This window comes from Paraflavitalea sp. CAU 1676, from assembly GCF_029223285.1.
Taxonomy (GTDB): Bacteria; Bacteroidota; Bacteroidia; order Chitinophagales; family Chitinophagaceae; genus Paraflavitalea.
Genome location: NZ_JARHUJ010000002.1, coordinates 173,015 through 230,685 on the forward strand (window position 1 = coordinate 173,015; position 57,671 = coordinate 230,685).

At 50.0% G+C, this 57,671-nt stretch carries 53 protein-coding genes (2 of these 53 running past the window's edge); 36 read left to right on the plus strand and 17 right to left on the minus strand.

Translation table 11 applies throughout. The features are described from left to right. The 4 genes from P2H89_RS05440 to P2H89_RS05455 all read left to right on the plus strand — a co-directional run. On the plus strand, window positions 1–1,230 hold the 3' end of the coding sequence (locus tag P2H89_RS05440; RefSeq protein ID WP_275825549.1) for a glycosyl hydrolase family 28-related protein. Its footprint begins 1,575 nt before the window's first position; the window shows 1,230 of its 2,805 coding nt (coding positions 1,576–2,805); the start codon falls outside the window, past its left edge; the stop codon is at window positions 1,228–1,230. A 156-nt stretch (window positions 1,231–1,386) separates the two neighbouring features. Beyond that, complete coding sequence (locus tag P2H89_RS05445; protein WP_275825550.1) at window positions 1,387–2,037, plus strand: hypothetical protein; 651 nt, start codon at window positions 1,387–1,389, stop codon at window positions 2,035–2,037. Window positions 2,038–2,087: 50 nt separating this feature from the next. Beyond that, window positions 2,088–2,705, plus strand: a complete 618-nt coding sequence (locus P2H89_RS05450; protein ID WP_275825551.1) for a hypothetical protein — start codon at window positions 2,088–2,090, stop codon at window positions 2,703–2,705. 46 nt (window positions 2,706–2,751) lie between these two features. After that, a complete protein-coding gene (locus P2H89_RS05455) occupies window positions 2,752–3,837 on the plus strand; it encodes an FUSC family protein (RefSeq protein WP_275825552.1) in 1,086 nt (361 codons plus the stop codon). A gap of 3 nt (window positions 3,838–3,840) precedes the next feature. Here P2H89_RS05455 and P2H89_RS05460 read toward each other — a convergent pair whose 3' ends face one another. Together P2H89_RS05460 and chrA are read right to left on the minus strand one after the other, a co-directional pair. Beyond that, window positions 3,841–4,356, minus strand: coding sequence for a GNAT family protein (locus tag P2H89_RS05460; RefSeq protein ID WP_275825554.1), 516 nt, complete (start codon window positions 4,354–4,356; stop codon window positions 3,841–3,843). Between the two features lie 37 nt (window positions 4,357–4,393). Beyond that, a complete protein-coding gene (gene chrA / locus P2H89_RS05465; RefSeq protein ID WP_275825555.1) occupies window positions 4,394–5,533 on the minus strand; it encodes a chromate efflux transporter in 1,140 nt (379 codons plus the stop codon). Between the two features lie 53 nt (window positions 5,534–5,586). Between chrA and P2H89_RS05470 the strand changes: the two genes are divergently transcribed. Further along, complete coding sequence (locus P2H89_RS05470) at window positions 5,587–6,036, plus strand: DUF1801 domain-containing protein (RefSeq protein WP_275825556.1); 450 nt, start codon at window positions 5,587–5,589, stop codon at window positions 6,034–6,036. Window positions 6,037–6,324: 288 nt separating this feature from the next. On the opposite strand, the gene P2H89_RS05475 is transcribed toward P2H89_RS05470, so the two are convergent. Further along, on the minus strand, window positions 6,325–6,954 hold the full coding sequence (locus P2H89_RS05475) for a VOC family protein (RefSeq protein WP_275825557.1): 630 nt from the start codon (window positions 6,952–6,954) through the stop codon (window positions 6,325–6,327). A 124-nt stretch (window positions 6,955–7,078) separates the two neighbouring features. Between P2H89_RS05475 and P2H89_RS05480 the strand changes: the two genes are divergently transcribed. Together P2H89_RS05480 and P2H89_RS05485 are read left to right on the plus strand one after the other, a co-directional pair. Next, entirely contained in the window at window positions 7,079–7,873 is a 795-nt protein-coding gene (locus tag P2H89_RS05480) for an MBL fold metallo-hydrolase (protein WP_275825559.1), read from the plus strand. Between the two features lie 134 nt (window positions 7,874–8,007). After that, window positions 8,008–8,637 carry a hypothetical protein gene (locus tag P2H89_RS05485; RefSeq protein WP_275825560.1) on the plus strand — a complete coding sequence of 210 codons (630 nt, stop codon included), beginning with the start codon at window positions 8,008–8,010 and terminating at the stop codon, window positions 8,635–8,637. 47 nt (window positions 8,638–8,684) lie between these two features. On the opposite strand, the gene P2H89_RS05490 is transcribed toward P2H89_RS05485, so the two are convergent. Beyond that, window positions 8,685–9,503, minus strand: a complete 819-nt coding sequence (locus P2H89_RS05490; protein WP_275825561.1) for a helix-turn-helix transcriptional regulator — start codon at window positions 9,501–9,503, stop codon at window positions 8,685–8,687. 104 nt (window positions 9,504–9,607) lie between these two features. Next, window positions 9,608–10,750 (minus strand): lipase family protein, encoded by a 1,143-nt coding sequence (locus P2H89_RS05495; protein WP_275825562.1) that lies wholly within the window; start codon window positions 10,748–10,750, stop codon window positions 9,608–9,610. A gap of 403 nt (window positions 10,751–11,153) precedes the next feature. Here P2H89_RS05495 and P2H89_RS05500 point away from each other — a divergent pair, with 403 nt between their 5' ends. The 3 genes from P2H89_RS05500 (at window position 11,154) to P2H89_RS05510 (ending at window position 14,088) form a co-directional block, all read left to right on the plus strand. After that, window positions 11,154–12,635: an Ig-like domain-containing protein gene (locus P2H89_RS05500; protein ID WP_275825563.1), complete on the plus strand. Its 1,482-nt coding sequence runs from the start codon at window positions 11,154–11,156 to the stop codon at window positions 12,633–12,635. Between the two features lie 95 nt (window positions 12,636–12,730). Further along, entirely contained in the window at window positions 12,731–13,492 is a 762-nt protein-coding gene (locus P2H89_RS05505; protein ID WP_275825564.1) for an ABC transporter ATP-binding protein, read from the plus strand. Window positions 13,493–13,566: 74 nt separating this feature from the next. Next, on the plus strand, window positions 13,567–14,088 hold the full coding sequence (locus P2H89_RS05510) for a YfiT family bacillithiol transferase (protein WP_275825565.1): 522 nt from the start codon (window positions 13,567–13,569) through the stop codon (window positions 14,086–14,088). Window positions 14,089–14,104: 16 nt separating this feature from the next. On the opposite strand, the gene P2H89_RS05515 is transcribed toward P2H89_RS05510, so the two are convergent. Both P2H89_RS05515 and P2H89_RS05520 read right to left on the minus strand, forming a co-directional pair. Further along, window positions 14,105–14,947, minus strand: coding sequence for a ferritin-like domain-containing protein (locus P2H89_RS05515; protein WP_275825566.1), 843 nt, complete (start codon window positions 14,945–14,947; stop codon window positions 14,105–14,107). Between the two features lie 10 nt (window positions 14,948–14,957). Then, entirely contained in the window at window positions 14,958–15,653 is a 696-nt protein-coding gene (locus P2H89_RS05520) for a ferritin-like domain-containing protein (protein WP_275825567.1), read from the minus strand. Window positions 15,654–16,288: 635 nt separating this feature from the next. Here P2H89_RS05520 and P2H89_RS05525 point away from each other — a divergent pair. The 3 genes from P2H89_RS05525 to P2H89_RS05535 all read left to right on the plus strand — a co-directional run bounded on the left by P2H89_RS05525 (window position 16,289) and on the right by P2H89_RS05535 (window position 18,867). Continuing rightward, window positions 16,289–16,699, plus strand: a complete 411-nt coding sequence (locus P2H89_RS05525) for an EVE domain-containing protein (RefSeq protein ID WP_275825568.1) — start codon at window positions 16,289–16,291, stop codon at window positions 16,697–16,699. A gap of 262 nt (window positions 16,700–16,961) precedes the next feature. After that, complete coding sequence (locus P2H89_RS05530; RefSeq protein WP_275825569.1) at window positions 16,962–18,062, plus strand: DUF4349 domain-containing protein; 1,101 nt, start codon at window positions 16,962–16,964, stop codon at window positions 18,060–18,062. A 112-nt stretch (window positions 18,063–18,174) separates the two neighbouring features. Beyond that, complete coding sequence (locus P2H89_RS05535) at window positions 18,175–18,867, plus strand: Sir2 family NAD-dependent protein deacetylase (RefSeq protein ID WP_275825571.1); 693 nt, start codon at window positions 18,175–18,177, stop codon at window positions 18,865–18,867. A 9-nt stretch (window positions 18,868–18,876) separates the two neighbouring features. Here P2H89_RS05535 and P2H89_RS05540 read toward each other — a convergent pair whose 3' ends face one another. From P2H89_RS05540 to P2H89_RS05550, 3 genes are all read right to left on the minus strand, one after another. Continuing rightward, the gene (locus P2H89_RS05540) at window positions 18,877–20,388 is read right to left on the minus strand and encodes a saccharopine dehydrogenase C-terminal domain-containing protein (protein WP_275825572.1); all 1,512 of its coding nucleotides are present in this window, start codon (window positions 20,386–20,388) and stop codon (window positions 18,877–18,879) included. Between the two features lie 106 nt (window positions 20,389–20,494). Further along, window positions 20,495–20,806, minus strand: coding sequence for a carboxypeptidase regulatory-like domain-containing protein (locus P2H89_RS05545; RefSeq protein WP_275825573.1), 312 nt, complete (start codon window positions 20,804–20,806; stop codon window positions 20,495–20,497). Between the two features lie 257 nt (window positions 20,807–21,063). Continuing rightward, window positions 21,064–22,494, minus strand: a complete 1,431-nt coding sequence (locus P2H89_RS05550) for a hypothetical protein (protein ID WP_275825574.1) — start codon at window positions 22,492–22,494, stop codon at window positions 21,064–21,066. A gap of 211 nt (window positions 22,495–22,705) precedes the next feature. Between P2H89_RS05550 and glk the strand changes: the two genes are divergently transcribed. Continuing rightward, window positions 22,706–23,770: a glucokinase gene (glk, locus tag P2H89_RS05555; protein WP_275825575.1), complete on the plus strand. Its 1,065-nt coding sequence runs from the start codon at window positions 22,706–22,708 to the stop codon at window positions 23,768–23,770. 225 nt (window positions 23,771–23,995) lie between these two features. After that, window positions 23,996–26,095 (plus strand): carboxy terminal-processing peptidase, encoded by a 2,100-nt coding sequence (locus P2H89_RS05560; protein ID WP_275825576.1) that lies wholly within the window; start codon window positions 23,996–23,998, stop codon window positions 26,093–26,095. A gap of 309 nt (window positions 26,096–26,404) precedes the next feature. Here P2H89_RS05560 and P2H89_RS05565 read toward each other — a convergent pair whose 3' ends face one another. Next, the gene (locus P2H89_RS05565) at window positions 26,405–26,887 is read right to left on the minus strand and encodes a DUF983 domain-containing protein (protein ID WP_275825578.1); all 483 of its coding nucleotides are present in this window, start codon (window positions 26,885–26,887) and stop codon (window positions 26,405–26,407) included. A 13-nt stretch (window positions 26,888–26,900) separates the two neighbouring features. Continuing rightward, window positions 26,901–27,785 (minus strand): AraC family transcriptional regulator, encoded by an 885-nt coding sequence (locus P2H89_RS05570; protein WP_275825579.1) that lies wholly within the window; start codon window positions 27,783–27,785, stop codon window positions 26,901–26,903. Between the two features lie 257 nt (window positions 27,786–28,042). Between P2H89_RS05570 and P2H89_RS05575 the strand changes: the two genes are divergently transcribed. From P2H89_RS05575 to P2H89_RS05605, 7 genes are all read left to right on the plus strand, one after another. After that, window positions 28,043–29,119 (plus strand): hypothetical protein, encoded by a 1,077-nt coding sequence (locus tag P2H89_RS05575; protein ID WP_275825580.1) that lies wholly within the window; start codon window positions 28,043–28,045, stop codon window positions 29,117–29,119. 98 nt (window positions 29,120–29,217) lie between these two features. Then, entirely contained in the window at window positions 29,218–31,638 is a 2,421-nt protein-coding gene (locus tag P2H89_RS05580) for an ABC transporter permease (RefSeq protein ID WP_275825581.1), read from the plus strand. Window positions 31,639–31,899: 261 nt separating this feature from the next. Continuing rightward, the gene (locus P2H89_RS05585) at window positions 31,900–34,221 is read left to right on the plus strand and encodes a T9SS type A sorting domain-containing protein (RefSeq protein WP_275825582.1); all 2,322 of its coding nucleotides are present in this window, start codon (window positions 31,900–31,902) and stop codon (window positions 34,219–34,221) included. Between the two features lie 173 nt (window positions 34,222–34,394). Then, a complete protein-coding gene (locus P2H89_RS05590) occupies window positions 34,395–35,255 on the plus strand; it encodes a helix-turn-helix domain-containing protein (protein ID WP_275825583.1) in 861 nt (286 codons plus the stop codon). A 100-nt stretch (window positions 35,256–35,355) separates the two neighbouring features. Next, window positions 35,356–36,135, plus strand: coding sequence for an alpha/beta hydrolase (locus tag P2H89_RS05595; RefSeq protein WP_275825584.1), 780 nt, complete (start codon window positions 35,356–35,358; stop codon window positions 36,133–36,135). A gap of 156 nt (window positions 36,136–36,291) precedes the next feature. Further along, a complete protein-coding gene (locus P2H89_RS05600) occupies window positions 36,292–37,050 on the plus strand; it encodes an AraC family transcriptional regulator (protein ID WP_275825585.1) in 759 nt (252 codons plus the stop codon). Between the two features lie 25 nt (window positions 37,051–37,075). Continuing rightward, window positions 37,076–38,263: an NAD(P)/FAD-dependent oxidoreductase gene (locus tag P2H89_RS05605; protein WP_275825586.1), complete on the plus strand. Its 1,188-nt coding sequence runs from the start codon at window positions 37,076–37,078 to the stop codon at window positions 38,261–38,263. Between the two features lie 64 nt (window positions 38,264–38,327). On the opposite strand, the gene P2H89_RS05610 is transcribed toward P2H89_RS05605, so the two are convergent. Continuing rightward, the gene (locus tag P2H89_RS05610; RefSeq protein ID WP_275825587.1) at window positions 38,328–39,023 is read right to left on the minus strand and encodes a hypothetical protein; all 696 of its coding nucleotides are present in this window, start codon (window positions 39,021–39,023) and stop codon (window positions 38,328–38,330) included. 215 nt (window positions 39,024–39,238) lie between these two features. Here P2H89_RS05610 and P2H89_RS05615 point away from each other — a divergent pair, with 215 nt between their 5' ends. From P2H89_RS05615 to P2H89_RS05630, 4 genes are all read left to right on the plus strand, one after another. Beyond that, complete coding sequence (locus P2H89_RS05615) at window positions 39,239–39,805, plus strand: dihydrofolate reductase family protein (RefSeq protein WP_275825588.1); 567 nt, start codon at window positions 39,239–39,241, stop codon at window positions 39,803–39,805. 607 nt (window positions 39,806–40,412) lie between these two features. Continuing rightward, entirely contained in the window at window positions 40,413–40,847 is a 435-nt protein-coding gene (locus P2H89_RS05620) for a hypothetical protein (protein WP_275825589.1), read from the plus strand. 50 nt (window positions 40,848–40,897) lie between these two features. Further along, the gene (locus P2H89_RS05625) at window positions 40,898–41,710 is read left to right on the plus strand and encodes a hypothetical protein (RefSeq protein ID WP_275825590.1); all 813 of its coding nucleotides are present in this window, start codon (window positions 40,898–40,900) and stop codon (window positions 41,708–41,710) included. 342 nt (window positions 41,711–42,052) lie between these two features. Beyond that, window positions 42,053–42,622 carry a dihydrofolate reductase family protein gene (locus tag P2H89_RS05630; protein WP_275825591.1) on the plus strand — a complete coding sequence of 190 codons (570 nt, stop codon included), beginning with the start codon at window positions 42,053–42,055 and terminating at the stop codon, window positions 42,620–42,622. Here the strand turns inward: P2H89_RS05630 and P2H89_RS05635 are convergent. Together P2H89_RS05635 and P2H89_RS05640 are read right to left on the minus strand one after the other, a co-directional pair. Continuing rightward, window positions 42,601–43,212, minus strand: a complete 612-nt coding sequence (locus P2H89_RS05635) for a hypothetical protein (RefSeq protein ID WP_275825592.1) — start codon at window positions 43,210–43,212, stop codon at window positions 42,601–42,603. The two genes, P2H89_RS05630 and P2H89_RS05635, sit on opposite strands and share 22 nt — an antisense overlap. A gap of 118 nt (window positions 43,213–43,330) precedes the next feature. Beyond that, the gene (locus P2H89_RS05640; RefSeq protein ID WP_275825593.1) at window positions 43,331–43,771 is read right to left on the minus strand and encodes a hypothetical protein; all 441 of its coding nucleotides are present in this window, start codon (window positions 43,769–43,771) and stop codon (window positions 43,331–43,333) included. Between the two features lie 242 nt (window positions 43,772–44,013). Here P2H89_RS05640 and P2H89_RS05645 point away from each other — a divergent pair, with 242 nt between their 5' ends. The 3 genes from P2H89_RS05645 to P2H89_RS05655 all read left to right on the plus strand — a co-directional run bounded on the left by P2H89_RS05645 (window position 44,014) and on the right by P2H89_RS05655 (window position 47,277). Further along, a complete protein-coding gene (locus P2H89_RS05645; protein ID WP_275825594.1) occupies window positions 44,014–45,390 on the plus strand; it encodes an OmpA family protein in 1,377 nt (458 codons plus the stop codon). Between the two features lie 10 nt (window positions 45,391–45,400). Next, a complete protein-coding gene (locus tag P2H89_RS05650) occupies window positions 45,401–46,630 on the plus strand; it encodes a hypothetical protein (protein ID WP_275825595.1) in 1,230 nt (409 codons plus the stop codon). Window positions 46,631–46,737: 107 nt separating this feature from the next. Next, on the plus strand, window positions 46,738–47,277 hold the full coding sequence (locus P2H89_RS05655; protein WP_275825596.1) for a hypothetical protein: 540 nt from the start codon (window positions 46,738–46,740) through the stop codon (window positions 47,275–47,277). A 69-nt stretch (window positions 47,278–47,346) separates the two neighbouring features. Here P2H89_RS05655 and P2H89_RS05660 read toward each other — a convergent pair whose 3' ends face one another. Continuing rightward, a complete protein-coding gene (locus tag P2H89_RS05660) occupies window positions 47,347–47,862 on the minus strand; it encodes a DinB family protein (protein ID WP_275825597.1) in 516 nt (171 codons plus the stop codon). Then, on the minus strand, window positions 47,859–49,070 hold the full coding sequence (locus tag P2H89_RS05665; protein ID WP_275825598.1) for an aminotransferase class V-fold PLP-dependent enzyme: 1,212 nt from the start codon (window positions 49,068–49,070) through the stop codon (window positions 47,859–47,861). The genes P2H89_RS05660 and P2H89_RS05665 overlap by 4 nt, the downstream gene beginning before the upstream one ends. 272 nt (window positions 49,071–49,342) lie before the next feature. Here P2H89_RS05665 and P2H89_RS05670 point away from each other — a divergent pair, with 272 nt between their 5' ends. The 7 genes from P2H89_RS05670 to P2H89_RS05700 form a co-directional block, all read left to right on the plus strand. Continuing rightward, complete coding sequence (locus P2H89_RS05670) at window positions 49,343–50,368, plus strand: NAD(P)-dependent alcohol dehydrogenase (RefSeq protein WP_275825599.1); 1,026 nt, start codon at window positions 49,343–49,345, stop codon at window positions 50,366–50,368. A 165-nt stretch (window positions 50,369–50,533) separates the two neighbouring features. Then, window positions 50,534–51,418 carry an AraC family transcriptional regulator gene (locus P2H89_RS05675; RefSeq protein ID WP_275825600.1) on the plus strand — a complete coding sequence of 295 codons (885 nt, stop codon included), beginning with the start codon at window positions 50,534–50,536 and terminating at the stop codon, window positions 51,416–51,418. A gap of 141 nt (window positions 51,419–51,559) precedes the next feature. Next, complete coding sequence (locus tag P2H89_RS05680; protein WP_275825601.1) at window positions 51,560–52,906, plus strand: TolC family protein; 1,347 nt, start codon at window positions 51,560–51,562, stop codon at window positions 52,904–52,906. Window positions 52,907–52,917: 11 nt separating this feature from the next. Further along, window positions 52,918–53,958 carry an HlyD family secretion protein gene (locus P2H89_RS05685; protein WP_275825602.1) on the plus strand — a complete coding sequence of 347 codons (1,041 nt, stop codon included), beginning with the start codon at window positions 52,918–52,920 and terminating at the stop codon, window positions 53,956–53,958. 6 nt (window positions 53,959–53,964) lie between these two features. Beyond that, window positions 53,965–55,566 (plus strand): MFS transporter, encoded by a 1,602-nt coding sequence (locus tag P2H89_RS05690; protein ID WP_275825603.1) that lies wholly within the window; start codon window positions 53,965–53,967, stop codon window positions 55,564–55,566. A gap of 159 nt (window positions 55,567–55,725) precedes the next feature. After that, window positions 55,726–56,118, plus strand: a complete 393-nt coding sequence (locus tag P2H89_RS05695; RefSeq protein WP_275825605.1) for a DUF5684 domain-containing protein — start codon at window positions 55,726–55,728, stop codon at window positions 56,116–56,118. Between the two features lie 556 nt (window positions 56,119–56,674). Further along, window positions 56,675–57,671, plus strand: the start of a protein-coding gene (locus P2H89_RS05700; protein WP_275825606.1) for an ELWxxDGT repeat protein. It continues 2,213 nt past the right edge of the window; 997 of the gene's 3,210 nt are visible here — the first part of the coding sequence; its start codon is at window positions 56,675–56,677; its stop codon lies beyond the right edge, outside the window.

The following is a 57,671-nucleotide window of genomic DNA, read 5'->3' on the forward strand; positions in this document are numbered from 1 at the left end:
ACAGAAGATGTATCGGCACTGTTGCAAGCGGCGCTTAACAACATGAAGGCGGCAGGCGGCGGTACCGTGTACCTGCCCGGTGGTAGATATCTGGTGAACAATCCCATCAAAATTCCTTCGGGCGTTGAACTGAGGGGCACATGGGACGTGCAGCACCATACGCAGAATGGTGGGGTTGGCCTGTTTACCACCTATGCCGGCGGAGCAGCCGGGGAAAAAGGTCCTTCGCTGATACAACTTGCGGCAGGGGCAGGTATCCGGGGATTGACCATAGCGCAACTTAATATAGCAACAGACGGTGCTACCGCAGAGAATCCCCGGAAGACGCCGTTCCTGATTCAGGGACAAGGTCAAAATGTGTACATCGTTAATATAACATCGATCGGTGATAAAGGACTGGACCTCGCTTCCTTTAATAGCAGCGGCCACTATGTTGACTATTTTGCTGGCGTACTGGCAAGAGCAGGCATTTGGGTAGGTGGCGGAGCTAAATTTGGATTTATACGGAACATGCAGCTCAATCCGCATTACGGATCACGGCTTCCACAAGGAGGGCAGGGTTATCCGAGAGTATCTTTGTCACGCTTCCTGCAATCAAATTGCAGTGCCCTTAAATTCGCCGATATTAAGAACCAGACGATATTCAATAATTTCGTGTATGGGTCATTTTACGGGCTGCATTTCCTGAAGGATGCAATAACGGGTAAGTATCCCGGAGAGATGACGGTGATCGGTCACGGTTCAGACGGCTGCTCGTATTCTTTATTTGTTGAAGATGCAGACCAAAATACCAAATTGATCGCCATTAATTCCGAATTGGTTTGTACACGAACAGCAGAGCCTGTGAGATCCTATATTCTTATGGGGGGCGAAGCGAATACCGGCAAAGTTCATCGGGATGCTCAGCTTATCCTATACAATACTGCATTTTGGGGCAGTCCTACCATAGGGGCTATCATAAATAATGGCACAGTGCGTTTTCAACAGGCAAACTTTCAGCGATCCGGCGCACCTGGTATAGACAACAGAGGCGGAAAAGTGCATGTATACTCTTCTTATTTTGCACAAAAAATGACGGGGGAGGCTACGGGCAACAACGTGTATACAAAGCTACATGCAGCCAACATCTCAACAGAGCTCACGAATAACGCTTACATCTCCGGGTACAGCGAAAGCAATACCCAGGCGGGCAAGATCTACGGAACTGATATTGCTCCCGACAAGAAGTAATAAGCCTGAAATTTCTGTAGAAAGTTAACAATAGCCGGCCACGCCGGCTATTGTTTTATTTGGATTCGGGTGAATGATATTATCGGTAATGCGCATGTGTTGGCGGTGTGGAGGATATTGGTTATTTTAGGCTTAACCACCTAAACCCTTACACGCTTGAGCAAACCATTTAAATGGCTGATCGGGATCAGCATCGTCTTCTCCGTGATCGTGCATTCCAGTAAGTTATGGCATCCACTTTTTAAACAATGGGATATATACATTGATTGGTTCCTGCTGGTCGTATTCCTGGCAATGCTAGTCATTGGCGGGGTGCAGCTTTACTACCTGAAACGTGAAAAGTGGAATAACCCGTCGAGGCGCAAGGTGGTGCTCCTGTTGCTGGTGACATTGATTGCCGCCTGGTTACTCCCTACTGCGAAATACGTGCAGAATGTGCATGGCCGGGAATGGCTGGTAGGGGATAATGAAGTATATTCCGGAGCTCATTTGCTACTCAGGTTTAAATCAAACAACCGGTTTACGGATGAAGGTCAGGTTGATCAAACTACACGCATCCATGGATCGTATGAAATAAAGGACAATGAATTGGTGCTGGAGTATGATAAAGAAATGAAACTCGGCTACCGTTATGCCTCTGTAATCGCTATTCCTCCTTATCCTGCCTTGCCCGATTCGGCTAAGGCTGGAGGATTGAAGAAATACACCCCTGTTCTCTCTGCAAAAGGCGAGGGTAGAAATCCCAATCGCCGGTTTTACAGGATCGTGAAATACGATTCCAGTTACCTGGCACCCAGGCGCAGGTAGATGTTCGATCGTTTTATGCTTACTCCTGCTTACCCTTAAAATAGAAATTCATGACCCGGAAATTGAAGATGTTAATTGGGATTTGTGCCTGCTATTTTTTGATCGTTCATTCGGCTTACTATTGGGAGCGGTACTTCGAAGGCTGGAATTTATTGTTCAGCATTGTATTAGGTATTTCATTTTTAGTATTGGGTATAGTATGGTTACGACTGGTGTTTCTTCTTTTTAAAGAACGAATGGCCAATAAGTCGAGAGTGGTTGTTGTGGCTGTATTAATGGCGGTGCTGGCGTCGGTGTTGTTTATCCGCACTGATCAATTCCTCGACGACCGGGTTGGTGAAGATTGGCTGGTGGCAGGGCACGAGGGAGCAGCCAATTGTACGAGTAAATATAGGTTCAGGACAAACGGACGGTTTACCGAACTGGGTGTATGTTTTGATATTTCCCGGAATGCCGGTAACTATACAGTAAAGGGCGATACACTTTTTCTAACCTATGATCATGCGCATCGGCAGAATTACGATTATGCGCTGATACTTCGGGATTCTCTATTTCATAATAAACTGGACAAGCCAATACTGCTTCTTATGAGCAGGAAGGACACGGGAATACAAGCTCCCTACGGAATTTCTGTGTGGGATACTTTGCAGCCTCGACCTGCTCCATGATCAAAGCCAACTGTATCGCTGCCTTTTTCCTACCTTTATTCTCTGCATGAATGGAACTATTCAAAAGGCCATCGGGAGGGAAATTAAGGCGCTGTTTGAGCTGAAGAAAACAGAGAGGCTTTGGCATATACCTGTCCTGGCTTCACTTTGTGTGGGCATACCACTACTGGCCGGACTGTATTTCAATAAACTCAACTACGGCATATTGGCCTGTACCGGCGGGCTGGTTATTCTGTATCTGCCTTCGGGTACCGTTGCCTCCCGGATGATCACGCTAATCTCCTGTTCATTCGGCTTCATGGTGTCACTGGCCATTAGCCTGTGTTTCAGTTTCAATCCCATCGTTTCATCGATTGTTCTTGGGCTCTTTGCTTTTGGCGTTCACTGGATCAAGCATTACTTTCACATGAAGCCGCCCGGCAGTTTCTTCTTCATCATGATCGCCTCTATTGGCAGTTGCATGAAGTTTGATCTGGAGGCCATTCCTACCCGCGTTGGATTAATAGGTATGGGTACTATGTTTGCGTGTATCCTGGCTTTCTTTTACAGTCTTTACATTACCCGCATATATCCTCCAAAAGAGGAGGCGTCGGTAACCCCTAAGAAATACATGGATGTGGTGGAGTCGGTGATCGTGGGAGGTTTTATGGCGCTATCACTGCTGGTGGGTCATCTCTTCAAACTCGATTTTCCTTACTGGCTGCCTATTTCCTGTGCCGCCGTGATGCAGGGCATTACCTTACAGCATGTGTGGCAGAGAAGCTTTCAGCGTATCCTGGGCACATTCATTGGGCTCGGGTTGGCGTGGTTATTCCTGCAATTTCATTTAACGCCCCTCCATATCTGCATAGCTATACTGGCGTTGCAATTCATTATCGAAGTGCTGGTGGTGAGGCATTATGCGCTGGCGGTGGTGTTCATTACCCCCATGACGATCTTCCTCGCGGAGGCCTCGGGTGCGCTGGTGCGCCATCCCAATGAGTTGATCGTGCTGCGTTTTTGGGATATCACGCTGGGCAGTTTGATCGGCGCCCTCGGTGGATGGATCTTGTACCACGAGCAATTGTACTACCACGCCTCCCGCCAGATCCGGCGAACGAAGTATATATTCTCCCGTAAGAAAAAGAAGTAGGTATTACAGAACTTCCGGCCTTCTCCAGTCTTCCCGGCGGATCACCATGGTGATGGCGGTCCATTGTTTACCATTTACTTTTCGCAATAGTTGCTTATTGGGCACCACCCGAAAGCCTACTTTTTGGTATACATGGATAGCGGTGGTATTCCAGTCGAAAACGAGGAGGTGCACGACGGTCCGCTTTAATATATCGAAAGCATAGGCGAGGAGGTGATGGGTGAGCAAAGTGCCGAGACCTTTGCCTCTTGCCCGGAGGTCACCGATCAGTAGCCGGACGAGATAAGTAGCGCCATCTTCTTTGTGGTAGATCTCCCCATGGCCAACAACATCTTCGGTGGTCGTTTCTACAACTTTAAAGACGTGGCGGTTGGGATCGTGCAGGCTTTGGTGCAATTGGTCGGCCGTGAGTGGAAAGGAAAGGGTTGGGCCTCCAAATTGCATTAATGCATCGGGACTATCGATCCAGGCAATGAGCCGGTCGAAATCAGTTGGGGCAAACTGTTCCAGTTTAATCATACAGCAAGGAATAAAGCGGCAAAATACGTAAACCTAGTTATATAAGGGCCAGAAGATATCCGGCCAGTGCCCCGCCCAAAACGATGAAAGCAGTATTGATGGCGGGCCAGCTAAGCAGCACGGCAAATCCCAGTATGGCAATCAACAGGGTACGCCAGTCTGAAATGGACAATTTACCCATTTCAAGGCAGATGGCGAGGATGAGCGCAACAGATGCGGCATTGACCGTATTGAGAAAAGCGGCCATGGCAGGCGACTTCCGCAGATAGGGGATGAGCGGATTCAATAATCCTACAAAGAGGAAAGAGGGCAGGAAAATGCCGATGGTAGCGGCGATGGCGCCGGATAGGCCACTCAATTGCCAGCCTATAAAAGTTGCGGAGGAGAATACCGGACCAGGGGTAAACTGACCTACAGCGATGGCATCCGTTAATTGTTGGCGCGTCAACAGGTGGGTGCTCACCAGGTCAGCATCGAGGAGGGCGAATAAAACATATCCGCTTCCGTAGAGAATGGCCCCTGTTTTCAGGAATATCCAGAACAGCTTCCAATCGAAACCAACAGGCAGGTTCGCACCGATCTGTAACAGCACGAGCGGGAAAAATGCAGTAGCTGAATGGCTGCGTTTTTTTGCGAGGTGTACAATGATGCCCGCAGCTCCCGCGGCAAACAATAGGATGATCTCATTGATGCCCCAGAGTGCCAGGGCAGCGACGATAATGCCGGTAATGATCAACTGAACGGACGAGAATGCTTTTTTACCCAAAGAGATCATGAGGGAAACGATCACGGCAATGATAGCAGGTTTGATGCCATAAATAAACGGAGCAACTTCCGGCAGCTGACCATATTGATGGTAGGCCCAGGCAATAATACCTGTGAGAATGACGGCAGGGAAAATAAAGCAACATCCGGCAACGAGCAGACCTTTCCAGCCGGCGCGCTCCATGCCACAGTGCATGGCCATTTCGGTTGAGTTCGGACCGGGTATGAGGTTAGTAGCGCCCACAAGGTCAAGAAAATACGCTTGGGTAAACCATTTTCTCTTTTGAACTACTTCCCGCTCCATCATGGCGATGTGGGCAGCTGGGCCGCCAAAGCCAATAAGGCCGAGTTTAAGAAATAGCCTGGCTACTTCAGCCAACTCACTGCGGTGCTGTTTACCGGATGCGTTCATACTACCAAAAATACATTTGAAGATTGATTGAGCGGGCTTTAACTTGGGAAACTATGGCGAAGCAATTAAAGAAGGCATCCACCACACCGGGCAAGACTACGAAGAAGCCAGCTGCCTATGTCACAGTCGATGAATATTTGCAACAGTTGGAAGGTTCGCTGTTAGAAACATTACAAGTGCTTCGAGAAGTGATCCTCTCTACGGATAAACTGATCGGAGAACAGATCAAGTGGAATTCCCCCGCCTTTTACTACACCGGCGCTATGAAGCCTTTCGATCCCAAAGAGTATAAACGTGATATCGCTGTGGTGAATATTTACCGCAAAGAATATGTACTACTTGTGTTCCCTACCGGTGCACGAATTAATGATACTTCGGGACTGCTGGAAGGCAACTATCCTGATGGTCGTCGAATGGTAAAGATCCAGAGCGTTGATGATCTTAAAACAAAGGAGAAAGTGCTTCAGCAGGTCATCAAAAAATGGCTGGAGGGGGTGGAGTAGGAGTGTTACAGTCGGTCACAGAGGCCATGTATTTGTCCGCCTTCATTATCAATTCTGTGTTGCAGGATCGGCTAAGAATGTCCTTTAGCGCTATTAGGTTCAACCAATATTATGATCTTATACCGCTATTTGGATTTTCCCCGGATGTTATTGTCTCGGAACGCCTTAAAAAGGCCATTGAGCTATCGAATATAAAAGGCGTGACCATCGAAGAAACACCCTACGAGGTTATAATGCCAGACCTCAAAATAAATGTTTAAAACCGCTATCATCCCTACATACCAAAGTTTAGCCTTCCACAAACCGGTAGCTGGCATGTGTGTCATAGTTGATGCCGTGTTTCTTTTTCAATTCCTGGATGTAAGCATGTTGTTGTTTAGTGTGCGGACTGGCCACTGCTTCATTGTTGCCCACCACTTCAAACGTATGCAGCAAGGTTTCTTCCATAAGGCTGTCGATGGTCATATTCTTGTGGGCTGCGAGATCATGCAGTAGTGCGACCAGCCGTTTCTCCAGGCGCAGCGGCACCTCAACCCGTTCGATCTTGACAGGGTCGCCAAAGGCGGGCAGGTAATGACCAAAGGAAAGCTGATTACCCCAGGGGTCGCGCACGCTGTAGTCGCGCATCGCATATACACGGTCTTCCGGCTCGATAAATACATCTACATTATTGCTGCGGTGGTACTCATACAATTCATCGGCATTGCTGACGACAAAATAAACCGAGTTGTAGTTGGGCTCGCCAAAGTACAGGTGCACCGAAACATCGCCCAGGTTGACGCCCGCGATCTCCGGTGGCTCGCCCATCGTAAAGCCATGGGTAAAACCCAGCTTATTGCAATAATAGTCCACGGCTGTATGAATGTCTTTCACCAGCAGCATAGGATGCACGCGTTCGCATTCGATCTTGGGGGGCATAGAACCTGTTTTTCTAAAGTTAGACAATGCCGCACGATTGAAGGAAGAATATACAATAAACCCCATGATTTATCAATTGAATCGTGGTTATTGATCGGTTACCTTTACCCGGAATCATAACGCCATGAACCTTACCATTACCCATATAGACACGGCTTGCATACTTCTTGACATCAATGGATTCAGGATACTGACCGACCCTACGCTCGATAAAGCCGGCCATCGTTACCACCATGGCTTTGGCGCTGTATCCCGTAAAACCGACGACCCGGCGCTGCCGCCGGTCGACCTGCAGCAGGTTGATCTAATTTTGCTTAGTCATCACCAACACAAAGATAACCTCGACACCAGGGGCAAGGAATTGCTCGACCGCAGCAAGGCACCCATACTTTCTACTCAGAAAGCTGCCCGGGAGTTGCCACGTGTTACAGGGCTCGCCAACTGGCAATCAATTGAAATCGACACACCCCGCGTAAAAGGCCTGCGTATTACCGCCACACCGGCTCAACACCACCCGTGGTGGATCCCGGAGTTTATATCCGGTCCGGTCATCGGCTTTGTAATTGAATACGACGAGCAGCGCAACGGCGTCATTTATATTTCCGGCGATACCGTTTACTTCAATGGAATAGATGAGGTGGCGCGACGCTATAACATCGATGTGGCTATTCTCCATGCCGGCGGGGTGCAGTTCCGTTACCTGACCGGCTTCGGCATCTATACTATGAACAGCAAACACCTGCTGCAAACGATCAAGGCGCTCAATCCAAATAAGATCATTCCCATTCACTACCGGGGCTGGTCGCACTTCAAAGAGAAGGAAGCCACCTTGCGGCAGACCATACACGGGAGTGCTTACATCAGCGATAAAACCATTTTCCTGCAGTCTGGTGAACCTTTCGTGATTCCGGTCAACTGACCGTTGCCGTACGATGGGCTGTATCGAAACCGCACAGGCTATAAGATCGATAATATCTACCCGGTTGAAAATGATGCAGGTGGAAATGGGCACCGTGTTTGTGCTGGTAACAGGCAAAAACCAGCTTTCCTCATATGAAGTACCTTAATTCATCCTTACCGGCCTACGTTGTTGCACTGATCCTGCTTGCTTCGTTTCAATGCATATCGCCCGGCGTACAGGCACAAGCTCCGTCTGCCTCTTTTAAACTACCCATTCCTGCGGGCTTTACGACCGAAGAATTTCCCCTGCCTCCCGATTTTGCCCCCACTTTTACCTTCAAGGGCGTAGAAGAGATCAGGTTTCACCCTGGCTGGGGCGATTCAACCAGTAAGGGCTATTGGAGCTACACCTATCTCTGGTGGCTGGAGGGAACACCTGTCATTAACGAGGCAGCTTTAACGTCGAACCTTAAGGCCTACTACGAGGGACTGGTTGGTCGCAATATCACCAGCCGCAAGATACCTGCTGAGAAGGTAGTGCCTACGGTAGTCTCGATCAAAAAAGCGCAATCAAAGGGCAATGACAAGGCCACCTTTACAGGCACTGTCAGTATGCTTGATTATATGACGCAGCGGCCCATGGTATTGCATGCCGTGATACACGTAAAAGATGCCGGTAAATTGGGTAAAACAGCCGTCATTATTGAAGTGTCGCCGCAGCAGACAGGTGGAGACGTGTGGAAGCAGCTTGACGAAGTGCCTGATGGGTTCGCTATAAAATGATGCTGAGGTTTAAGTATCCACGGTAATTGCGGCAGTTACATTACTGGTCACACTTCCCGGTACTCGATCCCTTCGGGCCGGCCTTTGAAGTACTGGCCGGGATGGTAGCCGGAGAATTCTTTGAACTCATGGATGAAGTGCGACTGATCGTAATAGCCGCACTCGTAAGCTATATCTGTAAGCGACTTGTAATCGCTGCCGTACTGACTGAGCGCCGATTGAAAGCGGATGATCCGAGAATACACCTTGGGCGTAAAGCCGGCATATTCGGTGAACTTCCGCTCAAACTGCCTTTGCGATAAATTGAATTGAGCAGAAAGCTGTTCAACGGTCTTTAAGGATCTTGCATGCACCACCTGTTTTACAGCTGTTTGGATCACCTGCTCTTTTGGCTTTTGTTTGTTGAGTTGCTCCAGCAGAAACTGGCCTAGTATTCGTGCTCGCTGAAGGTTGTCGCCGGCCATCATGATCTGTTCTTCCAACAGTTTGCCGGGTACGCCCAGGAATTGATCGAGATTGATCATGTGGTTCGTTACATTGGGCGATGCATGACCAAATAACTGCGGTATGGCGAAAGGGTAGAGGTAGGCGCCAAATATGCCAAAGCTCTCCTGCGTTACAAACCGCTTGAAGTGGCGCGACTGCGCGTGGAGTAAAGAGAAGTTATACAACGGACCGGTTTGTTCTTCCTCACCGGGATTATGAAACATACCCTTGTAGTGGAAGACTAACTCTGCACAACCGTCGGCCATAGCCCGGTATACATACGAAGTGCCGGGCTCCACATCATGCTCAAAGACCCAGAAGGCCCGCACATAGGGTGCCAGCGGTGGAGGTGGAGCAATGGTATAATAGCGGGTGCTCATATTACTGCTTCCTAAAGGTAACCTATTTGCGGGCCAATTGCAAGGCGCCTCGAGGCAGAACGGCGCTCGATCTGTAACAGGTTCATTACCCTTTGTCTACGCACTTATAGATTCTGTCTCAACATCAACTTGTAGTATGCCACCGGCATATGGTGCAGGAATACATTCTTACCGTCTGACACAAACTCTTTTGCATATTGTTCATCCGGCATCAGGATGACCGGTGCTCCCGCGCGCATATAATTGCTGCCGGGCGCATAATCGGGCTGTTTGAATTGTGGCAGGAACTTTTTAACCTGTTTGTATACGCCCCTGCCCAGGTATTTCTGAAAACGTTTTTGCGACTTGCGTGTTACACGGTTCATCGAGTTGAAGGAGTGGTTGAGGTACCAGCGTACCAGCAAGGGTTGCTTTTTGAGTGCCCCGTCAACATTGCCGAAGGGATTAGGCGTATTGAAATCTTGCAATGATTGCAGGCTGAAGGGCGTTTCGGGTACCCAGTCCTTTGCATTGACCACCGTATAGCTCCAGCCCACCCTTGTAATGAAATCATAATCGTACACATACTGCATATTGCCCGGCTTAGGAGCTGCACTGCAATACGATTTATACGTAATATCCGCGGGAAGCGCACCTGCTTTTGTTTGGTAATGCAGCCAGGAGCGCAACAGGAACGCGAGGGCGCCTCCCTGGCTATGGCCTGTAATGATAAATTCTTTGACGCCTTTCTGGTGCCAGCTTTTGATACGTTCTGCAATGCCCGGCGCCATATAGGCGATACCCAGCAACCAGCCTACATGCACGGTAGCGGCTGCGCTTTCGGCAAGCTGATAATTAAAGGGGGTGCTGTCGTTCAATTGCAGACTACCCGTTGCCGGTACCATGGCTGCATAGAAATTCTCCAGCCAGCTTTCGGCAGCTGCCACCGTACCCCGCAGGCTGATGACACCTACACGCTGATCTTTGCGTATCCAGATCTGCCATTGGTTCTTTAATCCTATTTCTGCGGAGCGATATTCGAACTGGTATTGCATAGGCGGCGGCGGTTGATCGCCCATGATAGACGAGTCGGCGATATGCCCGGCAATGCGCAACACTTCGAGGTATTCGCCTTTGTCGAAGCCGGGCTTAAGATAGGTTTGCGCCTGCAACGATGGCGGCAACACGCAAACCAATAAGAAAGATAAGAGGGTGGAAAGTGAACGAACATAGAGCAAAGGAGTTGGCTGAACCAGGCATCCCGTCATAACTTGAATGTTTGTATAAATCTACCCTATAATCGATAATTGCGCGCGATCAAGGAAAAAAATAAAAGTTGGATTAATGTATTGATTAATGTAAATTAGTAGTAGATAATTCTTCCAGTTATACATAACCACGTAACCTCCTCTCTCAAAATCCACTGTTGTTTTAACCATTATCTGTCTTCATCCTACTGCTGCCGAGACGGCATCCAATTTTCTCCTATTTATCAGTAATACCACTTAGTCGCATGTTTCTCCATGCCTGTTATAGCCGCGGGTTATAACACAGGCCATCCACTGTCCTGAAAAAACACTTCAGTCCATTATCGCATTCAAACAAGCTTTTTATCCGCTGCCATTTTGCAGCGTACAGGATACCTATTCCCTAACCTCAAAAAGAAGTGTTATGAAAACTGCTCTACTCCTCGGATTTCTTCTGCTCATGGCGTTATCCCTGTTTGCACAACTGGAAGAAGATTTTACCCCTAACCCTATTGGCTGGACACTCGATCAGGGCGCTCAATTTACCCAGGTCAGTGGCAACGATGTAGTGGTGACACCTTCCGGTGGTGGCAACAACCACGCCCGCATCGGTACACCGGCCGTTACTAAAACCTCCAACCTGTTTAAAGTATGCTTCAGCGTTACTCCCTACACCTCCAACCTCAATGCTACCGTATCATTTCCCTGCGCTACTTACATGGATGTGCTGTTCGTGAAATCCTCCGTTGCCACTTCCAACGACGCAGAAGTGCCTGCCAATATTTATGCCCGCGTCGATAACTTCCTGCTCAACACGAATGGCGGCGCCCATTGCTTCAGCTTTACATTTCCGCCGGGTGTAACGGCGGGTGACTTTAAAGTGTTCCTCTCTTTTCATGCGGCCTGTCAGCAAAATGGCGTGAAGCTGGTGCTGGATAATTTTGCGCTTAGTGGGGTAGACGAAGTTTGTGCAGGCGCTACCTGTCCGCCGGCAGCCCTCGACGACCAGTTTACCCGCATTAGTATGTCGGAACTTACTTTTAATGCCGTACTTTATGGTTCCAACCTCAACTATCCGGCTGCCGGTGCCAACTCACTCGATGCGGGTGGTACCGACAACGATCCCAATGATACCTACGCCCACCTGCAATGGAGCCTCGTAACGGCTCCGGTAAATGGCATTGTAGTTATTAATGCCAACGGGACCTGCACCATTACCAGGAATTCGCCGGCGGTTAACTCCCTCACGTTCACTTACCGGCTTACCGACGACGGGGCCGACAATAATTTTGCTACTGCGGGCGATAACCTGTTTGACGATGCTACGGTGACCGTTGCCTATACGAATATCAGTGCCCTGCCGGTGGTGCTGACGGATTTTGCCGTGGCGCGGCAGGGCAGCTCCGTCAGGGTGAGCTGGGTTACGGCGGGCGAAGTCAACAACCTGCGTTTCGAGATCGAGCGCAGTATGGGGGGCGAGCCCTACCAGGTGGTGGGTACTGTGGGCTCGAAGGCTGTGGATGGCAACAGCTCCACCGCGTTGAGTTATGAATATGCCGACATGAATAGCTCCGTGCAAACAGCGGCTTATCGCCTCATACAGGTCGACCTGGACGGCCGCCGTACCATATATGGCGCCAAATCGGTAAAAGGGATGGCAATGACGACCAAAATGGTCCTGCAACCCAATCCCGCACCAGCCGGCACCTTCTCCCTCTATTTTCAGCAGGCGGGATCCAGGGATATCCTGATCTCCGACCTGGGCGGCAAGGTCATTCAGCGCTGGGTAGGTTACGCGCAAAGCAGCCTGTCCGTAACAGGGCTTCGCAATGGTTTGTACCTCGTACAGGTCAGCGACCGGGCTACGATGGAGAAAATGGTGCAAAAGCTGGTGGTTGCTCAATAAATAGCTGTTAACCCCTGCCTCACATACACCAACGGGCCTCTTCCTCCGGGAAGGGGCTTTTTTCTTACCTTGTGGCCCAAATCGTAGCGCCCATCATGAGTAAGGTGATCATTTCAGTAAAGAACCTCGTTAAGAAATACGGACAGTTTGAGGCAGTAAAAGGGATTAGTTTCGATGTGATGGAAGGGGAGATATTCGGCTTGCTGGGGCCCAATGGAGCCGGCAAATCCACCACCCTCGAGATCATAGAGACCCTCCGGGAGAAAACAGCCGGTGAGATCACCGTCGATGGATTTGACCTCGATAAGGACCCCAATGAGATCAAAAAGATCATTGGCGTTCAACTGCAGACCTCAGGTTTTTATCCCGGCCTTAACCTGCTGGAGCTCATCGACCTGTTTGCCGGCCTGTACAACCGCGACATCGATCCCCGCGAACTGTTGCGGAGCGTGAACCTCGAAGACAAGGCAAAGAACAAGTATAAAGAGCTGAGTGGCGGCCAGAAGCAGCGTTTCTCGATCGCGACCACGCTCATCAATCAGCCCAAGATCATTTTCCTCGACGAGCCTACTACCGGGCTGGATCCCCAGGCTCGGCGCAATCTGTGGGACCTGGTTCAAAAGATCCGCGCCCAGGGTACTACTGTTATCATTACCACCCATTATATGGATGAGGCCGAAGTGTTGTGCGACCGCATCGCCATCATCGATTCGGGCAAGATCATCGCCCTGGCAACGCCCGATAAGCTGATCGATGACCTCGTGGCCACGGGTTTTGAACGGCCCAAAGAAGTGAAGAAGGCCAACCTGGAAGATGTGTTCATTCGTTTAACGGGCCACAACCTGCGGGAAGAGTAAGAGCGGAAATGCGGTGGAGTGCCCCGTGTACCAGATCGTCTTATAGCCATTCAAAAACAAATAAAATCATCCCCATGGATCTACGCTATCCCATCGGTCAGTACGAACCGCAACCTTATTCCGACAGGCAAAAAAGGATCTGGCTGCAGGATATCCAATTTCTGCCCGGTCTGATTGAACAAGCCATCGAGAACCTCGATGAAAAGCAACTGGATACTCCTTACCGCGACGGGGGCTGGACGGTGAAGCAGGTGGTGCACCACGTGCCCGACAGTCATATGAACGCCTATACACGGTTCAAGCTGGGTCTTACAGAAGACAATCCCACCATTCGGCCGTACGACGAGGTGTTGTGGGCGAAGCAACGCGATGTAGAAGTAGTGCCCATCAATATCTCTATTACATTGCTGTATGCCCTGCATACGCGCTGGCATGCCGCCATTCGCGACCTCACCGATGAACAATGGAAGCGTACGGTGGTGCATCCCGCCGCCAATAAACAAATGACCTTGTGGTACCTGCTGGGCAGTTATGCCTGGCATGGCAAACACCACGTAGCCCATATCACCAGTCTGCGCGAAAGAAAGCGCTGGTAGTACTTCCCCCGATGCATTAAGCGATAAACGGATCTACGATGGCGAGCACCTGCGTATCCGTCAATGGTTCATCGAAGGCCTCAGTAGCCGCATTCACCGAGATCGCCATACTGTTGATGTTGGTGATGGTAATGCCTGCCTGAACGGCCAGCTCTTCGCCATTGTAACTGGCTTGCACTGCGGCACCGATGCCGCCGGTATCCTTGCCGGTGATCCATGGTTTAATCGTTGTATTGCTCAGCAGGTTCCTGCGCATATAACGGATATGCGCGGCATGCCGGGCCTCTACGGAGTGGATCTTTAGCGCAGCCGTCAATACATCGTTGTTGGAGATCAGCTCGGCCGCACGGCCTTTATAGGCGCGTACGCCGGTATCTTCAAAGGTTTGTGCTACTGCCAGCAACAATTGATAATTGGTGAACACATCCTTGAAAGGTCCATTGTTGGAGCCGTTACCGGCACTGAAATCGAAAGTGGGCTTGCTGATGGGCGTGGCGCCGCTGGCCGTGATGGCTGTCTTCAGGAATGCCACGTGTGCATTTTCATGATCGCGGATGGTGGTAAAGGCGCCGGTAGGAGGGCCTGCGGGTACGATACCGCTGGCAACCGCCTTGGTATAGAATTCAGCTTCGAGGTATTCCAGCGTGAGGGCATACTGAAGTACGTCGAGAACAGAGCCTGTAGTGCCACGGCCATAGGCTTTGCTGAACATACTGCCCAGCGCGATGGGCACTGCGCTTAACGCCAGTTTGCCACCCAGCTTTGCAAATTGTTGTATGACCTTGCGGCGTGGATTCAGCCGTTCATATACCTCCGGATCGGTCTTTTCTATTGTTGTAATGAGATGTTGAATATTCATGACGCAGGTTTTATGAAGTTGGTAAATTGTTTGCATTCAACTTCGACTTCAGGAACATACCGGCAGTCGCCAGTACATCTTTGGGAGCCTTGGCCAGATCGAGCCCATTGGCATCGATCACGGTGTTGTCCGCAAAGCTGCCATTGGAGATCAGGTCGCGGATGAAGCCTGCATGCCTCGCTTCCACCGAAACGATCTTGCCGGCCAATAAAAGATAGTCGGGATTGGTGATCAGTTTGCCCGCTCCATTGTAGGCCGACACACCCAGGTCTTCAAACGCTTTGGCAGTGGCCAGCACGCTATCGCGGCTGCTGAAGTTGATCGATGAAAAGTTGACTTCGAGGGCCATAATGGCTTTAGCGCCCAGTGCATTCTTGAAGAACTCGCGGTGGGCGATCTCATGATCGCGGATGTCTGTGAGCAGGGCTGTTTCAGTGGCCGATATGCCGCTGAAAGGCGACATCATTACCTGCGTATAGAAAGCTGCTTCCAGCTGTTCCAATGCATAAGCATAATTGAGAATGCCGATATCTCCGCTGCCAAGGTCGATGCCATCGTTATTCTCGTTCTTGTCTTTTTTACAGGCGCCTGCCAGGGAGGCCACTGTAACAAGACCAGCTGTTTGGGTCAGGAATTTTCTCCTGGCCAGTCCCTTTGCATCCAGGGTAGGCTGATCTGCTGAACCATGCGTACTTGTAGGTTTCATACTTTGATTTTACAGGATGATACAATTGGTAGTCAGTGATGGTCACTGTGCATAAGAAGGCTGACACGATGCTTAAGCCGGACTTTACAGGATCAATATCAGTACAACAGGACTGAATTGTTATAACAAAAAGTAGTTGTACAATTATATACGATGTGTGGGATCTTAAAAGTTTGGTGGCGGAAATAATTTTATGAAGCTGCGGATTGTTCGGGATGCTTACCATGTATGCCGATGCAGTTGCTGTGCCGGTTTCACAATACACGAAGCTCTGCGGTGAGTGGCAAGATGCGGAGGTTTTTTAAATAAGGGAAGGCCGGCAAAAGCCAGCCCTCGTGTGAGCCTTTTAGCTCCTGGGTAACACCACATGATCGATCACAGGTGACAATATTTTTCTTGTCGTAGTTATTATTAAGCTACAGGTAGTATGAATTTTCTTTTCGCGGGAGTCGGTTTGGCAGATGTTGATATAGATACGTAAAGTACTGGGTGGCTGGATTGCCGCTTTTTATAATTTATTTCTGAGCAGGTGGCTCCTGCCATTTTTATTGGAATATCCGTCCCGCTTCGCTCAATTATCCATCCGGGAATGTATTTTTACTTTTTTAATTACAACCCGTCATTAATTTACTATCATGGCTTATTGGCTTGTAAAATCCGAACCCTTCAAATATTCCTGGGATCAGTTTGTGAAAGACAAAGAAACTTTCTGGGATGGGGTGCGCAATTATGCCGCCCGCAATTTTATGAAGGAAATGAAAAAAGGCGATCAGGTGTTGTTTTACCACAGCAATGAAGGCCTGGAGATCGTGGGCATCGCCAAAGTAACCAAAGAGTTTTACCAGGACCCAACCACCGATGAAGATGCCTGGGTGGTGGTGAACATTGCTCCTCAAAAGAAATTAAAGAACCCCGTTAGCCTGGCGCAGATCAAAGGAGAAAAACGTCTGGCCAATATGGCCCTGGTACGCCTGAGCCGTCTTTCCGTAGGGCCTGTTACCCCCGACGAGTTCAAGGTGGTGATGGAACTGGCGGGCGAAAAATAATCTCCCTGCTTTTTAACAAATTGCCCGGGTTACCTTTTCCGGGCTTCAGATATCAATAGTCGCAGGTGTTGCGACGAATGGGCCTCCTGCAAGGCCCATTTTCTTTTTGATCCATTGAATTTATTGGTAAGTAACGTTGATCGTACAGGTACGGTAGGGGATGTTTTGCCAGTCCTAAAAAAAGTTTGTCTTTTCTCAACCGGGCTTTGTGTAAAATCACAAATCCTGCATCTATACATCAATCACGTTTAAAACGAAAGCTATGAAGGTTCATCTTCCCTGGCAGTTGCCGCTGTGCGCGGTACTGCTGCTGACTATTAATGCCTGTGAAGACCGTTCTATGGAAACGAAGGCCGATTCCACTGAGGCGCCAGTCGTGGCGATGGAGCAGATAAGTGCAGACCGTAAAAGTGAAGCGAATCTGACAACGGCCGACACCGCGATGGCGGCAGCGATGCCCGGTTTTGCCGGCGATGAATACAAGACGGAAGAGCAACAAGAGCCTTCCCCGAAAAAAATCCCCCAGCAACAACCGGGGCAGGGCCAACAACCGCCTCCTTCTCCAACCAACCAACAGGCTCCGGCACCCAATGTAGATTGGGATAAAAAGATCATCAAACATGGCACCCTTTCTGTTGAAGTGGGCGACTATGCAAAGTTCAATGACCTGGTGCATAACGCCGTTAAACAACTGGGCGGCTATGTGGCCAACGAAGAACAAAATGAATCGGATTATAAGATCGAGAACGCCCTTACGATCAAAGTACCGGTAGCGCAGTTCGATAATGCCATTCAATCACTGGCGCCGGGTAAAGAAAAGATACTCGTCAAGAAGATCACCGCGCAGGATGTTACCGGCGAAGTGGTAGATACCAAATCAAGGCTCGAGGCTAAACGGGAGGTCCGTCTCCGTTACCTGGAGCTGCTGCGCCAGGCAAAAAAAATGGAAGACATTCTGCAGGTGCAGGAAGAGATCAACGAGATACAAGAGAATATAGAAGCAGCGGCAGGCCGGGTACATTACCTCACGCACTCAGCTGCCTACAGTACGATCGAGCTGAGTTATTTTCAAGTGATCGATCCCAAAGCGAAGGACAAGGAAACGCCTCCTGGTTTTGGTGAAAAGGTATTGCTGGCCTTGACAGCGGGCTTGGCCTGGGTGGGCGAATTGCTGATCGTGCTGCTTACGCTTTGGCCTTTGTGGGCTGCTATAGCGGTACTGTGGTGGGTGTTTCGCAAATACCGTTTGTCTAAGCGCATCACAGCAGCCATCCTGCCTGCAAAGGGACAACCGGTAGCGGTAGCCAACCCTCCGGCCTCAGCTGGCAATCAGCCTGCGCCTGGCGCGGGACAGGAAAGTTGACAATTACTACGGTTTTCATTGCTGGGTCTTTCCTATAGTTCAGAATGGCGTCCTGTAACTTGGAGTTGCAGGGCGCCTTCTGTATTTTCGTTCAAGTATAAAAAGTAAGGGTATGAATAAGAAGAATCTTGTGGTACTAACAGGCGCCGGCATCAGCGCAGAAAGTGGTTTAAAGACCTTTCGCGACAGCGATGGCCTATGGGAAGGATATGATGTAACGGAAGTGGCTACACCGCGTGGTTGGAAGAAGAATCCGCAATTGGTGCTGGAGTTCTATAATCAACGTCGCGTCAATGTACTCGAAGCACAACCCAATGCGGCGCATGTGGGACTTGCCGAACTGGAAGCGGATTACGACGTCCAGATCATTACGCAAAATATCGACGACCTGCACGAAAGAGCAGGCTCTACTAAAACATTACATCTCCACGGCGAGATATTCAAGATGCGCAGTGAGGAAGATGAGTCGCTCGTTTATGATATCAAGGGCGATATCAAATGGGGCGATACAGCAGAAGATGGTGCGCAGCTGCGGCCCCATATCGTTTGGTTTGAAGAGCCTGTTCCGCTTATTGAAGAAGCTGCCCGCCTGGTGCGGAAGGCTGATATCTTTGCAGTGATCGGTACTTCGCTGGTCGTATATCCGGCTGCCGGACTCATCAACTATGCTCCCTGGCCCATCCCCAAATACATCATCGATAAATCGATCCCTTATACATCGTCGATCACCAACCTTACAGCTATACCCAGGCCGGCTACCGAAGGCGTGCAGGAACTGATCAGGATGCTGCGGGCGAAGGGGTAGGGGGGGCTATTACCTGCTGATATGCTCGATAAATACGATGCCCTGTTTTCTCAAAGCTTCCAATACCGGGTCGTAGAGTTCGGGCAGTATGGGGATGTGCAGTCCACGCAGCTGAATCTTGTCGAGCAAAATAAGCTCAGCGGCAATGGCCAGCGGTAAGCCTACCGTTTTCGCCATGGCCGTGCGCAAAGTGTCTTCTCCACTTAACACCAGTGTGCTGGTAATATGGTTGGAGAGTCCGGCTTCAGTCTCAAAACCGATCTCGTGCATCATCACTACCATGTCTTTATCGTTCCTGCCGAGTGCCAGTTTCATTTCTGCGGCAAACTGCAATACATCGGCGGCGCTGCACCGGCCTTTGTTGATCAGCGTACGGTTGTCGTCCATGCCGAGGTAGATCAATTGTTTCATCGAGAGGTTGGCCTCGTGCATCTGGCCGGCCACCGCGGCGGCAGCCTGGGTTTTAATCTGGTTAAGGTTAACATCCAGTAGTTGCCCGTCGTCATTGATCATCATAAATTCCTGCAAGGCCTTCCGGTCTGCTTCACTCACTTCCTGCTCTGCATGCAACAGGGCTTGCAGTTTCTCCAGCAATTGTTTTGTTTGTGCTACGCGTGCGGTCAACTGTCTCTCGATCCACTCCGAAAATCCATGGGTTTCGAAATGTTCCCGGAAGAACTGTTGCAAGGTCATGCCGTCGGTTTCATAGAAACTCGTTTCATCGGTTAGCTTTAGATCGATGAGATTTTTCCAGCCAAAACAGAACTCCGGGTATCTTAACGTGGTGCGGATAAAGGTGGGGGTATCTTCCAATCCATAGATGGGCATATAGCTTAGCGAGTCGCGGTTGGGATACCAGGCAAGCTGTTCGAGGCCTGGTACCTGTACCACCCGGTTGGGGTTGAACAAGGAAGCATAGGGCATGTCAATGACCTGGCCGTCCTCTTTGAATACAGCGCCTGATTTACCGGCCATGATCACATTGCGTGGGTTCCAGCTGATCTTGTAGCGCCAGGGGTTGTTGTCGGATCCGGGATCTTCCAGGCCACCGCAATGCGATTTAAAAGAGGTAATGCGGCCGCCCGATTGACGTATACGATCGATGAGTTGCATAGCGCTCATATGGTCGATGCCGGGATCGAGGCCCATTTCGCAAAGGAACAGCAGTCCTTTTTCACGGATGGCCGGGCCCAGGGCTGCCATGTTCTCATCGACATAGGAGGCGGTGAGCAGGTTGCGGCCCAAATGCACACAATCCTGCGCAACGAGTATGTGTAAAGCGGGGGGCAGGAGGGAGATCACCATATCGGATTTGGCGATCCAGTAACGCCGGGCATCCGGGTCTTCCACTGCCAGGGCGATCGCCTCGGTGCGGGGGGCATTGGTGGTTTTGGCACGCGCGAGTGCCAGGTTGCTGTCGGCTACCGTAAGTTCCCATTGGTGTGCCTGTACGGTGCGAATGAGGTGATCGATGAGGCAGGTGGCCGATTTGCCGGCACCCAACACGAGAATATGTTTCATACCAATCCGGATAAGGTTTGCAATATACGTACACCCTACAAAAAGAAGAACCGGACTGCGGTAAGCAATCCGGTTTTCTTGTTTCTGAGCCGTCCTTAAAATTAGATTATTGAATAAGTTTGATCTCTCCGAGCCTGGTTGTTTGTCCTTCCGTTACGTTGGCATCAATAACGGAGCTTTTGTAAGGACGTTTGGCGTCGATCCAGATTGTCCAGGTGCCTGGCGCCACGATAAAGCTGAAACCTCCGTCTGAAGGTTTGATCTTGATAGAATCTGTTCCGTTAATGGCTACTACAACGCCTGCGGCATCTACTGGTGAAACTTTACCGGTAATGTAAGACTGTTGCATAACGCGCACTGCATGGAGACTGGCTACCGCGATCACAATAACGATAAACGTGGCAATGGTCTTCTTCATAATTCATGGTTTTAGCGATGGTACAATCATGCTCCATCCGAATAGGATAGGATGCATGCACAAGCGACGGTTATGTGTGGGAAAAGGGAGCGGATAGCAATCGCAGGTTGAACCTTATTCAATTATTATGCCATGCACACACCGCTGTTCAAACGCATTGCAAAGGAGAGCAGGCTGCGACGAGAGCAAAGTCAAAATCGATAAGCCTTTCAGCCGATTTTGGGATACCATGAAACGTTAACCAAGTTAACAGGAATTTAATGCCCCACATGGGCAAGTCCAAGGGCTTTGGAATTAATACGGGTAATAACATAATCAACTGCTACGCCACGATTGGTGCGGGGCGCCTCAATTGTTTTCTGTTCACCGGGAGCTACATCATTAAACAACAACATTTGGGTTTTCACGATCCGTTTTTCGGGACCCAGGTAGCGAAGTTCCACTTCCACCTGATCCAGGGCATACAGGCTGTTGTTGGAGATGGTGAGTTGCAGTTCTGAAATACCACCCAATACGCCGATCTTGTATTTATTGGCATCTACAGCCACTAATTGATGGATGTTCTTGCGTGTTTTTTCCATGTCCGGACTGTTAGCGCCAGATCCATCTGCCTTATTGGCCACCAGAGCGGGCGTAACTTTTACGGTTTGGCGTTGCGACACATCTTTTACCGGTATCGACTCTTTCAGAGATGATTCAGAAGCCGTTTGGGCTTTCGTTTCTTTGGCAGCGACCTGTTTCTTAGCGGCAGGCTCCTGGGAAGGGACTTGCCGTTCGGTAATAACGGCTGGCGCTTCCTGAACGGTCTGCACGGTTTGCGTGCCGGTAGTTGCGATGTTTTGCGCCAGTTCGCGTTTTTGCCGGTCACGTTCCTGGATTTGTCTAACGAGCTGGTCGAGCGCTGCGTTGTCCTGTTGCTGGCGACTGTTGCTGATGACCAGACCGATGATAACACCGGCCAGCAGTAAACAGGCTGCCGCAATGCTGCGCATCACCAGTTTGTTGTTGCCCGGACGGCGTTGAGGCAGGTGGGCCAGCCTTTCGGAAGGCTGCGGATGATTTTGTTCAACGATCTCGGAGAAAACCGCTGCTGTGGGGGTAGCTTGCTCAATCGCCTGATTGATGACCGGCTTATCGGCCTTGCTGGCTGCCTGGCGAATCTTTTCCTCACGCAGGCGGGCAAACTTTTCATTCAGCAATTCGGCGGATGCCTGTTGTTGTGCCGCGGTTTCGTCTATAACTTCTTTGGGAAGGTCTGTTTGTTTGGTATTGACTGTGGACGTTGTAATGATAGCTCTGTTGGATACACCGGCCGGCAGCGTTACATAGATCTTTTTGGCTGCGACGGGTTGCGTGGTAGTAACCACAACTGGTTTGTTGACCACAATGGCTTCTACCGGCGCTTCTTCGGCAACGATGGGTTGAGCGATGGGTTGATTGACAGTTGCGATAACGGAGGTTGCGGTTGCCTGGTGCGCAGGTTTCTTTTTATAGAAACGGTCGTACGGCTGCTCTTCTACAACTGGTGCAAACGCCTTCAGTTCTTCGATCTCACTGGGGTAACGCCAGGCTGCACTTTTCCCGTCGAGCCACACTAAATCGTAGGCTTTAAGGCCTTTGCTTTTCAACTCCTCCACCGAGTAAGGCCCCGTTTGCTTGTTGTCGCGGAGTAATAAATACTGGTTCATATTTCATCGATAAGCATACACAAATGCTCAATAGCAATTGTTCAGGTACGACACTGGGTAGTTATTCAGGGGATTGGAGTTGGGAATGGAAATTGGATGCTGAGGATTATTTCAAGAGTAATTGCAAGTTAACAACTTGCGCCCATTTATTTCAATAACCAGGCCGGATTTTATCATATATTTACAACTACTTCATTTATAGCATTTTTTTATGGAAACACCAGGAGTTAGCCAGCTTTCGATCCCACTATCCTTACCCCGCCGAAATCAGGTGCCCGCCAACGGTATGACCGTGCTGGCCGGGGATATTGGCGGTACAAAAACCAACCTTGCCAGCTTCCGGGTTACCCCCGAAGGCATCCGCATGCAACAAACCGCCCGTTATGCCTCCGGCGAATACAAGTCGCTCACTTCCATCATACAGCATTTTTTGTCGGATTACGACCTGCCCCGGCCCGACCGGATCAGCCTGGGGGTAGCCGGCCCCGTGCTAAATGGTAAGGCAGACCTTACCAACCTGAGCTGGGTGCTCGACCAGACCGAAATTGGCCGGGAAACCGGCGTGAAGGAAGTGGTGCTTATCAACGACCTGGAAGCCATGGCTTATGGGCTGGCGGCGCTGCAGCCAGAAGATTTTATCACCATTCACCCCGGCAAATTGCCCGCGGTGGGTAATATGGCCATCATCGCCCCGGGTACCGGATTGGGCGAAGCCGGCCTGTACTGGAATGGCAAAGCTTATTTCCCTTTCCCCACAGAAGGGGGGCACTGCGATTTCTCGCCCCGTACCGACCTCGATATGGAGCTCGCCAAATACCTGCAACAGGATGGTTCCGTGGTGAGCTGGGAGAAAGTGGCTGCCGGTCCGGCTGTCACGAGCATTTATACCTTCCTGCGCGACGTTAAGAAAAAAGAAGAGCCGGCCTGGCTTACCGAACAGCTGGCTACGGAAAAAGACGATTCTGCCGTGATCAGTCAGGCCGCCCTGCACAACAAGGCGGCTATTTGTGTGGAAACCATGGACCTCTTCGTTCGCTATATCGCCCGCGAAACGTCTAACCTGGTGCTCAAGATGAAGGCAACCGGCGGGGTGTTCCTGGGCGGCGGTATTCCTCCTAAAATTGCTCCTTTGCTGCTACAAGCGTCCTTTTACCGGCACTATATGGATTGCGATCGTATGCAGCACCTCCTCGAGGGCGTGCCGATCCGGATCATCAAAAACGACAAGACAGGCCTGTTGGGGGCCGCCTGGTTTGGCGCCTTCGGCGAATGGTAATAGCGGGGCTGTTCATAAACGGGCGCCTCGGTAGCTCCTGAGGCCTGTTCAGGGACTGTTCGTTGCGTTTCGGCAACCAGCCTGGGCACGCAACTTGTTGATGAATGGAAAACAATTACCGCTAATGTTACGTTACATTTGTCAAGGTGGTTGGGGTTGCCTGCGCTTGGGGCGCCAGCCCAAAGCCGCAACTATCCGGGATTCTAAATTCGAAACAATTCAAGTATGATTATGCGTAGTGGTTTTCAGTTGGCGATCTGTACCTGTTTGCTTTTGGTGGCTCAGTCTCCTTCCTCCTTCGCTCAGAAAAGTAAAGTGACCGAAAACGTCGATCTCGTTTTCCACAATACAACCGATATGTTGCAGCATATTCACTATGCGCCTAAAAAGCTCGATGATAAATTCTCCGCGCAGGTGTTTACTGCTTATCTCGAACAGCTCGATCCCGGCAAACGGCTGTTTCTCCGGGAAGACCTGCAGGAGTTCAAGAAATATCAATCGCAGCTTGATGATGAGATGAAGGGCAAAGTGGTTCAGTTCTATAAGGTCGTCAATACCACCTTCCGTCAACGGTTGAAGGATGCAGAAACGACGATGGAAGAGTTGTTGAAACAGCCATTCAAATTCAATACGAACGAAGTCTATAATTCCAATACAGAGAAGCTCGATTATTGTAAATCGGTTGACGACCTGAATAAGCGCTGGCAGAATTACCTCAAATTCCAGGTGTTGGGTCAGTATGAGGACATGCTCGATATCCATGCGCGTGATACGGCCAATAAGCTAAGCGATGCGCAGATGGAAGAGAAGGCGCGCGAAACCATTCTGCGCATCGAGAAAAGGAATTTCGCCAACCTGCAGAAACTTACTACCGACGAAGAAGCTTTCAATACCTACGTCAACAGCATTACCAACCTGTACGATCCCCATTCAAACTATTTCCTGCCGGTAGATCGCCGCGAATTCCAGGAAAGCCTCAGTGGCGTGTACTATGGCATTGGCGCTTTGTTGCAGGATATGCAGGGTAAGATCGGCATTGCCGAACTGATGATAGGTGGCCCAGCCTGGAAATCGGGCCAGGTCGAGAAAGGTGATGTTATTGTGAAAGTAGCGCAGGGCGGCGGTAAGCCGGCCGATGTGGCAGGGTTAGCCATGAGTGAGGTGATCAAGCTCACCCGTGGCCAGCAGGGTACAACGGTTACCATTACCTTCCGCAAACAGGATGGATCACTGAAAGACGTTACGCTGAAACGCGAAGCCCTGCAACTGGAAGATACCTTTGTGAAGAGTGCCATCATCGAAGACTCCGTGAAGCTGGGGTATATATCATTCCCGAAATTCTATACCGACTTCGGCGATGCCAATGGCCGCAGTTGTGCGGCCGATATGGCCCGCGAACTGGCACGTCTGCAACAAGAGAACGTTAAAGGTATTATCATCGATATCCGCGACAATATCGGCGGCAGCCTGGGAGAAGTGATCAATATGATCGGTCTCTTCATCAAGGAAGGTCCGGTGGTGCAGGTGAAGGGCCCCGTAGGCGAACCCTATGTTAGCCGCGTAAAAGGCAAAACAGCTTTGTACGACGGTCCGCTGGTAGTACTGGTGAATGAAATGAGTGCTTCTGCGGCAGAGATATTTGCAGCTGCTATCCAGGATTATCACCGGGGCATCATCATCGGCAGCAGTTCTACCTATGGCAAGGGGTCCGTACAACGTCCCTTCGGCATCGGTGACAACCGCGTAGGCGGTGGCAACCCCAATACCGACCTGGGTACCTTGCATGTTACTTTGCAAAAATATTACCGGATCACCGGCGCAGCAACGCAGTTGAAGGGTATTGAACCCGATATCAAACTGCCTGGTATCTACGAGCCATACAAGATGCAGGAAAAGAACAATCCTACCGCGCTGGCCTGGGATACCATTCAGGCCGTGCCCTTCGAAACCCTGGATGGCCAGGGCGTGATCAGTAAAACGGTAGCGATGGCCGGTCCGCGTATGCAGCAGGATACTACCTTGCTTTCGTTAAGTAAAAACCTGCACTGGATGCAGAGCAGGAACGGCATTTATGCCCTCCAGCTCGATAAATACCGCACCCAGGAGAAGGAAGTGCAAACCAAGGTAGGCGAAATCAGGAAACAACTGGTATCGGCCAAACCAATGGGCGTAAAGAATACGACCGATATGGAAGAGTCGCTGAAGAGCAAGGAGCAGTTCAAGAACGAGAGCAATAAGGCCTGGATCAATTCATTGAAACGTGACCTGTTCCTGTCGGAGGCGGTGTACGTCATGTACGATTTCCTCAAGCTCGCGAATAGCTAAGCGAAAGAACGCATACAACATAATCAAAGAGCCGGGAAGCTGATCCCCGGCTCTTTGCATTTTACCGGCTGCTGGGTATGCTGCAACCGGGAGGCAACAGGTGTTTACCGCTACAATCGGTGCTTTAACCGGTATTTACCGGCGTCTGCCTAAACCCGCTTGCATCGCGGCGTTTGTGATCGTAGTTTTGTTATGCCATGAAGCAATAATCACTAATAACTAATTACTCTTTTCCCGGTAGGTATAAAGGTGCACCCACGAGAGGTCGTCTGCTGAATGAAACATTCAGGAGAGGGCCTCTTACCGGTTTTACCAGGCATTCATGTGATCTTTATTGATGCGTTCGGGTTGCTCGGGCGCAATATTCTTCCAGTTGGGATCAAACCGTACGAAGAAGGCGATCCATATTGAGCGTGCGAGGCGCATGAGTATGGGTTGCAGACCAATGAGGATGATACCATTGACGGCCATCCAGTAAAAGAAACGGTTGTCCTGGGTGCTGAAACCGATCAGTACCCACCAGGCTACCAGGGTAGTTACGCTGATGGCGATCGATAAACCATAGCTTACATAACTGGAGCCGTAATAGAATCCAACCTCCAGGTCGAAGGGCTGGGCACACACCGGGCAGGTTTGGTGCATCTTCATCGTCTTTTTCAGTTTGTAGGGATTGGCTTCTACAAACATGTTGCCGGTGCGGCAGCGTGGACATTTGCATTTGAATACATTCAACACGCTGGGATGTGATTCGCCGGAAGTATTGGCCATAACGGGCATATTTAAGTTGTCCATGATCGGATCATTTTCAATGAGAAAATTGTTTTCGGAACTCATCGGGCGTTGTGCCCGTATATTTTTTAAAGAACCGGTTGAAATAAGAGTTGTCCTGGAAGTTCAGGTTGTACGCCACTTCGGTAACCGTGAGGCTGGCATTTGTCAGCAATCTTTTCGCTTCGAGCAATACCCGGTCACGGATGATCTCGCCGGCTGTTTTACCCAGCAGGTCCTGGCACAGGGCATTGAGGTGATTGGGCGTTACATACAGCAGGTCGGCGTATTCTTTGGGCAAACGCATGGTGCGGTAATGTGTATCGATGAGTCGCCTGAAACCTCTTAACAGCACCAGCTTTTGCTGCGGAATGCCTTTGTTGCTTTGCGCAGCGGCAGCCTCATCGACCAGCATGAACAGTTGCAGCAGCAATACGCGCACCAGGTCGGCCGCTTGTCTCCATTCGAGCGAAGCGTTGTGCAGCAGCGATTCGAACAGGGTAGCAGCCTCTTTATGAACAGTGGCCGGCAAGGGGCATACGCCCTCTTCGCTGATACCACTGAAGAAGGGAAACCTTTCAATGTATTGCGGATTCAACAGGAAGGGCTTGAAGAAGCTCTCCGAAAAGTTGATGATATACCCGTCGGCTTTTCCTTCAAAATGCCAGCTGTGCACCTGGCCGGGCGTCATGAAATACACCTGGTAAGGCTGTACGTCAAAATTGGTGAAGTCGATGGAGTGACTGCCCTTACCCTTTGTGAACATGACCAGGTGATAGAAGGAATGCCGGTGGGGGAAATGCAGTTTGGCATAGTACTTATCCAGGTACAGCGACAGCCTGTCGGCCAGGAACTCCTCATTGGCGTCTTTTTCCTGGCTGATGCTGCAGATATCGTACACGGGTATCGGTTCCCTGGGCATGCTGATGAATTGTAGCGCAAAGCTACACTTGAAAAGTGCAATAATTATGGCATCATTCAAAGGATTGATGGTACTATTTACTGATTGAGGGTACGGGACGGGCGGAGCGCAGACATTGATGGCTGGGCAGGGGAGGGTTCGTCAGAACGGATCTGGTGCAGTGCAGTTTCAGTAGTCTTTTCTATTCGAGATTAGTAATGGCGCTGAGTATTACAAAGTTGTGAACAAAGGTCGGAATTGTTTTAAATTAGGGAAAAATGCAAGTGAGAGATTTTTCTGAGGTGTTTTGGTATGGGGGTAGAGAGCCGGAGCCGAGAAGTCTCCAGTTAACTTGGTTACTGGAATTTGCTCGAAAATATTTGAATGTTTATCAAAATGTAAAGCCAGGTTGCCCCACCGTTGAATTGGATATTGTCAATAATTCGAAGTTTGAGGCTGCTGCTGCATCACGAGATGGTCGGTATTTTATTGGAATTAATAAGGGGGTACTAGAAATCGCAAGCAACATTTTTAACCGGATGCTTGCGAGTAATAAGCTATTTATTGACATAGGGGACCCCACTTTGGAAAGCGAAACAGTTAAAACGGTTTCGACTATTACAGACTCAAAAGAGCTTGATAAAAAAGAATTTGTTGTTCCGAAAGACGGGTTAAGGAAGAAGTTTGCCGACGAACTATGTCGTCAACTTTTTAATTTTATTGTGTTTCATGAATATGGTCATATTTGTCACGGTCATAGTGATTTTATAAATGCATTGAATCAGGGAGAGGGGGTGATATATGATATGTTCGAAAGTGGCCAAATTGACTATCTGGATTGGCAAACAACGGAGATGGATGCGGACAGTTTTGCAACAAATGCTGGGGTGTATTTTTTGAGGGCTGTAACAAAAATGCCAGGGTTGGCCGCTCAAGAATTTAATCGGTTTTATGGCGATCTCAAATCTGCAATTAGAATCTGGATTTTCGCTGTCTATACATTTAATCGGATGTTTATTTTGAGGAATAATCAAAAGTCCCTTTTTCAAGAACATCCTCCACACAGTGTTCGAAATATGCTCATTATGAACAATGTTGTTGTAATTGCTAAGTTGTTTTATGGGGAGGAGTTTTCCAAAGAAATTGCAAAAGTTTGTTGGGATTCTGCTGTTGAGGTAGAAAAGGCTTTTGGTGAAATATCACAAGATGGAATCAATTGGTGGTCAATTAGATTTGCCTTGCAACCTGATCCTAACGATTTAAACAAGCTAATAAGGCACAATTGGAATAAGGTAAGGCCTTTGCTTGAGCCATTTGCTATGGTTCCTCTCCCCGCACTTGTTAATGAACAATAAATAGGATAGAACGGACTGCCGCTGATGCCGGTTTCTGCCGGTAAATATTGCTGTGCGTTAATCGATTATGTAGTAAATTCCCAAATCAATACTAACCCATGATCCGCAACATCCTGCTTGTTACCTGGCGCAACCTGGTGCGTCATAAAGTCTATTCTTCCATCAACATCCTTGGTCTGGCTTTGGGCATTGCCGCCTTCCTGCTTTTGGGGGCTTATGTAGCCTTTGAAAATAGTTATGACCAGGAGCCGGCCGATGCGCAGCATATCTACCGGGTGGAAAGCCAATTTTACAAAGGCAACGAACTTACCGACGACTGGGCTACCAGTACCAATGGCTATGCCCGCGCCATGTATGAGAACCTGCCGGGCATTGCCTCCTATACGCGTATCGACTGGCATAGCTCCGAAAGGGTAGTGCGTTACCAGGACATCAAATTCCGGGAAGAGCGGGTCGCGATGGCCGACAGCAATTTTCTCACCTTCTTCGGTTATCCGATGCTGCAGGGCGATGCGGCTACAGCCCTCCAGGGGGTAAACAGCCTGGTGATCTCCGAATCGGCGGCCCGCAAGTACTTTGGCGCTGCCGATCCCATGGGTAAGATACTGGAAGTGTCTACGCAATCGCATATCTATCCCTGTATAGTAAAAGGCGTGTTCAAGGATCTTCCCAAAAACTCCACCCTGCAGGTCAATTTCCTGATCTCCTGGGCAACCTCCAGCAAATGGACCCGTGAGTTTTGGTACCAGCATGGCAGCTATACCTACCTGAAATTGCAACCTGGTACGAATGCTGCCGTTGTGGAAAGCGGTTTCCCGGCACTGGCAGAGCGTTATAAGACCGGCCCTGCCCTCAAAGACCTCAAGTGGGGCGTGCACCTGGTGCCGCTGCAGGACATTCACCTCAATGCGGCCAAATTATATGAAATAGAGCCCAAGGGCAATCGCTTCTTTGTGGGCTTCCTGAGTGTGATTGCTTATGTGATCCTGCTCATCGCTTACATCAACTATATCAACCTGGCTACCACCAAGTCGCTCGATCGGGCTAAAGAAGTCGGTATCCGTAAAGTGAGTGGGGCGCCGGTGGCGCAGCTGGTATTCCAATTCCTGCTGGAGTCGATATTGTTGAACGGGCTGGCCCTGGTCATGGCCATTGGGCTGGTACTGGCTTCGCTTTCCTGGCTGCCGGGCTTCCTCAATGCCAATGAACTAGGCGGACTCCTGTTCAACACGGCGATCATAGGCCGCACTGCTCTTGTATTTGTAGTGTGTACCTTGTTATCGGGCATTTATCCGGCGATGGTATTGGTGAAATTGAAGCCTATATCGGTATTGAAAGGTAAGTTCTCGTTCTCTAAAAAAGGGATATTGCTGCGCAAGGGCATGGTGGCTTTCCAATTTGTGGCTTCCATATTACTCATTGCCGGTACGATTGCCGTTTACCGACAGGTCGATTATATGACCAGTCAGCAAACGGGTGTCAACATTGATCAAACCATAGTGATAAAAACGCCGGTTAAAACGGCTAACTATAAAGAAAAGTTCGGCAGCCTGCGCGAAGCGTTGCGCAGTACTGCCGGTGTGCAGGCTGTTACTGCGTCGGGCGCAGTGCCCGGTAAGGCCGTAGGGATGTCATTGGCCAACCGCCGCTTTGGCGCTTCGGCAGCCGAAGAACGTACCTATGAGATGTTGAAGGTGGATCATGAATTTATCAGCCTGTATGGCCTGCAACTGGTGGCAGGGCGCGCTTTCGACAAAGCACGGCCGGCAGATTCCACCGGACTGGTGATGAACGAATCGGCCGTGAAGCAATTCGGCTTTGCTTCGCCGGAGGCGGCGATCGGCCAAAAGGTATGGCTAGAAACCCTTACCGAAAAACCCAATGAGGTCATCGGCGTTATTAAAGATTATCACCAGCAATCACTGCAGCAAAGCTTCACCCCTTTCATCCTGTTCATGGACAGGAAGCTGGACTGGATACCATTCGAACACTTCTCGGTAAAGGTCAATGCCACGAACATGCGCGACAAAGTGGCTTCCCTGGAAAAAACCTGGAATCAGTTCTTCCCCGAGTCTTCCTTCGACTATTTCTTCCTCGATGACTTCTATGGCCGCCAGTACCAGCAGGAATTGCACTTCAGCCGTAATTTCCTGGTATTCTCTTCGCTGGCGATCTTCATTACCTGCCTGGGGTTGTTGGGGCTTACTGCTTATGCTACGGCACGGCGTATCAAGGAGATCGGTATCCGGAAAGTATTGGGTGCTTCTGTGCAAAATATCGTTCTGCTGCTCAGCGCCGATGTAATACGCCTGATATTGGTGTGCAGCCTGATCGCATTACCGGCCGCGTGGCTCCTCATTGGCAAGTGGATAGAGGGATATGCTTTCAGGGCTTCGCTTACCTGGTGGCAATTTGTATTGCCGGTGCTGGTACTCGTAGTCATTGCGCTGGTTACTACCGCTTCGCTGACGGTTAAAGCGGCCCTGGCGAACCCGACGAAATCCCTGCGGGACGAATAAAGGCGGTACCTCTTTTTATAATTGTCAATATAACAAGTAAAGATACTCCTATAACAGGTTAATATCTGGTAGGTCATATTTGGGATGCCTTTGTACATTTAGTACTGGTAACTTCTCTCCACTTACTCCTTCCTTTTGCAAAGGGCATCCCTACCCATTTTACTGCGCAGTAAACAGGCGATCCATGCCCCGTGGCTATCATAGTCAACCGGGCAACGGACTCCGCTATGCATTTTTATTGCTCATATTAAACCTCGTTTTATGAATTTGGTAAAACTGTATCTATCTACTTGCTGTATTTTTTTATGTATCTCCTTAACGCAGGCGCAAACCAATGTAGCGCCGCTCGCCACTGCTACCACTTCGTATGTATCCTCCTGGGAAACGATTGCCGCTTTGAATGATAACTTCACACCCGCCAATTCGAACGACAAATCGCATGGCGCTTATGGCAACTGGAACAATCCCAACTCCCTGCAATGGGTGCAGTACGATTGGTCGCAAACCTATGCCGTTACGGCTATCCAGGTATATTGGTTTGATGACGCCGGTGGGGTGCTGACGCCCACGACCGCTTATGCCGAATACTGGAATGGATCGGCCTGGGTAAACCTGGGCAATGTGCCGCTCGTTAAAAATGCCTTCAATACGCTCAGCTTTGCATCGGTCAACCTGTCGCGCATACGCGTTACGATGCGCAACACGACGCAATCGACGGGATTGCTCGAATGGCGGGTGATGGGCACAGCCACCGGTGGAGGCGGTACCGGCAATCCGTATTCCTGGCCTTCGTACTCGCCCAATATCAGCTACAATTTCCGCGATGAGTTTCCTTCACTGCCCACGCCTGCCAATGTGCTCAATGATTGTCCGCAGGTAGTAGGCACCCAATCCTCACAATGGTGGTGTTTCCGTTGGGGACCCAATAAAAATTCATTGGTGACCACAGCGGCCATTACGCCCATGCTGGCGCGCATGAATACCGATTTCGCGTACTTCCGCGACCAGATGGGCTGGCCGCCCGACTTGCGTGCGAAGAATGGTTACCGCAGCGCGGTGTATCTCTATGGCTCCGGATTGTGTACCGACAATGCCCCCAATACAGCTTTAGGTGGCTGGCAGAGCGCCATTACCTACAATGGCACCAGCTGGCCCATGGTGCTGGCCTCTTATTATCCCATTTACAGTTTTGATCCGGCCTGTACTTATTCCGACCGGTTGTCTCAACAGGGCGCCATGGTGCACGAGGGCATTCACTCGCTACTGGCCGATCTGCCGGGTGTTAAACAATCGGCCTGGTTTCACGAAGGCGGCAATGTATGGCTGCAGCAAACAGCCGATGCGCGGCGCACGAACAACTTCAGTTCGATGGGCGACCTGAGCGGTACCGACTTCATTGCACCCTTTATGCCGATCGAATGTTATTCGGGCTGGTTGCAGGACGGCAGTTTCGGCGGGCCTTCTGCCGAAGGCGTGAACCGTTACAATTCGAGCGGACAGCAACTATGTACCTGGCGCACCTATTTGGGTGGTCACCAGTACAGCAGTTCGTTCCCCACCTTCCTTGGTAACGCCCTGGGCGATGGGGCAGTACCCTGGATATGGCGTAATTCGCCCACCCGTGTGCTCGCGGGCATAGCATCTGGTATTGGTACGGCGCAAACGCGGCGACTGATCACGGAGTACCGGGCCAAGCAGGCTTTGGTTGATTTTGGTCCGTGGAAGAATGCGATCCTGGCTTTGTTGAATGCACATTTCGGCCAGTCGATCGGCGCCGAATGGCAACCCTCGTGGATGAACCCGGCTGTTTGGACAGCCACACCGTATGTGGCTACTACTAATAGCAGCGGCCTGTTGACACCGGAGGCGCGTACCTTACCGGGCTGGTCGGGCGCCAACCAGATACCACTCAACGTAACGGGCAATATGGTAACGGTGAACTTTGAACCGATTGGTGCTAACATGACCTGTCAGCTCGTATACCGCACCACCACGGGTGTTCCGGTATACAGTCAGTGGGTATCCTCGGGCCAGGTAAGCCTGCGGCTCGACCAGGCGCCTGCCAATGGGGTGGTGATCGCGGTGATCACCAATACGGATCATATCTACAATGGCGAGAGCACTCGTACGGCTAAGTTCGATTACCGCCTGCGCCTGGTAACAGGCGTTACAGGTACTGCGAGTATCAACACCAAGTGGTACAACTCGGCCACGCTGGCTTCTTCGCGCATTGCCGGTAGCGCACAAGCGGGCGAAGTGGGCATCGATATGTCGAAGTACTGTAGCCATGCTTACCACAACACCCGCGAAGTGGTGGGGGTAAAGAAGATCATCAGTCCGAACAGGTTCCAGATGTATCCCAACCCCATAGCGGCGAACAATAAGTTGTGGCTGGAGTTCATTAACCCGGCCAGCGAGAAAACGGTCATCACCATTGTGAACCTGCAAGGCGTAAAGGTGTTTGAAACGCAAACGACCGGCAACAACTACGTGGTAGACCCGAAGCGCTTGTTGAGTGGCACTTATATCGTGCAGGTGAAGAATTCGACGGGCAGCACGACGCAGAAATTATTGGTGAAATAGAACTTCACTTTTTTCAATGGGTCTCAGCCGGGTGAATAAGGGCACCCGGCTGTTCATAGGTTTACATTTTCCGGCCCTCTTCCAAGGCTGCCTCGAGTAATATGGAGGCAGCCTTCTTTATGGAGTCCGGCGAATTAGTTGCCCCGTATCGCCTTTCACCCCATATTTGTGGGATGAAGTACAAGTACAGTGATGAGGCTACGGCCGGGCACCTGCTGTTGTTTGAAGGGGAGGAAGGATTTGACCGGCATTATTTCAGCCGCGACCGTGGCAATAAGTATTTTACGATCGCCTGGAACACGGGACCTGCGCAGTCGATCACGATCGATGGCGCGGAGCATGCGTTTCAGTCCAATAGCCTGGTAACGCTCTTGTTTGACCAGAGCTTTACCTTCGAGAAAGCGGAAGATATCCTGGCCTGGCAGTTCAACCGGGAGTTCTATTGCATCATCGATCATGACCATGAAGTGAGCTGTGTGGGATTCCTGTTTGGATCGACGGAGCATTTGTTCATCAACCTCGACGACGAGGCGGTGCATAAACTGAAATTGCTACGGGATATGTTCAAGGCGGAATTGAAGACCACCGACAATATTCAACACGAAATGCTGCAGGTACTGTTGAAACGGATGATCAGTTATGCGACGAGGCTGGCCCGGTCGGAGTTTGTGCCGGAGAAAAAGATCAAAGAAGACAAATACCACCTGCTGCGCCAGTTCAACCTGCTGGTAGAAACCCATTTCCGCCAGGAGCATTCGGTGAGCTTTTATGCTGATAAGCTGCATAAATCGCCCAAAACACTTTCAAACCTCTTTGCTACCTATAACCAGAAATCGCCTTCGCAGGTGATCCAGGAGCGGGTGTTGGTGGAGGCAAAACGGTTGCTGGCTTATACGCCCCGGTCAATCAAAGAGATTGCCTACGAACTGGGATTCGAAGATGCCGCCTATTTCTCCAATTTCTTCAAGAAACATACCCAGTCATCCCCCCTGGATTTCCGCAATCCGGCCCCCATTGCCAAAGTCGGGAAATAATTACAACCCGACGGGAAATCATTGCAAGTTCGCCCGCCCCTTTCCATGCCATCTTTGTGTCGTTGATAACAAACACAAAAAAACTTCAACAACAAATATCATGGAAAAGAAAAGCTTTAAGAACATCGTTTTGGCCGCTACCATCGCATTGACAGCAACAGCTACCAGCGTACAGCAGGCCTCCGCCCAGGAAATAAAGAATGTAGTATTGGTACATGGCGCATTTGCCGATGGTTCGGGTTACAAGGGCGTGTACAATGCCCTTACTAAAAAAGGATACAATGTGACCGTGGTGCAAAATCCCCTTAGCTCACTCGAGGATGATGTAGCAGCTACCAAAAGAGCGCTCGACCGGCAGGATGGCCCTGTAATTCTCGTAGGTCATAGCTGGGGCGGTGTGGTGATCACCGAAGCCGGCAATCACCCCAAAGTAGCGGGCCTCGTGTATATAGCCGCCTTCCAGCCCGACAAAGGCGAATCTGGTTTGCAATGGATACAAAGTGCGCCCGCTGCTCCGGAAAATGGCATCCAGGCGCCCGATGAAAATGGCGTAGTGTACTTTTCCAAAGAGAAATTTCATGCAGGTTTTGCAGCCGACATTCCCAAAGCTGAAGCCGACTTCATGTATGCTTCGCAAGGACCCTTCTTTGCCAAAGCATTTGGTACCCCTGTAACCGAAGCCGCCTGGAAAAACAAACCCTCCTTTGCGATCGTAGCCACCGATGACAAAGCCATCGTTCCCGAAATACAAAGGAATATGTACAAAAGATCGAACAGTAAGGTGACCGAGATCAAAGGAAGCCATGTGGTGTTCATCTCTCAACCCGAAAAAGTAGCCGCCGTGATCGTGGAAGCTGCTAAGGCGGTGAGTAAGCAATAACCAAAGGATATAAGAAAGGCACGCGCCGCATCGCCGAGGGTTGATGCGGCGCGTGTTTGTTTTTGTGTGCGGGCATTGAGGGTGATGCTTTGTTGTTGAGAGACGCCGTGTCAGGATACAGCCTGTTTTGTTTAATTTGCCTGCTTTCTTACAGCCATGACCAGCCATCAATTCGATTATAAAGTAATGCCGCCGCCTCCGGACCTGGCTCCGTTTGTGGAAAGCTATTGGATGCTGATCAACCAGGCCGATGAGCCTCGCGCCATCACTGTATTGCCCGACGGGCGTATTGACCTCATCATTTCCCGTTCGGCTACTGATCCTTTTCATATTGCATTGCTGGGGTTGGAAATAGGGCCCGCACCAACGATGCTGGCGCCGCAAACCATCATGTTTGCCACAAGCTTCCGGTTATTGGCTGTAGAATACCTGCTTAAGACCAGTGTGGCCGGATTGCTCAATGAAGGGCTCATGCTGCCGGCTGATCACTGGGGGTTATCAGAAAATGACCTGCGGGATTTTGACGGGTTCTGCGCTACCATGAATGCTATAATACGCGAGCGGATTACCGGCGAGCCCGATGGCCGCAAGGTGCAGTTGTTCGAACTGATCTATGCTTCGCAGGGAGAGATGCCGGTGAAAGAGCTGGCTGATAAAGTATATTGGAGCAGACGGCAGATCAACCGTTACTTTACCCAGCAGTTTGGACTATCCCTCAAATCATACTGCAGTATCCTCCGTTTCCGGGCAGCCTTTCCGCAGATCAAAGAAGGCAAATTGTTCCCGGAACTCAACTTCACCGATCAGGCCCATTTTATCCGGGAAGTAAAGAAGTTTGCCGGCGTTACGCCCCGTGCTTTACACAAGAATCAAGACGGCCGATTTATACAATTTACCACGCTGCCGCCGGAATAGCTTTGCATCATAAATCGTACATAAGATGATGACGAACATACTGACAGGGGCGGGCGTTTCGGCGGCTGCACAGGTAGCTATTATTGGTGGCGGTCCGGGTGGATTGACCCTTGCCCGCCTGCTGCAAATGAAAGGCGTTTCTGTGAAAGTGTATGAGCGCGATGCGGGTCCGCAGGTGCGCGTACAGGGCGCTACACTTGATCTGCACCATGAATCGGGCCTGCGTGCGTTGGAAGCGGCCGGTTTGCTCGAGGCTTTTAAAACCCACTACCGGCCAGGTGCGGACCATATGCGCATAACCGATCTGCACGGTACTATATTACTCGATGATCATAACGATTCAATTGATTCTACGTTCGGCGATGAGCATTTTCGTCCGGAAATAGATCGTGGTCCGCTGAGAAACCTGCTATTGGATTCCCTGGCGCCGGGTACGGTGGTGTGGGATAGTCAAATCACCGGCCTGGAAGCGCTCGACAATGGCTGGCTGCTGCAGTTTAGGGACGGGTCGCCAGTGTATGCAGACCTGGTGATCGGCGCCGATGGGGCCAATAGCAAGATCCGTCCGCATGTTACTCCAATAGGCCCTGTTTATGCTGGTATTACTGTTGTGGAGGGTACGGTATACGATGCTGCACAAACGACGCCCTTTTTGCATTTGCTGGTGAATGGCGGAAAAGTATTTGCCCTGGGCAATGGGCAATCGCTTATCCTGAGTGCGAAAGGGGATGGGAGTTTATCGTTCTATACCGGTTGCCGCCTGGCGGAAGATTGGGTGCACAGCAGCGGTATCGATTTTAAGCAGCCAGCGCAGGTGCTGGCCTGGTTCAAAGAGGCCTTTGCCGGCTGGGACCCGGTATGGCAAACCTTGCTCGACAATGACAAGGTATCTCTGGTGCCGCGTCCGCAATATTGTATGCCGGTGGATCAGCATTGGGAGGCTAAGCCGAATATTACCCTGCTGGGCGATGCGGCGCATGTGATGCCTCCCTATGCAGGCGAAGGGGTGAACATGGCCATGCTCGATGCGCTGGAGCTGAGTGAATGCCTAACGAGTAGCGCGTTTGATACGCTGCAGGCCGCAATCGCTCATTATGAAACGAACATGCGGTCGAGGGCATCGGTGGTGGCGCAGGTCACGCTCGACCAAACGGACGCCCTGCACCGGGAGGGGGCGCTGGAATACCTGCTGGAGATGATGAACGGGCACTAGTTCAAACGACTATGGTTTCTAACGACGGCCTGCTGCGGGTGACCAGGATCTTTGACGAGGGTGTTTATGGCTGAATCATACTCATGTCGGGCCGGTATCTCCAGAGTTCACTGCTGATGGGGCCGAAGAGAGTAGCTTTCAGAGAACTGGCTGCCTTTAGCAGATCGTCGGTAATGTTTTCGGTAATGCCCATCGCGGCAAAGCTTTCGCTGCCGATCAACAGTAGGAGCTCGGGAATAGTGCCGCCGTCGACCATATCGTATACCATCAGGTTGGTGGCGCCTTTAGACCGGTACTGCGCTACGACTTTTCCAATCGCGGCCAGGGCTTGTTCCTTATTGGTAACATGAATGGTAATAAAGCGGAGGAATTTGGATTGCAAGCTATTTACAGCGTATTGACTGAATAATGGTAAGAATTTGACCTTAAAGGCCTGTCGGAAATCACCAAAGGGCTCGGTATGAAGCCCATTGTCGGCCGCATCACCCGCAGGGTTAACCGGCTTGTCGAAATCGGCCCATTGGTGGTTGAAGGTGGCATCGATGAAATAACCAGCTCTTGCTCCGGAGATCACATACCAGCCATACCAGCTCCAGCTGTCCTTATGGGTGGCATGCCATTGCAGGTGCTGTTTGTAACCGGTTTCAAATTGATTTTCCATCCCTGGCTTTGGTTGCCAAACGGAGAAGTGGGCGATACCGTCTTGCGCAAGCGCCTGCAGCGTCAGGATCGGTAAAACGAAGAACAGGATATGTTTCATGGCTTTATATTGAGGGCTGTATGCCAGCCGGCTACCCGATCAGGTAACACAAGATTCCCTGATTTTTTGGCATCGGTTATATCCTTTCGACAGAAGCCGGGCATTTTTCGCCGCTTTGAGGTCTCCGCCGCAATCGCCCCCGCAGATTGTCCCGTCCGGGTACCTGAAATGCCCGGGAACTCACGTAGGTTTGCTAAAACTTCAAACCAACGACTATGAGAAAGCTGAAACTCCAGGTGACGATGACGCTCGACGGATTTGTAGGCGGCCCCAACGGCGAATTGGATTGGATGACCTGTCCCTGGACGGACGACATCAACCAATACGTGGGCGGCATAGTGAAGGACGTTGATACCATTCTGTTGGGAAGAAAGCTGGCCGAGGGATTTATTCCTTACTGGGCCGACGTGGCGAAGGAGCCGGAGCATCCGGAATACGACGGCGGCCGGATCTTTACGGATACGCCGAAAGTGGTGTTCTCTACAACGATCCAGGAGTCGCCCTGGGCCAATACAGTGATCGCTTCCGGGGATTTGGTGGAAGAGGTCAATCAGCTTAAAAAACAGCCAGGAAAGGATATATATACCTGTGGCGGCGCGCAGTTCGTATCGGGACTGGTTGCACACAACCTGATCGACGAGTACTTCCTGCTCGTGAACCCGGCCGTCATCGGCCAGGGATTAACCATATTCGCCAGCGTTGGCGGCCGCCAGGTACTCCGCCTGGTGGAGGCCGTTCCATTCGAATGCGGCATTGTGGCGATGCATTACCGGCCCCAATAGCCAATTTCCCGCAAAATAAAGCCTGCTTATTGCCTGCACACTGCCTGCATATTGCCTGCGCTCTCTATGTAGAGGTACCGTATTTAGGCAAGTGGCGGGCAAGTTCCAGTGAAGTTCCAGACAAGTGGCGGTACATGTAAGACGGACTTCATGCCTGTTTGGGGTCAAGTGGAACAAGTAAACCCAGGTCCGGACAAGTCGGATGGGCGGCCCCAAGCGGCAGGGTGGTAGCTAATAGTTAGTAGAATGGCAGTGGACCTCTCAAAGAATGGTACGCGACCTGTACAGGACCCCTACGGAACCCTTAGTGCCTTAGACCAGTCTCAGACCACCCTTAGGCCAGTCCCAGGCAATACCCCGACAGGTCCGCACCAACCCGGCACCCATATCGCTAGTCAGCATATAGTATTACAGGTGCCAAAAACGGCCATTGAACCGGAAATCCCGCACTGGCTATTGCCGAGAACTTTGGCGAACCGTATATTGGTTCCCGTAAATCATTGAAAATTATCACAAATTAGGGTTAGGCGGGTGCGCGACTGTCAATTCCTGCTTTTATTTGAATACATTGAAGCAACGTTTTTAACGCTTAAAAGCTGATAGTCAGATGGTAGAAGTATACGATAAGGCCAAATGGCACTTTGAGGGCGATTTTCCGGAGGGACTGGATCCCTTTCAGGGATATATTCATACGGGCATGTTCCTGGGATGGCTGATAGACAATGGGTTGGTGAGCGACGACTTCAAAAAAGACCTGCATGCGGAGATCCATGAGTTCAAGAAAAAGGAGCTTACCGGAGCGCAATTGTTTCAGCGTTGTTGCGACGGCACCTTACTTCCGGAAGACCTGAGCGATGCTGGCAACCGGTTTGCGATGGATTATTTCGAATTTGAACACGGACAATACCTGCCCGATTATGGGGAGGTGCTGGGGGCTGACCTGGCCAGCATTTATCATGTTGCCGATACCTGGGAGAATTATGAAAAGATAAAGCAGGTCGTCGACCGGCGGTATGCGGAATGGAAGCAAACGCATGCGTGAATGCTCCTGCCATAGAGAACCGATTATCCTTGAAAACCTCTACACCCGATATGAAAAGAACTACCTGGTTCATGTACACTGCGTGTTTATTCTTGGCCTCCTGTGCCTCCAGTAGCAGCACTTCGGAAGCAAAGGACCCCCAGACTTCGGCGCCCCCTGAACTAAGGGCCCAGGAAATGGAACTGGAACTGGTGAATGCACGTAATCGATTGACGAATGCGTTGGGTGAACATTATGATACCGTGGGCCGCTATTCCAGCCAATTCGACTCGGTGATGGAAGCGGTGATCACCACGAAGCCTGCCTCGCTCAATTATCCATTTCAGCAGTTACAAGACAGCACCGATTGCACCATAGCGACCTCATCAGATAAGCTGTTCAGGATCTATAGCTGGGATACGTGGACGGGCGGTACCATGCATTTCTTCAATGCGCTGATGCAATGGAAAGGCGTGAAGGGCGCCTTTGTGAGCAAACCAGTACTGGAAGAAGGCGACCCGGGTGGCTGGTGTACCGAAATTTTCACTGTAAATATGAAGGATAAGATCTACTACCTGGCTGTGTTCAATGCCGTTTATTCTACTAAAGACAAGGCGCAATACATACAGGCCTATGCGATCGATAACGACCGGCTGTTGGATACCGTTAAGTTGTTTAAGACACCGGGAGGAGCCTATAGCCGCATCGATATCGACTTCGATATGGCGAGTGTGATGGACCGGCCCGAGCGGCCGCTAAAGCTGATCCGTTATGATGCCGGTAAACTGTATATTCCGTTTGTGAAGAAAGGCGGGTGGTTAACCGCTACCAACCTGGTGTATCAGCAAAAAGATGATAGCTTCGAGTATGCAGGCATTGAATAACGACTGATGATCCTACCCTCGTAAAACCGAGGTTTCAAAAAGCCTAACCCCTTTTATGAGATCAATCCTGCTGGTTTGGTTACTTCTTACTATGACGCCTGTGTTTGCGCAGGTGGTTGTTGACACGTCATTGTCTAATGAATTGCGGGCTGTAAAGGCCTGGACGGGCCAGTAGCGTCGTATCTTCATTCAGGCTGATAGAATGTATGCAGACTATCTCCGCACCAGATTACCATAAGCGCCTGCCGTTGTTTGATAAAGTCCGAAATGCCACTTTCTAAAGTCCAGATAGCCCTCGTTGTCACCATGTAGATGCAGTAATTTTCGGTCAAATCATTTGATATGCGAAAGATCATTGTATCGGAATGGATTTCCGTTGATGGGCATGTGTCGGACAAAGCCGGGAGCCTGGATTTTTTTGCCCGGTTGGTGCAGTCTACCTATGAAGAGCCCGACCAGGTGACTTTTCTTCGCGACATTGACACGATCTTGCTGGGTCGTACATCGTATGAGCTGTTCGCAAGTCATTGGCCCGAAAGGATGGGGCAGGAGGCGCTCACAGAGACGATGAACAAAGCCAGGAAGGTTGTTTTCTCCCATACTTTGCAGCATGCTCCCTGGGGCAATTGGCCAAAAGCTGAAATTGCAGCAGGCGATGCGATCACTCATATCCGACAGCTCCAATCAATACCCGGAGGGGCTATGGTCGTATGGGCGAGTATATCGTTGGCTCAAACACTGATGCGTGAAGGGCTCGTTGATGAATACCAGCTATTTATTTGTCCGGTCCTCACCGGTGGTGGCCGAAAGCTGTTTGATGTGGATGAACAACTACGACCATTGGTACTTTTATCGGCGACGCAATATAAGTCGGGCGTTGTTTGCCTGCATTATTTGGTGCCTTCTCCATAACAGAATTCGAGGAAAGTTGTTTTCACTTTCCTGCTGGTAATTGCCTTCAGTTCATGGGTGAACTCCCGTTTAATTTTCGACAGGCTGGTATCGGGGTCGGTTTTTCCTCCCTTGATCTCATGGTCAAGGTCATTTATTCCCGTAACGTATTTCTTCTTCAAGACAATCCCTTTAGCGGAGAGCGTTTGTGCCAGTTCCTTTAGCGCCAGCATGCATTCATAACGAGCCAGGTATCTTACGATTTGGGCCGTTTCTTCGATGTCCGGGTGATCGTCTTCGAAACGTGCTGTAAAGCGTTCGAACAGGCTATTCATTTGCAGGTCTGATACGGTGTATAACCCCTTGGTGGAAACACGCAACAAAGAAATTTCAGCCTCGAACAGGGTTGTTCCGTCATCAGCCAACAGAGAAAAGCTGAAGGGTAATATTGGTTCGAGCTCGGTTTCCTCAAATGTAAATTGTAGTTGGGCGACGGGATGCGATAACTTTTTTTGCTGCGCAACAACCTTCGGGATGATCAGCGTGCAAATTTGCTGAATCTTTTGCGTGATGTGGATAGACTGGATTTTGTTGCTGGTGGCGTTTTTCATACTACAAGAAATATAAACTATTCCTTGTTTCGCTATGAATGTGCCTGGAGTGACAGATTTGCGTACAGAACAGACTTGAACGCTGTCTGGGATTTATGGATGGCGGACCTGATCGCAATCAGAAATTGTTTGTGGTAAGCACGATCGGGAAGCCGGGTTGCGTGACGGTGGATTCCGTTTCAGCAGTGATGAATACCTTTTTGGGTTTTGACGGTACCACGGCTGTCAATGAACCTTTAAGGGTGCTCGATAAAAAGCGGCTGGAGCTCTTGATGATGCCGAGGTTCCGGGTGTTGGCATCGCTCAGCTCAGCCCATACGATATAGAATTTTCTCGAGGTGGCCAATTTATCAGGAGGGGCCAGGTGTCTGATGCTGACTTCCACCTTATAATTGGCATTTTGCTCTTTTTTGATCTTCACCTCTCCCGTTGCAGCTGGCGCTATCTGTGAGGTTTGGAAATTGACCTTTTTAGCGCAGCCCTGCGCAGCCATAATGACTAAGATAATTGAAAAGAAGATTCCTGCCTGTAGTAACCTTTGTTTTGCCATGGACTTCATAACGGATGGTTTTGGTGTATGAAACAGCGGTTAGGTGCTGCTATGAGATCTCCACGGTTGAAAGGGGGGATGGGCTATATCTTACGGAAAGATAACATTTTCGTTGCAGTCCGGGATCTAATTACCTCAAAAAGAGGCATACTGCCGGGTAACCCGGTGCCCGTTGAACATCGGTCCACTACATGATGATGTAGTGGATTTTTTGCGCGGGTAGAGTAGGTTTGGGCCAAATACCCAACACCATGAAACGCATCACCACCCTCTTTTTATTGTTAATTCCGTTCCTGGCGCTGCATGCCCAGACGCCGGTTCCCAAAAGAGTAGAACAAAGAGCCAAGGATAAGGCCAATAACCGCGTAGATCACTCGATCGATAGGGGCCTTGATTCTGCCTTTGATAAAACAGGGCGGGCTATCGGCAGCATTTTCAATAAAAAGAACAAGAATGCCGGCAGCCAGGAGAGATCGGGTACCAACGGCAATGACAATACCGGCGGTAGCGGAAATAGTGGCGTCACCAGTGCCGGAGCCAGTGGCAACGGCGCAGGCAATAAAACAACGGGATCTGTTCCGGGGGGTAATACAGGTACAAAAACTGCCGGTGCCTTAGGTGGAGACAGTGATTTTGTGCCGGGAACCAAGGTGATCTTCGAAGATCGTTTTGAAAAAGATGGCCTCGGAGATTTTCCAGCGCATTGGAATACCAATGGAAGCGGCAAAGTGGTCACAGTTGGTGGAGAGGCGGGCAGGTGGCTCGATGTAGTCCATAACTGCATCATCGTTCCGGATATGAAAAGCCCGCTGCCGGAGAACTGTACGATCGAGTTCGATTTGCTGCTGCGCTCGGAAGGTGGCAGAAGTACACCGTTCATTCAATTTGGCCTCAGCCAGGTAAAAAATATCCTGAAGGAAGACCTGTTCTATAAGGATCGCTTCTTTATCAATTTACATCGTTATACAGAAGATGACGGTAAAACGCTGGAGTATGGATTGGGCAATGATATCATTGGCAATAAGAGCAATTTCCCGCTCACTTCCTACGTCAATAAAGTATTGCATGTAGCCATCGCGGTGAACAAATCGCGCATACGGCTATATCTGGACAACAATAAGATCATCGACCTGCCTAAGGCGCTCAGTGATGGAATGCGCAATACCTTTTTCCTGAATAACAATGCTATTATTCCTGCCTCCGAGACCGGGATGTTCGTTAGTAATATTCGCATAGCTTCTGCCGAAACCGACGCACGTAGCCTGCTGGTGAAGCAACTGCTGGAAGAGGGCAGGGCAGTGACCAACGATATTTTGTTTGATGTAAACAGTGATCTGATCAAGAAGGAGTCTTTCTCCATCATCAACCAGATCGGTGATGCTTTGCAGCAAAACGCCTCGTTAAAGATCAGGATCGTTGGTCATACGGATAGTGATGGCGAAGACGCAAAGAACCTTAGTTTGTCGCAAAAGCGGGCCGCCGCCGTGAAGACCTATATCACCGAAAATTATGCGGTGGCCGGTAACAGGATTCAAACGGATGGCAAAGGCGAATCGCAACCGGTATCAAGCAACACAAGTGCAGAAGGAAAGGCTAAGAATCGCCGGGTAGAATTTGTAAAACTGTAAACCCTTATCCATGAAAAAGATATTATTGAGCGCTCTGATCCTTGTATCGATGACGGAACTCTCCCTTGCCCAACCGGGCGCAACGAGGGATAGTACTGCCATATTCCGGTGGCGATCGGCCGTGCGACGGGCCCCTGTATTGACCGGGGGAGCAAGCCCTGTACATATAATGCCGCGCGAACGGCTCTGCTTCAATATGGAATTTGACCTGAAGATCACTATGCCGTCGAAGATGGTGGAGCAATGTATGTTCGTAAATCATACAACGGGAGTGGTCGGTATGTTGCCACCGCATGAAGACGGGTTGGTGAACATGCTGTTTCCCGAGCTGGTCGATTTCTCGTTCCAGGTAATGAGTATGACCGGCAATACGTATCACTATCACAATAACAAAGGGAAGAACAATACGATCGAGAAGTGGGTGACGACCGGCAATTCTGAGCAGAACCCTTACAGTCAAATGGCGGGGATGTTCACGGGGGCGGTTGATCTGCAACGCAAGAATACCACTGAGGTATATTGTAACGGAAGGATGCGGGCGATGGCTTATCGATTTTCGACGAGTCCGGATATGACCTGGTATTTATATGGAGACCGGTTTCCGGAAAAGATACATCCACAGAAGTTTTTGGGCAACCAGGGCGTAGGGTATCTGCAAGCCAATGAGGGGTTATATGTGATCACTGAGTTTCGTACTACAGGTTATAGTGTCCGGGTTACGAATATCGAGGTTTCGAATGCCTGTCTCGAAACAAGTCAGTTTATGATGCAGGAAGCTGAGTTTCAAAGGCAGCAAAATGCCAATATCGTAAAGGAAAAGGTGAGCCTGGACAAGGCTGCCCGGAATGTGAGCGGGGCTTGTGCCGGCGAGCGCCTCTTGCTTATTAATTTCAAGAAGGAGCAGGCGAACAAACGGGAGCTGGCCTTACGACAGATTAATGAGGGTAATACGAATCAGTCGAACAGCAATGCGCAACGCAATATGGCCGCCCTGATGGACCCCGTTGTAGTGACACAGCAGAATATTCTGGAGACCAAGCTGGAGATCTGTAAAGCCCAGAACGGGAGTGAAAAAGCGCGGCGGAACTTAGGGTGTTTGAATACGCAGTTGGGGCAGCTGATGCGGCTGGAGGAAGAACTCCGTGCACTCGACGACCGCCATAGAAATGAGCCCGGACGAGCTTTGGGCGAAAAAAGCAAGCTGTATATGCGGGACAAGCCGAGAGGCTGTGCGTTGTAGTGGCATTACCTCCCTGTGTCGCATTATTGGCCGCCTGGCATAGAAATCTTAATTGTTGATTACCTTAAATCTGTTCTGATTCGGAATTTTGAGTTATAATGCAGTTAATGAAAAAGCAATCGATTCTGTTGTTAGTATTCTTGGCATTTGTTTCCGGTTCGTACTGTCAGTCATTTGAAGTGAATACCCTGAGAAATTGCCAGGGTGAAATGCGAACCTTTACTTTTCAAAGTCAGGTAAAAATAATTTGGAAATGTGTAGCCAAGTGGACAACCCTTCGCGAACAAAGAATTCTAAATTTTTCTCCGGAGTATAAACTTGATAGCGCTTATTTTGACAATCAGATCTTAAAAATAAGAAAAGCGTTGCCTGTCAACTTTTTCAAGGATCCAACAAAAGTGTCTTTCTTCTGGCATAATAATGTGCCGGATGAAAAAGCGATCTGGTTTATCGAATTGTTTATGCAGAAAGATAGCAAGGGGAAATATATAGTATATGCGGCTGTTAAGGTGGAATTTGATGGCACCGATGCAAAGGTTGACCGCCAACGAAGCGATCCGAAAATAAAAGCACTCACGTTCATTCTTGACAGGAATGAGTTGGACGAGCTGGGAAAAAAGTTAAAGGCTAGTCCCGAAGCGTTATAGCTCTCATTGCTCCTGAAGGTTTGCAAATGTGACCTTTTATACTTTTTTTAGTAGGTATGAGGAATCAGGTTATTTAAGCGTTTTGATGAGCTCCTGAATAACATTTGTATGATGATCATCGTGCTCCACGGTGAAATAGATGATGTCGATCAGGCGCATCGGCTGCTGCAGGCGGGGATGCAGACTGGTATGTTGATGCTCCTGGATATCGATGCTGCCAAGCAGTGATAATGTCTTTCGCCTTTCTTCCACAAATTGCTGAAACAGGTCGGTGATGGCATAGTTATTAAAGCCGGCTTCTGTCGTTGCTTTATTGTCCAGGTCGGTAGGGGTGAGTATGGGCTTCTTCTCCACGATGTCGTGCATACGGGTGCGCCACAGAGGCTCCAGTATGGAAAGGTGCCCTATGTGCTCCTTGATAGACCATTTACCGGCCGGTTGATAGGCGAGTACATGATCGGACATGTCGATGAGTACCGACGCCAGGATGTCTGGCCCATGTTGCAGTCTTTGGTACAGTGCGGTATATTCATCGGTACCGAAGCTGAAATTAAACTTCCTGTCGAACCATTTTGAGGCGTTCATAATTGAGTTTTTACTAAGCAAAGTGTGCTTAATTCCCGGCACACCAGTTCTATTTCTTCCTCCGTGTTGTAATAATGAACAGACGCGCGTACGATGCCGTCGAGTCCCTTGCGGTTCATATAGTACAGCGTAGATTTGGCGAAGCCGATATTTACATTGATGTTCTTGGCCGCCAGTGCAGTTCTGATCTCTGCTGCAGATATACCCGACATGGAGAAGGTCACAATACCGCAAAGCTCATCGCCCTGGTCATGCACCACAACGCCCTCCAACTCCCGAAGGCGTTGCCGCAGTAACGTCGATAGATGCTGTATCCGTTGCCAGATACGTTCTATGCCAATGTTCAATGCATACTCAACTGCTTTTTGAAGTCCTAATATGATGGCGGGATTCTTTTCGTACCACTCAAATCGGCGGGCATCTTTACGGACGGTAAAATCCTGCTGATCTACACTGGTCACTGTTCGCCCATCAAAGAAAGATAATTTCAACTTATCCAGGATATTCCTGCGCACATACAAAAAGCCCGATCCACGCGGGCCGCGGAGGTATTTGCGCCCGGTGGCCGCCAGCATGTCGCAACCGATGGCTTGCACATCGAGGGGAATTTGTCCTGCCGACTGACAGGCATCCAACAAATACAATATACCGTGTTTACGCGCTATTTCGCCTATAGCAGCGGCGGGCAATATATTGCCCGCGGTTGAGGGGATATGCGTTACGGCGATCAACCTGGTGCGAGGGGTAATGGCTGCTTCCAAGGCCTGCAGGGGAAAATTGCCTGCTGCATCGTTGGGGATCATCTTAATGATAATCCCATATTGCTTTTGCGCATTCAGCAGGCCCAGCACATTCGATACATATTCCATCTCGGAAGTGATCACTTCGTCGCCTTCCTGAAACGCTATTCCGTTAAAGCCAATCTCCCAGGCGCCGCTGGCATTTTCTACCAGTGCTATCTCATCGGGGTCTGCATGAATAAGTTGTGCGATCAGGGTATGCGTGTGATCCAGCTGTGCGCGGTATTTGGCTTCTGTTTCATAACCACCGCGCAATGCTTCCTCATGCAGGTAGTTGACAATGGTATCTACCACGATGTCCGGCGGCAGGGATGCGCCTGCGTTGTTGAGGTGAATGCGTTCGGCAGTGCCGGCTGTTGCTGCCCTGAATGCTTGTATCTCAGTATTGCTAAAAGGTTGTACTTGCATAGACGAGCTTGTTGGTGTACATATGCAAAGCAACGGCATTTAACCATGCGAAAACAGATGCAGATTTGAGAATATTTACCATATCAGATGGTGGCCTGTTTGCTCAACTTGATCGTCTTACCTACCTTTGCGGGCATACCCCACACGTCGACTACTACCGCTATTCAGGCATATTTTAATTTCCCCTTTTCCTGAACTGAAGATTGAAGCCGCTGCCGCGGCAAAGCCGGTGCTTATGACTATAGGCTGATCTATTACAAAAAGTCAATTATATGAAAGCAGTTCGTTATTTCGGGCTAAAGGATGTTCGCGTCGTCAATGATCTGGAAAAGCCAGTGCCTTCCGGTGATGAAGTGTTGATCAAAGTGGGAGGAGCCGGTGTTTGTCATTCGGACCTTCATATCATCGATGAAGGTACGGTGCCCGGCGCCCAATTCACCCTCGGCCATGAGAACGCAGGATGGGTGGAAGAAGTGGGAACCAGCGTAAAAGGTTATAAGATGGGGGATGCGGTGTTGGTCTATGGCCCCTGGGGTTGCGGCCATTGTAAACCCTGCCAGCAATCGAGTGAAAACTACTGTGATCATCAATCGGAACAGGCTTATGGCGGAGGATTAGGTTTGAATGGCGGGATGGCCGACTACATGCTGGTGCCGTCTTCGCGGCTTTTGGTACCGATATTCGACCTTGATCCGGTAATAGCTGCGCCGCTTACGGATGCTGCGCTGACGCCTTATGCGGCCATCAAGCGCTCGCTCGAAAAATTAATGCCCGACGAATACGTGGTGGTGATCGGAATTGGCGGGCTTGGTCACGTGGCTATTCAGATACTGAACGAAATGACTGGTTCGGCGATCATTGCGTGTGATATTACTCCGGAGCGACTGGCTTTCGCCAAAGAGCTGGGGGCCTCCCATACGGTGAACTCCAAAGACGCCGATGCCGCAGACCAGATCCGCCGTATAACCGGCATTAAAAAAGCCAAGGTGGTGCTGGATTTTGTGGGAGCATCTTCCACAATAGAGCTGGGCGCAAAAACGGTTGCGCTTGATGGTGATCTCACTATTGTCGGCCTTGGTGGTGGACGCTTTCAATACAATATGATGGGATTGCCATTTGGCGTGCGGCTCACCAATCCCTATTGGGGATCGCGTACCGAGCTCATGGAAGTTGTAGGACTGGCCCGTCAAAAAAAGATACACATCGAGATTGAACGGTTCAAACTCGATCAGGCCGTTGAAGTATATGATAAACTTCGCAACGGTCAGATCAAGGGGCGGGCAGTACTGATCCCATAATTCAAGGGGCCTGACTTTATTGGGGCCTTTGCCTACGTGCTCGCCAGGGCAGGGAGGGCGCTAAAAGGGCCGAAATAGTTGATTTGTCCATCAAAACCGTGGAAACGGGGTACAAAACCGGGGCCGGGCCGGTGTAATTTTGTATTGTGATCAAAGCAGTACAAGATGAAGGACCAGATTCCCATTTTACCATTAAAAGAAAATATAGCAGGTGTGCGCATCGACCGCATCAGTGATAGCTTTATCGCTGCCCGGTTTGAGGATATTGGTCAGCCCCATCGCAACGACCATTATGTGGTGATACTCCTGACTGCCGGTAATGCAGAACTACAGGTTGATTTCAGGAAGGTGGAGGTGGTGCGCAATTCCCTGCTATTATTGTTGCCCGGGAATATCCAACGGGCGGTTCGCTTCAACGACAACAGCAGCGGTTACATCCTGTTCTTAGATGCCAAACTGATCGATGAACCGGCGGGGTTTATGATCGAAAGTTCGTTGTTCAATGGTCCCTTGGTTCCTTTATCGGGTCCCGATCTCGAATGGTTTACGCAGTATTTTGAGTTATTGCTCCGTACCTACCACGACTATTCATTAGGCAGTCTGCACCGGGGTGCTGTGAATGCCTTTGCTACCCCCGGTATCTATAAAATGGCCGCCGGCTTCCAGGCCAATGCAAAACATGCAGCGCGGCAGCATTCTCCCAGAAGTATCGAAGTTACGCGGCGTTTCAAGCAACTGGTGCGAAAGCATTATAAAGAATTGAAGAAACCAAGCGACTATGCACAATTGATGCGCTTCTCGATGAGCTACCTGAGTGATACGATCAAAGCGGTTACGGGCTTTACCGCTTCGTATTTTATCCAACAGGATATGCTGCGGGAAGCGCAACGGTTGCTATGTTACACCAACCTCAGTATAAAGGAAATTGCTTCTCATGTAGGTTACGACGACGCGCGATATTTCAACCGTCTCTTCAGTAAACTGGCCCATGAATCGCCCGGCCAGTTCAGGGAGCATTTCAAATCGGGTATTACGCCCGCACTCACTTAATCCGAGCCAATAAGTCTTTGATGCTATGGACCGGCGCATGCCGGGGCCCACACGGCTTGTCATGCCCGAACGAAAGCGGCCGCAACTGCCAAACGCAGATGCCCGGCAGTACCAATTTGTTAATCTATTGAATTGTAGAAGATGAAAGCATGCAGACCAGTATTATTCCTGAAGACCGGCTTTTATGCGGTGCTGCTGGGAGCATCGGCGGGCAGCGCTATCGCGCAGCCCACCGATAGCACCATTGTGAAACTGTCGTTGGAGGAAGCGATGCGGCGTGCCAGGAGTGCCAACACCTCGGTGCGGGCATTCAAGACCGAGGAAGATGCCTCCCGGCTAGAGTTGGAAGACGCGAAGATGGGCGTATTGCCAAGAGTACATGCCAATGCCATTTATCAACGGTATACCAAAGTGACCCTGTATGATGGCGTGGTCGGCAACCCGCATGAGATACCCAAACCGCCCAGCGCCAATGCAGGCGCCCTGGCGCTGGGGTCATCGTTCAACCTCTATGCCGGCGGGCGGCAAAAAGCCCTGGTCACCGATAGCAGGCGCAGGCATGAACTGGCTGGCATCAATACAAAGGAGCAGGAAGCAGCGATCGGCCTGCAGGTAGTGCTGCAATACCTCGAGATGGTGCGGTACCATTATCAGGAGCGGCTGATCAGGGATCAGGTGAACCGGGCGCAGACCCGGTACAAGAACATCAGTACCTTCTACGCTAATGGCAAGGTTACAAAAAGCGATCTGCTGCGTGCTGAAGTGCAACTGGCCAATGCACAATTGAGTGCCACAGCCAACAGAAATGACAACCTCATCAGCAACCAGCGGCTGAACACCTTGCTGAACATCGATGAAAATACGCGGATCGTGCCGGTCGATACGGCCTCTCTGCCCTTGAAGGACAGTTTGACCCTGGACGCATTGCTCCATGATCAATCGGGTAACTATGCGTTGCAAAAAGTACAAAAGCAGCTCGAGTTGCAGGAGAATCGAACAAGATTGGCCAGGTCCTTCAATCATCCCACGATCAGCTTATTTGGCGGATATGGCTTCAATTATCCCAACAATTTCATGTTTCCCCCGGTCGCTCAAACGATTGGCGTTGGGACTCTCGGCGTTAAGGTTTCTTACGACATCTCCTCCCTGTACCAGAACAAAGACAGGGTGAAGGCAGCGCACCTGCGCGAAACTGCACTGATGGGGCAAAAACGGTGGCTGGCCGACAATGTGCGGCAGGAGGCGCAGGCGCTGGTTATCAAGTACCACGAGGCTGTGCACCGACTGCAGGTAATAAGAAGGTCCATCGAACAGGCAGAAACGAACCTGCATATCCAAACCACGAAATATGCCAACCAGCTGTCGTTGCTGACCGACCTGTTGGAGGCCGATAATCTTTACCAGGAAACGAGGTTCAATTATCTACAGGCAAATATTGCCGCCTATTCCATTTACTATCGTTTACTATTCATTACCGGAAATCTTTAAATCACCACCACATGGAACCTACAAGAAAAAGTTTTGTCAATGTGCTCATCAAACTGATCGCTGTAACGGTCGTGGTGGTGGCATTGATCTACCTGGTAAAGTATCTCAGTTATGCCAGCCAATACGAATCTACTAACGATGCCCAGGTTGATGCTTATATCAACCCGGTATCGGCACGGGCCGGCGGCTTCATTAAAGAAGTATTATTCAACGAACACCAGGCCGTACAGCAGGGTGACACGCTGGTTATACTGGACAACCGGGAGTATTTGCAGAAGGTGAAGGAAGCTGAGTCGTTGCTGGAAGATACGAGGGCTCAACAAGAGATACATGGCGCTGCTATCAATGCGGCGCAAACCGCTACGCTGGTCAACAAAGATCAGATCAATTCGGCCAAAGCCCGTTTATGGCAGCAGGAGCAGGATGTAAAGCGTTTCCAAAACCTGTTGAAAGAAGAAGCCGTCACCCTGTCGGATTTTGAACAGGTGCAAACGAAATACGACATTTCCCAAAGCGACTACAGTGCAGCACAAAACAGTTTAAAGACCGGCGATAGCAAAGTGCGGGAGTTACAATCCAGGTACAACTCTTTGTTTGCGGCCCAAAAGCGGGCAGAAGCCTTGCTCGACCTGGCAAGGCTTAACCTGAGTTACACGGTGATCGTGTCGCCTTATACCGGGTTTACCGGAAGGAAGAACATCCTGGAGGGGCAGCAGGTACAGGCTGGTCAGCCCCTGGTATCGATCGTGAACACCCGTAACAAATGGGTGATCGCCAATTTCAAGGAAACGCAGGTGCATGACATGTACATTGGTCAGGTGGTGGAAATAACGGCCGATGCCATCCCCGGCAAATCGTTTGCCGGTAAGATCGATGCCATTGCCGCGTCTACGGGTTCGAAATTCTCGTTGTTGCCGGCCGACAATTCAACGGGCAATTTTGTGAAGATCGTTCAACGGGTTCCGGTTAAGATCGTGTTTGCCGATACTGCAGGCTATGTGTTGAAAGCAGGGATGAACGTAAAGATCAGTGTTAAAAAAGCCGCTAACTAAAACAAGATGCAATCGATCTATTTTTACGACCGGTGGGGTAGGCACATGGGGCTTGTGCGGGGGATACTGTTACTGATCCTGTTTGCCGCCATCGCCCAGTTTGCCTCCTTTGGCATTATCCAGGCACATGTGGTTTCCTTTTACGGCGCACAGCCCGAGGATATTTCCTTTGCTTTCCAGGCAGCCTATGTAGGCATCATTTCGATATTGCCGGTCATGTTCCGGCTAATCAGGTTCTTCAATACCCGAACCTATTTGCTCACCGTTTTTCTCGCTGGCATCGCACTCAATATAGGTTGCTTTTATGTACAAGATCTGCTTGTCTTTGCGATACTCCGTTTTTTTATCGGCATTTGTACCGGTCTGATTGCAGGATGTATACTGGTGGTTACGTTCTCTACACTACCCCCGGCTAAAAGTATACTCGTGGGCGTATCGCTCTTCTTCTCGCTGATACTTACGGCTGGGTTGATCATCGGGATTGCGGGATCGCGGGTCATCCTTACCAGCGATTGGACGGTCTTGTACAATGCCTTGATCGGATTGCAGGTGATGGCCCTGGTGCTTTGCTTGCTGATCTTTAAAGCGAGGCCCGCCAGGCGATCCTATCCCTTGTACCAGATCGACTGGATTGGTTTTTTGTTTTTTGTATTTGGTGCAACGGCAGCCGCTTATGTGATGATCTATGGTCCCAAAGTGTATTGGTTCGAAAGCCGGGCCATCACTTATACAGCTTTGTTTGGATTGATCATGATCGGACTATTCCTCTATCGCCAGTCCACCCTGAAAAGGCCGCTGATCGAACTGAACGTTTTCCGTTCGGGCAAGTTCCTGTATGGATTGGTATTGATGTTGTTGTTTTATGGAATACGTGATACGATCAACCTTTTATATGGCTATGCCGTAGTCGTGCTCAACTGGAGTGCGGCCGACGTGGTGAATGCGGGCCTGTATAATGTATTGGGAGTTATCATCGCCACTTTTGTCGTGGTGAAAGCAGTGGCTGCCAACAAGCTGCACCTGCCCAAACTGTTGCTGGCCGGTTTTGCGGTATTGTTCGGGTATCATTGGTGGGTATATCAGCATTTGACACCCGATCTGTCATTTGCTCAAATGTGTATACCCATTTTCCTGCAAGGGCTGGCCTGCGGACTGCTATTTGTACCTGTTACCATCCTTTGCCTGGCATCTATACCGCAAAGCAGCAATACCACGGGTATTGTGATCTGTACCTATGCCCGGTTTATTGCCGTGCTAAATTCCATTGCCGGCTTTTACTCTCTGCAACTATATTTTAACCAGCACTACAAGCAAGGCTTTCTGGGCAAGCTCACGCCAGGAGCCGAAGTATTGGTGCAACAGCAAGAAGCCTATGCGGGCTTGCTGACGTCGAAAGGGTTTACGTTGAGCGAAGCTACCGGCATCGGCACTGCGCTGATCGCGAAGGCATCCGGTATACAAAGCCAGTTATTGACGATCAGGGCAATCTTTTTGATAGGCGCCTGGCTATCCGTAGCGGCCTTTGCGAGTTTGGTCGTGTTTGGGGTGATCAATAAAGTAAAAACGGGTCGGCGTTCCGCTCCTACGATAGTTGGGGTTGCTTCCTGAAGTAAAAACTGGGCAGCGCAGCCGGCCGTTGGGACGTCATTTTGGGTTGTTGGATGTTCGTTTTTTCTGGTTCATGCAGATTGTGTTTGAATGTTAAACGCTCCATGTTATTTTGGAAAACACTTAAACCTCATCAACCTACACCAAACAACAAACGTCATGACATTCATTATTGTAATTTACCTGGCTATCCTTGTATTGTTGATTGCTTCTCAATGGAAGATTTTTGAAAAAGCGGGGCAACCTGGCTGGGCTTGCCTGGTGCCGTTCTACAACCTTTATATTTTATTGAAGATCGTGGGGAAGCCAACCTGGTGGATGATCATGTTTTTTATCCCGATCATTAATATCATTTTCCTCATTTGGGCCACCAACATGCTCTCCAAGAGCTTCGGGAAAGATGAAGGGTTCACGGCAGGCTTAATATTGCTTGGAATTGTTTTTTATCCCATGCTTGGTTTTGGGTCTGCTGTCTACAAGGGTCCCTTTGGTGACCCAAAGGCGTTTGAACTTGCACAAAAACCCCAGTTCGATTTTGAGCAGAACCGCTAAAGTACATGTAGTCTATTAGACGGAAGGGCCATTTGATGTGCCCTCAAAAAGTAATACTTTTTTTAACGGCTTGAGTTGGGTGTTGCACCTGGTCAAGCCGTTTAGTTTTATTAAGGGAGCGAACAGAATTTAGGCATTGTTTGCTGAATCATTGTCACGTTAGCCGACCTCCATCAACTCAAAAGGGGGGGATGTGATGGGGTGTACGGTATCAAATCTCAAACTAACGGCGGATTTGGCGCAATTAACGGCGCCGGCATCGATTATTACACCTCCATTATGGTGATTGTTGTGTGACTCTAGCTGTTCTAGTTTTGCGCTATTATCCGGGCAAAAAAAGCCCCACGTGTTTGTAGGGCTGCGCCTAAGGTCCGTCCTATCGGTTGAACGTTACCGCAACGCTTACACATTATTTCCTTAAAAACGGTCTTTGGCTTGGAAATGCCTACCGGGTGTCTGTTTAAATAGACAGTCCGTCCCAACATCCTATTGTCCTTACTGAATCAATCCTGTCCTTAAAAGCCTGCCCCTTTTTATTAACCAAAAGCTGTCTCTCATGAGAAATTCTACCTTGTTGTTATTGCTTGTTTTCCTTATTGTAACTGCGCAGGAGAGTTTTGCGCAGGTATTTTCATTATTAAAAGATATCAACGAGGTTAAACCTGCCAGTAGCGCGTTGGGATCGAATCCCAAAGGTATGCTCGAAATAAATGGGGTCACTTATTTTACGGCCACGATGAAAACAACAGGGACTGAACTTTGGAAAACGGATGGCACTGCAGCCGGTACCATGCTGGTGAGGGATATTTTTCCTGGAATTCCTACTAGCGTACCGAGTCATTTCGTCAATAAGGACGGTGTATTGTACTTTCAGGCGAACGATGGTGTACACGGCGCAGAATTGTGGAAGAGCGATGGTACGGCAGCCGGCACTGTCATGGTAAAGGATATCTTTCCCGGACCTGGTGACGGCAAAGCCGCCTATATAACGAATGTAAACGGGACTTTATATTTCGCCGCATCGAATGGAACTAATGGTGCTGAATTGTGGAAAAGCGATGGAACTGCTGCCGGGACCGTGATGGTGAAAGATATCCTTCCGGAAGGAGCCAGCAGTGCACCTCAGTTTTTGATCAATGTTAAAGGAACGCTGTATTTCGGCGCCAGCACGACAGGTTATGACACTGAGCTTTGGAAAAGTGACGGCACTGCCCCCGGCACCGTCATGATGAAGGAGAATTCGTTGTATCGCATACTAAATCCGCGTAGTCTGATCAATGTGAGCGGTACTTTGTATTGCGTTTCAGCCACTACCAGCGGTCAGGGTATTTATAAAACGGATGGTACAGCTGCCGGAGCAATGCTGGTAAAGTATTTCTTTTTTCCTGAAACCATTAATATCGTCAATGTAAATGGTGTGTTGTTCTTTGCCGGTACCGATGCGGTAAATGGAACTGAACTTTGGAAAAGCGATGGCACGATGGCGGGTACTGTGTTGGTGAAGGATATTCGCCCCGGTATAGGTGATGGCGCATTGACTTCGCTAACTGCCG

Bases quoted from the DNA above. Each gene is read 5' to 3' on its own strand.
- P2H89_RS05450 (WP_275825551.1), top strand. From the start codon at position 2,088: ATGACCCGGAAATTGAAGATGTTAATTGGGATTTGTGCCTGCTATTTT.
- P2H89_RS05455 (WP_275825552.1), top strand. From the start codon at position 2,752: ATGAATGGAACTATTCAAAAGGCCATCGGGAGGGAAATTAAGGCGCTG.
- P2H89_RS05460 (WP_275825554.1), bottom strand. From the start codon at position 4,356: ATGATTAAACTGGAACAGTTTGCCCCAACTGATTTCGACCGGCTCATT.
- chrA (WP_275825555.1), bottom strand. From the start codon at position 5,533: ATGAACGCATCCGGTAAACAGCACCGCAGTGAGTTGGCTGAAGTAGCC.
- P2H89_RS05470 (WP_275825556.1), top strand. From the start codon at position 5,587: ATGGCGAAGCAATTAAAGAAGGCATCCACCACACCGGGCAAGACTACG.
- P2H89_RS05475 (WP_275825557.1), bottom strand. From the start codon at position 6,954: ATGCCCCCCAAGATCGAATGCGAACGCGTGCATCCTATGCTGCTGGTG.
- P2H89_RS05480 (WP_275825559.1), top strand. From the start codon at position 7,079: ATGAACCTTACCATTACCCATATAGACACGGCTTGCATACTTCTTGAC.
- P2H89_RS05485 (WP_275825560.1), top strand. From the start codon at position 8,008: ATGAAGTACCTTAATTCATCCTTACCGGCCTACGTTGTTGCACTGATC.
- P2H89_RS05490 (WP_275825561.1), bottom strand. From the start codon at position 9,503: ATGAGCACCCGCTATTATACCATTGCTCCACCTCCACCGCTGGCACCC.
- P2H89_RS05495 (WP_275825562.1), bottom strand. From the start codon at position 10,750: ATGACGGGATGCCTGGTTCAGCCAACTCCTTTGCTCTATGTTCGTTCA.
- P2H89_RS05500 (WP_275825563.1), top strand. From the start codon at position 11,154: ATGAAAACTGCTCTACTCCTCGGATTTCTTCTGCTCATGGCGTTATCC.
- P2H89_RS05505 (WP_275825564.1), top strand. From the start codon at position 12,731: ATGAGTAAGGTGATCATTTCAGTAAAGAACCTCGTTAAGAAATACGGA.
- P2H89_RS05510 (WP_275825565.1), top strand. From the start codon at position 13,567: ATGGATCTACGCTATCCCATCGGTCAGTACGAACCGCAACCTTATTCC.
- P2H89_RS05515 (WP_275825566.1), bottom strand. From the start codon at position 14,947: ATGAATATTCAACATCTCATTACAACAATAGAAAAGACCGATCCGGAG.
- P2H89_RS05520 (WP_275825567.1), bottom strand. From the start codon at position 15,653: ATGAAACCTACAAGTACGCATGGTTCAGCAGATCAGCCTACCCTGGAT.
- P2H89_RS05525 (WP_275825568.1), top strand. From the start codon at position 16,289: ATGGCTTATTGGCTTGTAAAATCCGAACCCTTCAAATATTCCTGGGAT.
- P2H89_RS05530 (WP_275825569.1), top strand. From the start codon at position 16,962: ATGAAGGTTCATCTTCCCTGGCAGTTGCCGCTGTGCGCGGTACTGCTG.
- P2H89_RS05535 (WP_275825571.1), top strand. From the start codon at position 18,175: ATGAATAAGAAGAATCTTGTGGTACTAACAGGCGCCGGCATCAGCGCA.
- P2H89_RS05540 (WP_275825572.1), bottom strand. From the start codon at position 20,388: ATGAAACATATTCTCGTGTTGGGTGCCGGCAAATCGGCCACCTGCCTC.
- P2H89_RS05545 (WP_275825573.1), bottom strand. From the start codon at position 20,806: ATGAAGAAGACCATTGCCACGTTTATCGTTATTGTGATCGCGGTAGCC.
- P2H89_RS05550 (WP_275825574.1), bottom strand. From the start codon at position 22,494: ATGAACCAGTATTTATTACTCCGCGACAACAAGCAAACGGGGCCTTAC.
- glk (WP_275825575.1), top strand. From the start codon at position 22,706: ATGGAAACACCAGGAGTTAGCCAGCTTTCGATCCCACTATCCTTACCC.
- P2H89_RS05560 (WP_275825576.1), top strand. From the start codon at position 23,996: ATGATTATGCGTAGTGGTTTTCAGTTGGCGATCTGTACCTGTTTGCTT.
- P2H89_RS05565 (WP_275825578.1), bottom strand. From the start codon at position 26,887: ATGGACAACTTAAATATGCCCGTTATGGCCAATACTTCCGGCGAATCA.
- P2H89_RS05570 (WP_275825579.1), bottom strand. From the start codon at position 27,785: ATGCCCAGGGAACCGATACCCGTGTACGATATCTGCAGCATCAGCCAG.
- P2H89_RS05575 (WP_275825580.1), top strand. From the start codon at position 28,043: ATGCAAGTGAGAGATTTTTCTGAGGTGTTTTGGTATGGGGGTAGAGAG.
- P2H89_RS05580 (WP_275825581.1), top strand. From the start codon at position 29,218: ATGATCCGCAACATCCTGCTTGTTACCTGGCGCAACCTGGTGCGTCAT.
- P2H89_RS05585 (WP_275825582.1), top strand. From the start codon at position 31,900: ATGAATTTGGTAAAACTGTATCTATCTACTTGCTGTATTTTTTTATGT.
- P2H89_RS05590 (WP_275825583.1), top strand. From the start codon at position 34,395: ATGAAGTACAAGTACAGTGATGAGGCTACGGCCGGGCACCTGCTGTTG.
- P2H89_RS05595 (WP_275825584.1), top strand. From the start codon at position 35,356: ATGGAAAAGAAAAGCTTTAAGAACATCGTTTTGGCCGCTACCATCGCA.
- P2H89_RS05600 (WP_275825585.1), top strand. From the start codon at position 36,292: ATGACCAGCCATCAATTCGATTATAAAGTAATGCCGCCGCCTCCGGAC.
- P2H89_RS05605 (WP_275825586.1), top strand. From the start codon at position 37,076: ATGATGACGAACATACTGACAGGGGCGGGCGTTTCGGCGGCTGCACAG.
- P2H89_RS05610 (WP_275825587.1), bottom strand. From the start codon at position 39,023: ATGAAACATATCCTGTTCTTCGTTTTACCGATCCTGACGCTGCAGGCG.
- P2H89_RS05615 (WP_275825588.1), top strand. From the start codon at position 39,239: ATGAGAAAGCTGAAACTCCAGGTGACGATGACGCTCGACGGATTTGTA.
- P2H89_RS05620 (WP_275825589.1), top strand. From the start codon at position 40,413: ATGGTAGAAGTATACGATAAGGCCAAATGGCACTTTGAGGGCGATTTT.
- P2H89_RS05625 (WP_275825590.1), top strand. From the start codon at position 40,898: ATGAAAAGAACTACCTGGTTCATGTACACTGCGTGTTTATTCTTGGCC.
- P2H89_RS05630 (WP_275825591.1), top strand. From the start codon at position 42,053: ATGCGAAAGATCATTGTATCGGAATGGATTTCCGTTGATGGGCATGTG.
- P2H89_RS05635 (WP_275825592.1), bottom strand. From the start codon at position 43,212: ATGAAAAACGCCACCAGCAACAAAATCCAGTCTATCCACATCACGCAA.
- P2H89_RS05640 (WP_275825593.1), bottom strand. From the start codon at position 43,771: ATGAAGTCCATGGCAAAACAAAGGTTACTACAGGCAGGAATCTTCTTT.
- P2H89_RS05645 (WP_275825594.1), top strand. From the start codon at position 44,014: ATGAAACGCATCACCACCCTCTTTTTATTGTTAATTCCGTTCCTGGCG.
- P2H89_RS05650 (WP_275825595.1), top strand. From the start codon at position 45,401: ATGAAAAAGATATTATTGAGCGCTCTGATCCTTGTATCGATGACGGAA.
- P2H89_RS05655 (WP_275825596.1), top strand. From the start codon at position 46,738: ATGAAAAAGCAATCGATTCTGTTGTTAGTATTCTTGGCATTTGTTTCC.
- P2H89_RS05660 (WP_275825597.1), bottom strand. From the start codon at position 47,862: ATGAACGCCTCAAAATGGTTCGACAGGAAGTTTAATTTCAGCTTCGGT.
- P2H89_RS05665 (WP_275825598.1), bottom strand. From the start codon at position 49,070: ATGCAAGTACAACCTTTTAGCAATACTGAGATACAAGCATTCAGGGCA.
- P2H89_RS05670 (WP_275825599.1), top strand. From the start codon at position 49,343: ATGAAAGCAGTTCGTTATTTCGGGCTAAAGGATGTTCGCGTCGTCAAT.
- P2H89_RS05675 (WP_275825600.1), top strand. From the start codon at position 50,534: ATGAAGGACCAGATTCCCATTTTACCATTAAAAGAAAATATAGCAGGT.
- P2H89_RS05680 (WP_275825601.1), top strand. From the start codon at position 51,560: ATGAAAGCATGCAGACCAGTATTATTCCTGAAGACCGGCTTTTATGCG.
- P2H89_RS05685 (WP_275825602.1), top strand. From the start codon at position 52,918: ATGGAACCTACAAGAAAAAGTTTTGTCAATGTGCTCATCAAACTGATC.
- P2H89_RS05690 (WP_275825603.1), top strand. From the start codon at position 53,965: ATGCAATCGATCTATTTTTACGACCGGTGGGGTAGGCACATGGGGCTT.
- P2H89_RS05695 (WP_275825605.1), top strand. From the start codon at position 55,726: ATGACATTCATTATTGTAATTTACCTGGCTATCCTTGTATTGTTGATT.